Below are 57,671 nucleotides of genomic sequence, written 5' to 3'. Positions count from 1 at the left end.
CACCACCGTGCGCACGGCCGTGCGCCGCGCCGTCCAGACCGCCGTGACGTCCCCGAGCCGGTGCAGCACCGAGACGACCAGGGCCACCCCCACCGCCAGAGGGATCCCCCACAGGAAGTCACCGGCGTCCGGGTTGGCGGCCGGCGGCACCTTGGGCACGGTGAGCGCACCGATCTTCAGCCCCGTCCAGTGGCCGAACCCCGTGAACACCAGCGCGCCCGCCGCGCTCGCGAGGAGGCAGGGCAGGAGCAGGGTCACCAACTGCGGCCCGGCGAGCGCGGCCGCCTCCACGACCAGGACGGCCGCCACGAGCGGACCGCCCAGGATCGTCGAGATCGCGGCGGTCGACCCGGCGGTCCCCAGCACCATCGCCGTCCTGGGGTCCGCCTCCCGCCGCGTCCGCCGCATGGCCAGCAGGGCCAGCCCGCTCCCCAGAGCCATCAGGGGCGCCTCCGGTCCCAGCACCACACCCAGGGGCAGGGTTGCCAGAGCCGCGAAGACCACCCCCGGCACGGCCGCCGGCTCGCTGGGCGCCTTGGCGAGGCCGTGGACCGCGAGGTGCCCGCCGCCACCCGGCACACGGGTGACGACCGGGGCCAGCAGCAACCCGGCCAGCAGCAGCGCCGGCAGCGGCCACCACCACGGGGGTTCGGCGTAGCCGACCGCCTCGGGCAGGTCTTCCCAAACGGCGTGCTGGAGCGCGTGCTGAGCACCCACGAAGAAGAAGCAGGCCAGCGCGATCGGCACGCCCATGGCCGTCGCCAGCAGCAGCAGACGGGCGTACCGGCGGCGCAGCAGCGGCTCATCCGGCCCGGGCGTCGGCGCGGAACTCCCCATGGTCCGCCCGTTCACGACCCCCACCCCCGGATCCGGCGCACCGGCGCGCCCGTACGCCGGCGCGTCAGCACTTCACGGACGCCTGGGAGACGGCGATGGCCCGGTCCAGCGCCTCCAGGTGGGGCCTGATCCGCGACGACGCCTGGGCGCCCGTCGCGCCCCCGGGCAGGTCGTCGATGGCCCTGCTGACCCGGTCGTACGCGGCCGAGACCCCGCGCGCCCGGGCCTTGCGCACGTCCCGCGCACTGCGCGTCACGAGGTCGAGGTCGTGGGCGACCTCCTCCCGCAGGTCCCGCAGTTCGTCCCGCCCCTTCGACCGCGGGCTGAGGTCGTTCAGCCTGCCCGCGTTCATCCGCAGCGCCCCGAGGTCCTCGCAGAGCGCGTCGATCGCGGCCACCGCCCTCTCCCGGGGCGAGGGGGCGGCGACGGAGCATCCGGCCAGGCACAACAGGGCCGCCGCCACAGCAGGTCCCGCGCGGTAGGTGAGGTCGCCCATGGCCCCATGCAAAGCCGGGCGGGCCCGAAGTGCCCGTGGGTGGCGCCGAACGGGTGACCCCGCGCCCGCGGGCCGCAGTCACGCGGGCTGGAGGCCGGGCGTGCCCGCGCTCGTCGTGAAGGAGGCGGCCGTGCTGAGCGTGCCGCCCGGCCTGGTGACGGCGGACACCGTCCTGAAGTCGATCCCGGCGCTGCTCTGGCCCAGCCGCACGACGGTGTAGCCACGGCGTCCGTCGTAGAACTTCAGGTGCGGGTTGGCCTGGGTGAGGCTGATCCAGTTGCCGGGCTTCTGGGCGCCGTCCCGGCCGCTGGTGAGGGACGTCGTGGAGATCTCCGTACCGACGACCCGGGAGGCCGGGTTGTCGAAGTCGGCCTTCAGGTCGAAGCCGTACCCGACGTGCGCGTCACCGGACAGCACCATCAGGTTGTCCACCCCCGCGGCGGTCGCCCCGTCGAGGAGGCGTTTGCGGGAGGCGGCGTACCCGTCCCAGGCGTCCATCGAGAGCCGGTAGTCCGCCGTGGGGACGTCCCGCCGCTGGGCGAAGGTGACCTGCTGGGGCACGATGTTCCACACCGCGTCCGAGGTCTTCCACCCGTCCAGCAGCCAGCGCTCCTGCTCGGCCCCGGTCATCGTGCGCGAGGGGTCCATCGTCAGCGGCCCGGGAGCCTGCCAGCCGTCCCCGTACGCCTGGTCGGAGCGGTACTGGCGGGTGTCCAGGATGTCGAACTGGGCCAGCCGCCCGAACCGCAGCCGCCGGTACAGCCGCATGTCGGCACCGGCCGGCTTCTGCGGCGGACGCAGCGGCAGGTTCTCCCAGTAGGCGCGGTACGCGGCGGCGCGGCGCAGCAGGAACTCCTCCGGCGGTACGCCGTTCTCCGCGACCGCCCCCGCGTAGTTGTTCTCCGTCTCGTGGTCGTCCCAGGTCACGACGAACGGGTGCGCGGCGTGCGCCGCCTGCAGGTCGGCGTCGTTCTTGTAGAGCGCGTAACGCAGCCGGTAGTCCTGGAGGGTGACCGTCTCGGTGTTGAAGTGCGCGGGCAGCTTCCGGTCGGTGTACCCGCGGTGGCCGCCGGCCGAGTCGACGCCGTACTCGTAGATGTAGTCGCCCAGGTGCACCACCATGTCCACGTCCTCGTCCGCGACGTGCTTGTAGGCGGTGTAGTACCCGTCGAAGTAGGCGGCGCAGGCGACCGCGGCGAAGCTCATGGACGGCACCCAGAAGGAGCTGGGGGAGGGAGCGGTACGGGCCCGGCCCACCGGGCTGATCCAGGTGCCCGCGCGGAAGCGGTAGTAGTACGAGCGGTCCTCGTCGAGCCCCGGGACCTCCACGTGGACACTGTGGGCGTACTCCGGGTGGGCGGTCGCGGTCCCGCTCCTGACGAGGGCGTAGAACTGCTCGTCGTACGCCACCTCCCACTGCACCTCCACCCGCTGCGCCGGCAGCCCGCCGTCCGGTTCGAACGGGGCGGGCGCGAGCCGCGTCCACAGCAGGACGGAGTCCGGCAGCGGGTCGCCCGAGGCGATGCCCAGGGTGAAGGGGTACGCGCTGATCTTCCGGGCGTCCAGCGCGGTACGGCTCGCCGCACCGGCGGCCGGCAGGTGCGTGGTGAACGCCAGCGCGGCGGCGGCACCGGCCACGGTCAGGAAGTGACGGCGCCCCATACGGCGGGCTGCGGCCCGGAGCTCGGGCAGGTGAGTGTCCATATGGCACGTCATATGCCCGCTTTATGCCCCATGTTGCCCCGGCGAACGGGTGGTGTGACCCGCTGCGTACCGAGCCTGACAAACCCTCACGCCCGACATACGCGCACGGTTAGGTTGGGCGGCATGAGCAACCTTGATCGTCAGGCCGTGCCGTCCGTGTGCGGCGGCCGCGGATTCGTCGTCGCGGAGCCGGTGCGCGAGCTCCTCAGCCCCCGCCGCGTACAGCTCGGTGAATCCACCGAGGTGCGCCGCCTGCTGCCCAACCTCGGCCGCCGCATGGTCGGCGCCTGGGCGTTCGTCGACCACTACGGGCCCGACGACATCGCCGACGAACCCGGCATGCAGGTGCCGCCCCACCCGCACATGGGCCTCCAGACCGTCAGCTGGCTCCACGAGGGCGAGGTCCTGCACCGCGACAGCACGGGCAGCCTCCAGACGGTACGCCCGCGCGAACTGGGCCTGATGACCTCCGGCCAGGCCATCTCCCACTCCGAGGAGAGCCCCCGCCCCCACGCCCGCTTCCTGCACGGCGCCCAGCTGTGGGTGGCCCTGCCCGACGCCCACCGCCACGTCGAGCCCCACTTCCAGCACCACGCGGACCTCCCCCACGTCACGGCGCCCGGCCTGACGGCCACCGTCATCCTCGGCGACCTCGACGGCGCACGCTCACCCGGCACCATCTACAGCCCTCTGGTCGGCGCCGACCTCACGCTCACCGGCGGCACGGAAACGAACCTGCCGCTCGACCCCGACTTCGAGTACGCGGTCCTCTCCATGTCCGGCGAGGCCCACGTCGACGACGTCCCCGTCCTGCCCGGCTCGATGCTCTACCTCGGCTGCGGCCGCACCTCCCTCCCTCTGCGCGCCACCTCGGACGCGGGCCTGATGCTCCTGGGCGGCGAGCCCTTCGAGGAGGAGATCGTCATGTGGTGGAACTTCGTGGGCCGCTCCCACGACGAGATCGCCCGCGCCCGCGACGACTGGACGACCGGCACCCGCTTCGGCGAAGTGTACGGCTACGACGGCGGCCGCCTCCCGGCCCCCGCACTCCCGCCGGTAACGCTGAAACCGCGGGGGAGGGTGCGCTGAGCTGCAATGATGTGGGGCGGGGTCGAGTGCGTACCCGAACGTGGCAACTTGGCCCCTTACTCGAGAGCGGATTTGGTTCCTCGCCGCTCCGGCAGCCTCTGGTGCGCGCGACCGGGGTTCTCAGATGTGGTCGTCTGTGGTCGGCTTAGTAGACCCAATGCTGACACTGCTGATGAGTCGTCAGGTAGCCGGCCGTCTGCTGGCACCGGGGGTGGGAGACGTCATCCACGACAAAGTACGGTCTTGTGGTTATCCCACAAGACTGTTCCTCGTGAGTCCTTCTCGGACCGCTGGTGGTACGCACGCCGGCCCGGTGTTGGGCCATCAGGGCTGCACGCCCAAGGCGCCAGGTGAGTGGCTGCGGGGATCGGAGCGTCTGGCGGCATGCTGGTGAGCTCGGTCGGTCGTGTGCTCCTGCCCCGGAGCTGTTCGCTGATCGTTCCAAACGCCTGGTTGCTGCGCTGGACGTCTTGCGCAGCGGTCACGGGAGAGGAGCAGGGCCATGGCTGAGATCGTCGCGTACGGGGTGCTGCCCGACGAGCGTCCGCTGTTGGAGACGGCGCTTGAGGGACGGAGCCGTCTGCGCTGCCTCGAGCTGTTCCTCAACGACGACACCGCGCCGACGGCCACCGGTTACGAGATCGTCAGCAGTAGCGTGAACGACGCGCTGGACGCGGGTGTCCTGCGGATCCTCGCCCAGGGCGGCACACGGATGATCGTTCAGCGCTCCACCGGCTACAACAACATCGACGTCGAAGAGGCCCGCAGGCTCGGCATCGGTGTGGCCCGGGTGTCGTACTACTCCCCGTACGCCGTGGCCGAGTTCGCCTGGGCCTTGGCCCTCGCGGTGAACCGCCGCTTGGTCCGGGCGACGGGCCGGACCCGGGAATTCGATTTCCGGCTCACCGGTCTGATGGGACGTGACTTGCACGGCCGTACCGTCGGCGTCCTGGGTACGGGCAAGATCGGCACCGCCTTCACCCGGATCGCCCACGGCTTCGGCATGCGCCTGCTCGGCTGGGACCTCACCGAGAATGCCGAATGCCGAAAGCTGGGCATGGAGTACGTCGAGCGAGACCGGCTGTTCGCGGAGGCCGACCTGATCAGCCTGCACGTGCCGCTGGTGCCGGATACCCATCACCTGGTGGACGCCGCCGCACTGGGGCTCATGAAACGCGACGCCATCCTGATCAACACCAGCCGCGGCGGCCTTATCGACGCACCGGCCCTGGTGGAGACGCTGCGTGCCGGCCGCCTCGACGGTGTGGGGCTGGACGTCTACGAGGAGGAAGCCGGTGTCTTCTTCCTCGACAAGTCCCTGGAGGTGATGACCGATGACGTTCTTGCCCGCCTGATGACGTTCCGGAACGTGCTGATCACCTCCCACCAGGCTTACTTCACGCAGGACGCCGTCGGACAGATCATCGACACCACCGTGCGTAACATCGAGGACTATCTCGCAGGGCACACCAGCGACAACACCCTCGTGCCACCGGCCACTCGCCCGTAAAACTCTCGCAGCTGTGGTGCAGCATTCCCGGCACCGATACCGGCGAGGTCTGAGGTTCCCAAGCCAGGTGGTCAGGGAGGCCCGTCCCGTGAAGTGGCTGGCTTCTTCAGCGTCTCCCGGGCAGGGACCGCATGGTCGTCGTCCGGTGCCGATCAGCCTCTGCTCTGAGGGCGCCATGCGTACGGCCGTCCACGGGCGGCCATGTTCTGCCGCGTGCGCAACCCCCGGACCGCCGCTGTGGGCCGATACGCTGGAATGCAGAGCGGACGGTGGCGGAGGAGGCGCAGTGAGCGTGGAGGAGCCGCTGTCGCGGATGCCCCAGATGCGGCTCGACGAATTGCTGGAGGAGCTTCAGGCGCGCATCAACGCGGCTCTCGGCACCAGGGACCGGGTGCACAGCCTGCTGGAGGCCGTCGTCTCGGTCGGTCGGGAGTTGGACCTTCCCCAGGTGCTGCGGCGGATCGTGGAAGCGGCGGCGCTGCTCGTCGACGCCCAGTACGGAGCGCTGGGTGTGATCGGCCCCGACGGCCGGACACTGTCGCAGTTCCTCACCGTCGGGCTGACGGAGGCGGAGATCGCCAGGATCGGGCCGCTGCCGGCCGGGCACGGCATCCTGGGCGAGCTCATTCGCAACCCGGAGCCGCTGCGGCTCACCGATCTCGGCACCCACGAGGCGTCGTACGGCTTCCCCGCGCACCACCCGCCGATGCGTACGTTCCTCGGCGTCCCCATCCGCGTACGCGACGAGGTCTTCGGCAACCTCTACCTCACGGACAAGCACGGTGGTGCGGACTTCGACGCCGAGGACGAGTCGGTGATCGCCACGCTGTCGGTGGCCGCGGGTGTGGCGATCGACAATGCCCGACTCTACGAAGCCTCTCAGCGACAGCAGCGCTGGCTGCAGGCGAACGCGGAGATCACCAACAGCCTCCTTTCCGGGAGCCCCCGGCTGGACGTGCTGGAATTGATTGCCCGCCGCGCCCAGGACATCACCGGTGCACAGCTCGCGGATGTGTCCGTGCCCGTCGCCGGTACGGACGACCTCGTCGTGGAACTCGCGATCGGTGCCGACGACGAGCCCCGGCGGGGCCTGGTGGTGCCCGTCCGGGGCACCCTGTCCGGGGCCGCCTACCGGGCGGGCACGCCAGTGACCACGACAGGGCTGGCTGAGGACGACCGGTACACGGCCGCGCCCCGTCGCTTCGACGGTCTCGGCCCGGCCGTGGCCGTTCCCCTGGGCACCGAGACGAGGGACATCCGGGGCGTTCTGCTGCTGGCACGTTCCGTGGGTGAGCCGGTGTTCACCGAGGGGGAGCTCGAACCGCTGCGGGCGTTCGCGGGTCAGGCCGCGCTCGCCCTGGAGCTGGCCGAGCGGCGCAACGACGCCGAACAGCTTGCGCTGCTGGAGGACCGGGACCGCATCGCGCGGGACCTGCACGACCTCGCCATCCAACGGCTGTTCGCGACCGGGATGACCCTGCAGAGCGCCGCACGGCTCGTCCAGCACGAGGGCGCCGCCGAACGCGTCTCGCGTGCCGTCGGAGATCTCGACGAAACGATCAAGATCATTCGTTCCACGATCTTCGGATTGCGGGCCCGTGACGAGGACACGGGTCCGAGCCTTCGCGCTCGCGTGGCGCGTGCCGTGGGCGAGGCCGGCACCACGCTCGGCTTCCCGCCACGCCTGAGCATGGAGGGCCTGCTCGACACCGATGTCCCGCCGCAGGTGGCCGACCACGTCATGGCAGCCCTGGGCGAAGCGCTGAGCAACGTGGCCCGCCACGCGCACGCGACACGCGTCGAGGTGTCCCTGCAGGCCACGGCGGACGAGGTCGTCCTCATCGTCACGGACAACGGCAGGGGCATTCCGGCCGACGGCAGGCGCAGCGGGCTGAGTAACCTGGAGGAGCGGGCCAGGAGTGTGGGTGGGGCCTTCGATGTCCAGGCGCCGGCCGAAGGCGGCACCAGACTCCTCTGGCGGGCGCCGGTCGCCCAGCCGGGATGATCACGAGTCGTCGACGGTACGTTCCGTACGCGGTGCAGGGTGCGCCGGCTCCGCGATGAGCCGTGAGCCGGTGACCAGGTCCGGCCGGATGCGCAGCGCCGCATTCATCGCGTCGTGCTGCGCCCAGGGGCGGAGGGCCGCCGCATAGCGGGCGAGGTCACGTTCGTCGGTGACCAGGCGGGCGTATCCGGTGACGACGACGCTCCAGCCGAGATGCGTCACCGGGTCGATGACGTCCGCCTCGTAGGCCACCACGACCCCCGTGGCGTCGGTCGGAGCCACGATGGAGGCGAGCGACGCGCCGTCGTGCAACCGGACGACGATGTCCTCACCGTCCATGAGGTGGTTGACCGGCCGGACAGCCGGCAGGGCCTGCTGGCTGAAGACGATGCGCCCCAGCGAAACGGTGCCCAGCAACCTCAGGGCTTCGTCGCGGTCGAGCGGTGCCAGGTGCCGGGGTGCCACCGCCCCATCGTGGCCGCCCACCGTTCGATGCGTGGCTGCGTCGTTCATCGTGCCCACCTTCTGCTCCGGCTTACCGCTCCGGGGAAACGGGGTACCTGACAGTCAGCGTCTCGCGGTCGTCGCACCCCCGGCAGGGCCCAATGGGCCAATGCAGGAGGGCCGGTCTTCTCCGGATGGCACGGGGACACAGGCATGGACGAGCGGTGTGGTGAAGACGGAGAGGCGCGCGGCACCGGTAGCCGCGCATCAGGGCCATCCGGCCCTGTCCGTTCGCCCCGCATGCGCGCACCATGCTGATAGGTCCGCCCGCGCGGGCGGACTCATCGAATATGGAGCATGTGATGACGGACAGCAGCAGCAGCTCCACCGAGGACGCACCGGTCACGGTGTTCCTTCTCGACGACCACGAGGTGGTGCGCCGTGGGGTGCACGACCTCCTGGACGCCGAACCGGACCTGACCGTGGTCGGCGAAGCGGGCACGGCGGAACAGGCACTGGTTCGCATTCCGGCCCTGCGCCCGCAGGTGGCCGTTCTGGACGTGCGTCTGCCGGACGGGGACGGTGTGAGCGTCTGCCGGGAGCTGCGCTCTCGGATGCCGGACCTCGCCTGCCTGATGCTGACCTCCTTCGACGACGAAGAAGCGCTGCTCGACGCGATCATGGCGGGCGCATCCGGGTATGTCCTCAAACAGATCACCGGCACCGACCTGGTCAACGCCGTGCGCACGGTCGCGTCCGGCCAATCGATGCTCGACCCCGGTGCCACGGCTCGGGTGATGGCCCGGCTGAGGGGCGGCTCTCCCAAGGAAGAGCATCCGCAGGGTTTGCCCGGGCTGACGGATCGGGAGCGGGAGATTCTCGCCCTGGTCGGCGAGGGGCTCACCAACCGCGAGATCGGCAAGGAGCTCTACCTCGCCGAAAAGACGGTCAAGAACAACATCTCCCGGCTCCTGGCCAAGCTGGGCGTGGAACGCCGGGTGCAGGCCGCGGTCATCGCCACCCAAGCACTGGCTGACCAAGGAGGCCACAGCGGCTCGACCGCGACCCGGGACGGCCGACGGCGGAGCTGAGCCGAAGGTCCGGCCGACCGCGACAGCTCCCGGCCTCGCCCTCCTCGGGCGGGGCCGGCGGTCGCGGCGGCTCTCAGGGGTGCGGGACGACCGCGACGGGGCAGGTGGCATGGTGCAGGGCGGCGTGGGCGACCGACCCGATGCGGGTCCCGACGGGGGAGCGGTGTACCCGACGACCGACTACGAGCAACCGTGCACGTGAGGCGGCCGAGAGCAGCACCTGTCCGGCACTGCCGATCTCGACGTGCTCGATCACCGGCACATCCGGGAACCGCTCCCGCCAAGGAGCGAGCGCCTCTCCCAATGCCTTCTTCTCGAACGGTTCCAGCCCTCCGGCCTGGTCCGCCAGATACATCGAACCGGGACTGTAGGCATAGACAGGAGGCAGGCTCCAGGCCCGCACCGCGCGCACCACCGCGCCTCGTGCGGCTGCTGCCTCGAAGGCGAATGCCAGCACCGCGTCGCTGTCCGCCGGCGTGCCCTGCTGGCCCACGACGACCTCGCCGCCCTCCGGCTCCCGCGCGTCCTTGTCCCGCGCGCGGACCGACACCACGGGCCGGGTGGCGGCGGCGATCACCTGCTGGCCGTACGAGCCGAGCAGAAAGCCGAGGAGGGCGCCGTGTCCGCGCGAACCGAGCACCAGCATCTCGGACCGCTCCGCCTCGCCGAGGAGAGCGGAAACCGCCGTGTCCGCCACCACTTCCGCAGTCACGGCAAGGCCGGGGTGCCGGGCGGCCACGTGCGTCCGGGCCTCACGCAGGACGGCGTTGGCGGACTTGGCTTGGGTTTCCCGGTCCTGGACGACGGGCACGTCCAACGGCTGCCAGAGCCAGGCGTGCACGATACGCAGCGGTACCCCTCGGAGCGACGCTTCGCCTGCCGCCCAATCGGCCGCCGCCAGGCTTTCCGGTGATCCATCCACCCCTACAGCAATGGCGCGGGTCATGGTGATGGCCTCCGTACGGTTCGACGGGCACGGCCATCGCGGCCCGCCCTCTGCCACTCAGCATCGACGAGTGCGAGCTCCGTGCAGAGGGCCGTTCGGCCCTCAAGACCAGTCCGCCCGGGCCCATCACCACTCCCGCCGATGCGGGGCTTCCTCGCTCTGGGGCTCCTGGTGGGCGTCACCGGCCTCGGAATGGTCATGGTCGCGCCGTACGCGAACGGCAGCACACGATCGGCATCCTGCGCGCCCTCGGCTTCAGGGCCTGGATGGTAAAGCGCTCCTTCCTGTGGGAGAGCGCCGTCATCGCCGTAGAGGGCATCGTGCTCGGATCGCTGCTCGGGGTGCTGATCACATGGCTGATGTACCGCAACAGCGCCGCGTTCGAGGGGCTCGACGGAGGATTCCCCCTCGAGTCGACCAGCATTGGCGTCCTGGCGGCCGCGACCTTCGCTGCCTTCCTGCTGGCCACCATCGGAACGGCACGCCGCGCGGCCGCAATCCGCCCGGCCCTTGCCATACGGGTCAGCGAAGACGCGGTACCGCGCGGGCGAGCCGCCCGGTCGTCGCCGTCGTGGAGACGGGGGCTCATGACGGGCCCCACTCCGGCGATCCCCTTCCGCTCCCGCCTTGTGTCCTGTCCAGCCGGCCTGCGCGCAATTGGCACTATGGAACACAGAGCACCCGGCGTGGAACGGGGTTCGGCAGCTAGTGACTGGAGGCTGGACTTGAACAGAGGCAGCTCGGCACAGTCCTGGCACCGCCGCGGTCGCCAGTGAACGCCGGCCCGTCCGCGGGGCAGGCGGCAGCTCCCTCCGGCTGCATGCGCCGCGTGGCAGGTGTCGTCTTCGACACGGACGGCGTGATCACCGACTCGGCACGTGTTCATGCGGCCGCGTGGAAGGCATCCTTCGATGCCTGCCTGAAGGCCCACCCTCCGGCCGACCCGTACGAACGGCGGCCGTTCGACAGGGACGACTACCTGCGGTACGTCGACGGCAAGTCCCGCATGGACGGTGCCGCTTCCTTCCTCGCCTCACGCGGCCTCGCCCTGCCGCTCGGCGCTCTCACGGATCCCCCCGGTACGGACACCGTGGGTGCCGTGGCCGCATACAAGGAGCAGCTCTTCACCGACCAGCTCCGGGCGGGGGGAATCGAGGCGTACCCGGGCACCCTGCTCCTGCTGCGGCATCTGCGGGGGCGCGGGGTGGCCATGGCGGCCGCGTCCGCTTCCCGGCACGCCAGGGATCTGCTCAGCCTGTCCGGTGTCCTGCCGTACTTCGCCGCCGTGGTGGACGGAGCCGAAGCGTCCCGCCTCGGACTGCCGGGAAAACCGGCTCCCGACCTCTTCCTCGAGGCGGCGGACCGGCTGGGCCTTCCGCCCGGTCGGACGGCCGTGATCGAGGACTCCCTGGCGGGAGTGGAGGCGGGCAGACGAGGTGGCTTTCGCCTGGTGGTCGGCGTGGACCGCAGCGCCGGGTCCGGCACGCGTGCCGCGCTGCTCGGCCGAGGTGCGGACACCGTGGTCGACGACCTTTCCGAACTGCTCACCGACTCCTTCGAGGAATGACGATGCCGGAGAACATGCCGGAGACGAACCACACCTGGGAGTACGAAGGGTACGAGCCCGGTCGGGAGCGTTTGCGTGAGGCGTTGTGCACCCTCGGCAACGGTTACATGGCGACCAGGGGCGCGGCACCCGAGTGTGCGGCCGACGAGGTGCACTACCCCGGTACGTACGTCGCCGGCTGCTACGACAGGCTCACCTCGACCGTCGCGGGCCGTCAGGTCGAGAACGAGGACATCGTCAACCTGCCGAACTGGCTGCCGCTACGGTTCCGGATGTCCAGCCCGCAGGGCGACACCCCGTGGTTCACCCCCGACAGCGGGGCCCTGCGCGAGCACCGTCAGCATCTCGACCTGCGCACCGGAACCCTGGAGCGCACGACGAAGTACGAGGCCGACGGTCGCGTGCTCGCGGTACGCCAGCTCCGCCTCGTACACATGGGGGATCCCCACCTTGCGGCTCTGCGGACCGAGTTCACCGCCGAAGGCGGGTGGTCCGGCGACATCGAGGTGGAAGCCGCCCTCGACGGCTCCGTGACCAACAGCGGTGTCGCCCGCTACCAGCAGCTCGACGGCCGGCACCTGGTTCATGTGAACGCTGGGGACGGCCCATCCGACACCACGTGGCTGCGGTGCAGGACCAGTACCTCGGACATCCGGATCGGCCTGGCGGCCCGTACGACGGCCGACACTGGCGTGGTCGAGGCCGGCACAGCACATGAGCCGTTGCGGGCCGTCCAGCGCCTGCGCCTGCGGCTTTCCGCGACGGGTGGTGCCCACGCGGTCGACAAGGTCATCGCCCTGTACACGTCCAGGGACCCCGCCATCAGCGATCCGCTCCACGCGGCGATCGACGCGGTCGGACGCGCACCGTCCTTTCCGGCGCTGATGGAGTCACACAGAGCAGCCTGGCTTCAACTGTGGCGCCGGTCGGACCTGGACGTGCCGGGCGATGCCGGCCGAGTCCTGCGGCTGCACCTCTTCCATGTGCTTCAGACGCTGTCGCCGCACACCGCCGAACTGGACGTCGGCGTCCCGGCAAGGGGCCTCCACGGCGAGGCGTACCGCGGCCACGTCTTCTGGGACGAGCTGTTCGTCCTGCCGTACCTGAACCTGCATCTGCCCGAGGTGTCGCGTGCCCTGTTGCTCTACCGGCATCGACGACTGCCGCGAGCGCTGAACGCGGCGCGCGACGCAGGCAGGAAGGGAGCCCTCTACCCGTGGCAGAGCGGCAGCGACGGCCGCGAGGAAACCCAGCAACTGCACCTCAACCCCCGCTCCGGGCACTGGCTGCCAGACCACTCGCACCTCCAGCACCACGTGGGTTCGGCCATCGCGTACAACGTGTGGAAGTACTACGAGGCGAGTGGGGACAGTGAGTTCCTGCACACCAAGGGCGCCGAGATGCTGACACAGATCGCCCGCTTCTGGGCCGACTCCGCCACCTACGACGCCGACACCCGGCGATACCGCATCCGCGGAGTGCTGGGGCCCGACGAGTATCACGACTCCTACCCGGGCTCCCACACTCCCGGCCTGGACGACAACGCCTACACCAACGTCTGCGCTGCCTGGGTGCTCACCCGGGCTCTGCACGTACTCCGGGAGCTCCCCGCACCGCGCCGCGTGGAACTGTGCGAACGGACCGGCCTCGACCACACGGAGCTGGCTCTGTGGGAGGAGGTGTCGCGCAAGCTCCGCGTGCCCTTCCACGGCGGCGTGATCAGCCAGTTCGAGGGCTTCGGTGAACTGGCCGAACTCGACTGGGAGGGTTACCGCGCCCGTTACGGCAACGTCCGCCGCCTGGACCGGATCCTGGAGGCCGAGGGTGACACGGTCAACCGGTACCAGGCGTCCAAGCAAGCAGACGTCCTCATGCTCGGTTACCTCTTCTCGCCGCCCGAGCTGGCCGCCATCTTCAGCCGACTGGGTTACGGACTGGACGACGTGACCTGGAGCCGTACGGTCGACTACTACCTGCACCGCACCAGCCACGGCTCGACGCTCAGCGGGCTGGTCCACGGCTGGGTACTGGCACGCGTACGCCGGGACGATGCGTGGGCATACGTCCAAGAAGCCCTGGAAGGCGACGTGGCCGACCTTCAGGGCGGTACAACGGAAGAGGGCATCCACCTGGGCGCCATGGCGGGGACCATCGACCTCGTGCAGCGCGGCCTCACCGGCCTGGAAACCCGGGGAGGCGCCCTGTGGCTCGACCCCGTGCCGTCGCCGCGATTCACCGAGTACGGCTTCTCCGTCCGCTACCAAGGGCACTGGGGTGTCCAGCTCCGGGTCCGCCCGGGCAGCCTGCGGATCAGTGTGCCGCCTTCGGACATGTCACCGATCGACATCCGGCTGCCCGACCGTGCCGTGACCGTGGAGCCGGGGGATTCGACGGTGCTCACGCTGGTTCAGCCGTGAGGAGCGGTCATCGCACCAGGACCGCTTCGCCGGACCGGGGGACCACTGCCGTCCAGTTCAGTTCCCGGTCGATGCGAGAGCGTAGGGCGTCGGCGGCGTCCGGCTCGCCGTGGACGAGGTATGTGGTGTGGGGGGCCGGCGCCTCCCGCAGCCAGTCGATGATCTGTGCCGCGTCGGCGTGGGCCGAGAAGTGGGGGACGTTGGCGATCCCGGCTCGCACCGGTAGGTATTCACCGAACATCTTGAGCGTGCGGGCGCCGTCGACCAGCTCGCGGGACCGCGTTCCCGCGGCGGCGAAGCCGACGATGACGACGGCGTTGCGTGGGTCCGGGAGAAGTCGGCTCAGGTGGTGCAGCACTCGGCCGCCCGTGGCCATGCCGGCGGAGGAGACGATCACCGCGGGGCCTTCCCGCTCGCTGATGGCGATGGATTCCTGGACGGTGCGGGCGGCCAGGAAGGGCTCGGGATGCAGGTCCGCGGCGCCGTGACCGGCGATCTCCGGTCGTAGTTCGGCCGCTTGAGCGGCGACCGCGTCCCGGTAGACGTCGAGTGCGGCCAGAGCCATGGGACTGTCGACGAACACGGGCACGTCGGCCGGCAGCGTGCCTGCGCGGCGGAGCTCCGACAGTTCGTGCAGGACGACCTCCGTGCGGTCGAGTGCGAAGGCGGGTATCACGACGGTCCCACCGCGCGCGAGCGTGCGGGTGATGACGTCGGCGAACCCTGCCCGCGCCGTTTCGTCGTCGTGCCGGCGGTTGCCGTACGTGGATTCCACCAGCAGCACGTCCGCCCCGGAGAACGGTTCGGCGGGTCGCAGCAGGGGGTGGCCGGGGCGGCCCAGGTCTCCGCTGGTGGCCAGGGTGTGCCCGTCCTCGAGAGTCAGGCGGGCCCAGGCCGAACCGAGGATGTGGCCCGCGTGGTGCAGGGTCAGGGTGGTGCCCGCCTCGATCTCCACCGTGCTGCCGACCGGCACGGGATCGAAGAGCTTGAGCGTGCGCTCCACGTCCTGGTTGTCGTACAGCGGCTTGGCGGGCCTGTGCTTCGACCAGCCGTGCTCGTTGGCGTGCTGGGCCGCCTCCATCTGCAGATGGGCGCTGTCCCGCAGGACGATCTCCGTGAGGCGGGCCGTGTAGGCGGTCATGAGGATGGGGCCGCGAAACCCGTGGCGGACCAGCCGGGGCAGATACCCGCAATGGTCCAGGTGCGCGTGCGTGACGACGACGGCGTGGACATCCGCGGCGACGCGGGGGAGGGGGCGCCAGTTGCGCCGTCGCAGGTCGGCGAGACCCTGGAAGAGACCACAGTCGAGCAGGACGCGTGTGTGATCGCTCTCGACGAGGAACCGGCTGCCGGTAACGGTCCCGACGCCCCCGAGGAACGTCAGCAAGGCCGGCCTGGGCTTGGCGGGCGTCACCGCTGCCCGGTCAAGAGGAGCCACACCCATGATCGTTCCACCTCCGGCCTTCGGCCCCGGTACCAGAGTGGCACCGCCCACCCGGAGAGAGAGGGGTCCGACCGTCCCCTTCCGAAGGCCGATCGGCCCCAGCGTCGCGGGCGTGGCGGCGTGACCGTGGTTCTGTACCGCGAATCCGAGAGAAGGACGACGTCATGAAGGCATTGGTGTTCCAGGGTCCCGGTCAGACGTCCTGGGAGGACGTGCCCGACCCCGGTATCAAGGACGCGGCCGATGCGGTGATCCGCGTCGAGGCCGTCACCATCTGCGGTACCGACCTGCACATCATCAAGGGCGACGTGCCTGAGGTGACCCCCGGAACGGTCCTGGGCCACGAGGCGGTGGGCGAGGTCGTGGAGGTCGGCAGCGACGTACGGACGGTCCGGCCCGGGGACCGGGTTCTGATCTCCTGCATCGCCGCCTGCGGCCGCTGCGGGTTCTGCCGGGAGAACCGCTACGGGCAGTGCCGGGGTGGCGGCGGCTGGGTGCTCGGGCACCTCATCGACGGCACCCAGGCCGAGTACGTCCGCGTACCCTTCGCCGACCTCTCGGTGCACCCGCTGCCGAGTGCCGTCACCAGTGAGGACGCGGTCCTGCTGGCCGACATCTTCCCCACGGGCTACGAGGTCGGCGTGCTCAACGGGCATGTGCGCCCGGGGGACACGGTCGTCGTGGTCGGGGCCGGGCCGATCGGACTCGCCACCATCGCGACCGCCCAGCTGTACACCCCCGGGCGCATCATCGCGGTGGATCTCGCGGAATCCCGGCTGGAAGCGCCACGCTCCATGGGTGCGGACGCCGCCGTCAGCGCCGCCGAGGACCCGGAGCAGCTGGTCATGGACCTCACCGACGGCCTGGGTGCCGACGTGGTGGTCGAGGCCGTCGGGGTGCCCGAGGCGTTCGAGCAGTGCACGCGCATGGTCCGGCCCGGAGGCCACGTCGCCAACGTCGGCGTCCACGGCAAGCCGGCGGCCCTCCACCTCGAAGACCTGTGGATCAAGGACGTCACGATCACCACGGGGCTCGTCGACACCCACTCCACTCCGCTGCTGCTGCGCATGATGGCCGCCGGGCGACTTCCAGCCGCGTCGGCGATGGTGACCCACCGGTTCGAGCTGGGGCAGATGGAGGAGGCGTACGAGGTCTTTTCCGGCGCGGCGCACACCGGAGCGCTCAAGGTGGTGCTGGGCGGCGCCAAGCACGACGAGGTCAATGTCGCGGCCTAGCGGGAACCAACGGGCGGTTGCGTGGCGATCGTCCGCGCACGGTCTTCCCTGCGGCGAAGAACCCGGGACCGTCCGTCGCCGGCCGTGCCACCGCGTCGGCTGCGTACGTGAAGGGGCCGGTAGGCCCTAGTGGCCAGGCGGTGACGGTGTTTACCTGGAATTGGCGGAAGGAGCCCCATCAGAGGCGCGGGGGAGCGGTCATGAACCGTGCACCGCGCAATCAGGATCCGCGAGAAGCGGATGGGCTCCTTTCGCCTCTTGCGGTGGCTGTCCCTGCCACGTCGACATGGTCGCCGGGGGCCGCCGTACAGCCACGACGCGACCGAGAGGCGCATCATGCGCAAGACGATCACCGTAGGCGTGGACGGCTCCGCCGAGAGCAACGCCGCCGCCGCGTGGGCCGCCCGTGAGGCGGTGCTCAGGGGCTTGCCCCTGACCCTGCTGCAGGCCGGCTACGAACCGACACCGCGTACGCACCTGCCGGAGATCGACGTGCCGGCCGAGCGTGAGGACCGGGCACTGGACTTCATCTCCAGGAGGCTTCTGGCGGATCACCCCGGCCTGCGTCTCGTCCCCCACCGCATCGCTGAGGCACCGGTCCCCGCCCTTCTGGCGGCGGCGGAGTCCTCCCGCTTGCTGGCCCTCGGATCTCATGGGTTCAGCAGCCTGGAGGGTTTCATGGTCGGCTCTGTGGCGCTGGACGTCACGGCTCGGGCGCGCGGCCCGGTTGTGCTCGTCCGCGCCGGCGAGCGGGCACAGGACGAACGTGCACGTGCCCCCTACGGCGGGTCGGCCCCAAGGGCACCGTTCCGGCGGGTCGTCCTCGGCCTCGACCTGGAGCATCCCGGTGAGGAACTGCTGTCGTTCGCCTTCGAGGCGGCGAAGGTGAGGGCGACATCGCTGACGGCGGTGTACGCGTGGAAAGCGCCCGCTCTGCGCCCCCACGGTCGGACGGGCGGCCCGGTGTCGCCGGCGGAGGCCGACACCATGCGGAACGCGACGAGGCTGTCCCTCGCCGCCGTACTGCACCCGTGGCGCGAGAAGTACCCGGAGGTGGCGGTTACGGAGCGGCTGGTCGAGGAGCGCGCCGCCCCCAGCCTGCGGCTGGCCGCCGAGGACGCCAGTCTCCTCGTCGTCGGTCACCGCGCTGACGCCGGCATGCGCCTGGGACCCGTGACGCACGCGATGATCCATCACGCGGCCTGTCCGTTGGCCGTGGTGCCGCACAACCCCTAGACCTTCCAAGTCTTCGGGAGGAGGCCACCACCATGGGTGAACAACGACCCCTTGGTCATGGAGAGGCATGGCTCGGTGTCGCCGACTGCTTCCTCGCCTCTTCCGCGCTGCTCACGCGATGCCGAGTCCACGTGCCGAAGGAACGGCTGGGCATGCGGCTCCATTTCGAGGACGGCACTTCGGCCCGGGTGTACAGGGAGACCCGCCTCGGCAGTGGCCTGGCGAAGAATCCCTGCACGCTGGTGGTCGTCTTCCGACTGCGCCTGGTCGGCGGGCCCGGCCACGCCCTCTTCCGAAAGGAAAGCCTGCTGAACACTCCGCTGTTCGTCGGCTTTCCGGGGTTCGCCTCCAAACTGTGGCTCGCCCACGACGAGCGTGACCGCTACCGCGGTGTGTACGAGTGGGACGGCCCGGATCGCGCCGAGCACTATGCGCGATGCCTGTGGCGGGTGCTGGCGCTGGTCAGTGTGCCGGGGTCGATCCGATACGCCGTACTGCCCGGGTTGCGCCGTGACGACTTCCTCGCCGATCCCGGGCGGGCGGAGGGCCTGGGGCCGGACGGCACCGAGGCGTGGTGGCGCGTCCAGGACACGACGTGACGGGAGCGGTGGACGTCCTCGTGGTCGGGGCCGGTCCGACCGGCCTCACGTTGGCGCTGCAGGCCCACTGCCACGGCGCACGCGTCCGCGTCGTCGAGCGACGCCCCGAAGCGTTCCGGCCCTCCCGCGCACTCATCCTGCACCCGCGCACCCTGGAGGCCCTGCGCCCGCTCGGTGTCACGGACGCCCTGCTGGGTCTGGCGGACACCGCCCCGACGGTCGGTCTCCATCTCGGGCCGCAGGTCGTGAGGGCCGGACTGGCGGACCTCGCGCTGCCGGACACGGCCTTTCCGCATCTGTCACTGATCCGGCAGGCGGACGTCGAGAGGGTGCTGGCGACCGCCCTCGCCGGCCGTGGGGTGGAGGTGGAGCGAGGTACCGAACTGGTCGCCGTGCGTGAGGGGAGGCACGGCGCTGACGCCGTCCTGCGCTCCAGGACGGGCACGGACATGATCCGGTGTCCTTTCGTCGCGGGCTGCGACGGCCCGGCCAGTACCGTGCGGGCCTGCGCCGGAATCGGTTGGTACGGCAGGCCCTACGCGGTGGAGGCGGTCCTCGCCGACATCGACCTCAGCCGGGGATCCGGAGGTGACGGAGCCGAAGCCTTCGCAGGACGCCAGGGACTGCTGCTCCTTTTCCCGCTCGGGGAGCAGGCCGCCTGGCGGCTGCTGGCCACGCGGGCCTCCGATTCCACTTCCGGTCCCTCGGCAAGGTTCGGCCAGCCCGGTCCAGCGGTCCCTCGCGCGGAACTGCAGCAGCTCCTGAGCGATGCCGGTACGGACGCACGCATCGAGCGGCTCGTGTGGTCCGCCCGGGTGCCGCTGCAGTACCGCCTGGCGCGGAGGTTCCGCCGCGGGCGGCTCTTCCTCCTGGGGGACGCGGCTCACAACTACTCTCCAGCCACCGGCCAGGGTATGAACGCCGGAATCCAGGACGCGGTGAACCTGGGCTGGAAGCTCGGCTTCGCCATCGGCGCCGCCGAACGCGAACCGGCGGACCAGCTCGACACCGGCGCACTGCTCGACTCCTACGACAGGGAACGCAGACCGGTTGCCTGCCGGCGTCTGCTCCTGACGCACGCCGCGTTCTGGGCCGAGGCGTCGACCGGACGCGTCCCGTCGTGGCTGCGCGCGGTCGCGGCTCCTCACGGCGCGCCCGTCGTGCCGGTCCTCCTGGATCGACGACGGCTTGTCGCTGAAGGCATCCGCGTCATCTCCCAGCTGCGGGTCGACTACCGGCGCAGCCCCCTGTCGGTGAAGGGAGCACCGCGCCTCCGTGGTGCTCCTCACCCGGGAGACCGCCTGCCGGACGCGACCGTCAGTGTCGGGGGGCCTCCGCGGCGGCTGCACGATCTGCTGGCCCGCCCCGGTGTGCACCTGCTCCTGCAACGGGACGCCGAACCGCTGCCGGACGCGACCCACGGACCGTACCTCGACGTCCTTCGGCTGATGAACAGCCCGGGGCGCGGGCTGATGGCCGTTCGCCCGGACGGCCATGTCGGCTTCACGTGCGGGGCTCCGGACGTGGCCGGGCTGAACGGCTGGCTGGGTCTGATCGGCGCAGCGGAGACATGGGCGGGCCGGACGTGACCTCGATCAGCGGAGCCTGCGCAGATAGGGGTCGACGGGACGGGCCGGCCGCAGCCGGACACGGGCGTCCACCACCACGACGGACTCCGCGCGCGCCAGGACGGGGTTGAAGTCCATCTCGGCCAGTTCAGGCAGGTCGCACGCCATCCGGGACAGACGGAGCAGCACCTGCTCCAGACCCGGCACGTCGAGGGGGCCGCCTCCTCGGTGGCCGAACACCAGGGGGGCGCAGCGCGGTGACCGCATCAGCTCCCGCACGTCCACGTCGGTCAGGGGCGCGAGCCGTGCCGCGTGGTCGGTGAGAACCTCGGTGGCCGTACCGCCCAGCCCGAACAGCACCAGAGGCCCGAACACCGCGTCCTGGACGACTCCCGCGAACAGCTCGGTTCCGCGGCCGGCGAGCGGTTGGACGACCACACCGGTCATGTGGTCACCGAAGCGCCGGGTCAAGTCCCCGTAGGCGGCGCGTACTTGTTCGGGACCGCGCAGGTCGAGGACGACGGCCCCGAGAGCGCTCTTGTGTACAAGTCCGGGCCAGTACGCCTTCATCACCACGGCTCCGTCCGCCCCGGCGAGCCGTTCGGCCGCCTGGACCGCCTCGGCCTCGTCCGACGCCCAGGCCCACGGGGACACCGGGAACGCGTAGTGGCCCAGCAGCTCCGCCGCCGTCGTGGGGTCGAGCCAGCCGCCCTCGGGATGATTGCCCAGGAAGCGAGCGACCACCTCGCGTGCCGCCACGCTGTCGACGTCGGCCGGCGCGGGGACGGCGCCGACGGGCCGGGCCAGCCACCTGGCGCGCGTCACCGCGTGGGCCAGGGCACGTGCGGCGTCCTGTGCGTCCCCGAAGGCTGGGACGCGCCCGCCCTCGTGGACCGGCAGCAGCTCGACACGGGTGCTCTGCGAAGGCAGCACCGCGACCACCGGTCGCGGCCGGGGCGACGGCTGGTGGACCAGCGCTCCGACCAGGTCGTCACCGACGGCAGTGGCCACGGCGGTCGGCACCAGGACCACGAGCACGGTGTCGACCTCTCCGCACCGGGCCAGCCGGTCGACGCAGCGCCGCAACTGGTCCTCGCCGACCCCTGCCGTCGTGTCCACGGGGTTGGCGGCGCTCGCACCTCGGGGGAGGTCCGCCAGCAGTTCCGTCGTGGTCACCTCGCTCAGCACGGGCACGGTCAGCCCTGCCTCGTCGCACGCGTCGGCCGCGAGCACGCCCGCGCCGCCCGCGTTCGTCACCACGGCCACGCGATCACCATCGGGCAGCGGCTGCGCCTTCAGCAGCGCGGCGGTGTCCAGGAGTTCACCGATGGTGTGCGTGGCGATGATGCCCGCCTGGGTGAAGAGCGCTCCCCGCGTCATGGTCGGGGTGGCGGCGGCCGCGGTGTGGGAGGCCGCGGCCCGGCGCCCCGCGTCCGACCGGCCCGCGTCAACGGTGAGAATGGGCATGGTCCTGGCGACCCGGCGGGCGGTGCGCGAGAACGCGCGGGGGTTGCCGAACGACTCCAAGTGCAGCACCGCAAGGTCGGTGTGGCCGTCGGTCTCCCACCACCGCAGCAGGTCGTTGCCGCTCACGTCGTACTTGTCGCCGAGGGAGACGAACGTCGACACACCGATCCCGAGCCGGGACAGTCCGTCGAGCACCGCGATGCCGACCCCACCGGACTGGACGGCCACTCCGGCCGTGCCGGGCAGCGGCGGACGCGCCGCGAACGTGGCGTTGAGCCGGACGTCGGGCGCGGTGTTCAGCAGGCCCAGACAGTTGGGGCCGGCCATGCGCATCCCGTAACTGCGGCAGTGCGCCAGCAGCTCCACCGACTGCTCGCGCGTGAGGCCGGAAGAGGGCACCAGAAGCGCGCGGACACCCGCCTCACCGCACTCCTTGGCCGCCTGGGGTACGGCGGGTGCCGGGAGAGCCAGGACGGCCAGGTCCGGCACGTACGGCAGGGAACGCACCGAGGGGTGGCTGGCCACCCATTCGATGATGTCGGCGTGCGGATTGACGGCCCGGAGCAAGCCGGCGAACCCACCGGAACGCGCGTTGCGCAGGACGGCTCGTCCGACGGAGCCCGGCGTTCGGCCGGCCCCGACGACCACGACCGATCGCGGCTTCAACAGGGGCGTCAGGCTTGCGACATCGGCGACGAGCCCGCGCCTGTCCGTGGCGGACAGGTAGGCGTCCGTCTGGGCCAGGTCGATCGCGTAGCGCACTTCCGGGCCGTCGAAGTGGCGCCTCGCCCGCAGTCCCAGGTCCGAGAAGACCTTCAGCACCGCGTGGTTGGCGGAGAGCGCGTCGGCCGTGAACGCGGTGATGCCCGCGCCGCGCGCCACGGAGACGAGGTGTTCCAGCAGCAGCGTGCCCAGCCCCCGGTCGTGCTGGTCGTCCGCGACGGCGAGGGAGATGTCCGCCGTGGTCGTCCCGGGTTCCCTCGAGTAGTCCGCGATGCCGAGAACCCTGTCCCCGGCCTCGGCCAGCAGCGCCTGATAGTCGTCCTTCGGTGCCGCGGCCACCCGGGCGGCGGCGAGCTCGGCCGAGCGACGTCCCGTCGAGAAGAAGCGCAACCGCAGGTTCTCCGGCGACATGGCGTCGTAGAAGGTCAGCACTCGCTCCGCGTCCTCGGGAACGGCCCGGCGTATGCGCACCGTGGCGCCGTCCGTCAGCAGTGCGTGTGTGAACGGTTCGGCAGTCGTCATGATCCGGCCCTCCTCCTGAGTGCTCACCTCCAGCGTGCGCCGGTGGGCCGTGAGGACTCGTGGTCCGGGCGGGCATCCATGGGGCCCGACCGGCCCTACACGGGGTGGCCGGCGCGCGCGATCCTGAGAACGAGACGTACGACCCTGCGTGAAAGGCGGTGGGGACGATGGAGTCGCCCCTGGTTGTCGGCGTGGACGGTTCGGACCCCAGCTTCCAGGCGACCGACTGGGCGGCTGACGAGGCGCTCCGCCAGGGTCTGCCGCTACGCCTGGTGTACGCGTCCCTCTGGCAGCGTTACGAAGGCGCCGCCCTCGCGACCGGCCTCGGCCGTCCCGACGGGCAGGTCTTCGCCGAGAACATCGCGGGAACCGCGGCGGAGCGCGTCATGCGCCGTACCCCCGACCTCAAGGTCGTCACCGATGTCCTGCCGGAGGACGCGGTGGATGCGCTGCTGGGGGAAAGCCGCCATGCCTTCGCCCTCGTCACCGGCTCACGAGGCCACGGCGACATCGCCGGTCTCCTGCTCGGTTCGGTGAGCCTGGCCGTGGCCGCTCGGGCGCACTGTCCGGTGATCGTGGTACGGGGGGACAAGGCTGGACTGGCAGGCACCCACGAGCGGATCACCCTCGGAGTCGGGGACGCCGACATCGATTCCGCGGCGGTCCGGTTCGCCTTCCGCGAGGCGGAGCTGAGGGACTGCACCCTGGACGTCGTGCGCACCTGGCGACGTCCCGCCCACGCGACCACGGACCATCCGCTGCTGGCGGGCGACCCTGCCCGCCACTACGAGGACGAGGCTTCGACCCGGCTCGACGAGGCTCTGAAGGCGGCCATGAGCGACCATCCACGTGTCAGGGTGCGGCGGGCCACGGTCGAAGGCCCCGCGCGCAAAGTCCTGCTCGCGCGCTCTGCCGCAGCCGACCTGCTGGTCGTCGGCGCCCGTCGCCGGCACGGCCAGTTCGGCATGCAGCTGGGCAGGGTCGCGCACACGGTCCTGCACCATGCCTCTTGCCCGGTCGCGGTGGTGCCTCAGCACCTCTGACACGGAACCGACGTGCCGGAGGGCCGTACGGCGGGCCGCTCGGCCCTGTCGCGCCGCGTACACCACGCGCACGCTGAAGGTGAGGAACCCACTCAGCCCGGCGCCTCGCCGGTGCACTCCCGAAGGGAGCGTGCAGTGAACAGCAGATCACCGCACACCGTCAACGACGTGATGACCTCGACCGTCGTCGCGGTGGGGATGGACGCCCGGTTCAAAGAGATCGTGGCCGCCATGAGGAAGTGGCGGGTCACCGCGGTGCCCGTCCTGGAAGGCGAAGGGCGCGTCGTCGGTGTTGTGTCCGAAGCTGACCTCCTGGCCAAGGAGGAGCTGCGCGACCAGGAGCCCACGATGACCGGCCAGAAGGAGCGCCTCGCGGACTACGCCAAGGCCGGTGCCGTCACCGCACGGGACCTGATGTCCAGTCCCCCGGTCACGGTCCCTGCCGGCGCCACGCTGCCTCAGGCCGCCCGCCTGATGGCGCAGCACCGGGTGAAGCGCCTGCCGGTCGTCGACGATCAGGGTGTCCTCAAGGGGGTCGTGAGCCGGTCCGACCTGCTCAAGGTCTTCCTCCGGACGGACGCGGACCTTGCATCCGAGGTGAGGCGCGACGTGGTCGACCGCTTCTTTCCCGTCTCCCGCGGCGGGATCCACGTGGAGGTCGAGAAGGGGTGCGTGACGCTCACCGGATCTGTCCGCGACGCCGCCCTGATCCCCGTCGCCGAGCGCCTGACGCGGGCCGTGGAAGGCGTCGTGGACGTGCGCTGTGACCTCATCGCGCCGATGGTGGTCGACGTCGCGACGCGACAGTGACGCACGGCCAGGAGCTCACTTCTCCTTGCCGGTGGGACGCACCACGACCACCGGGCAGGCGGCGTGCTGAGCGCAGCGCTGGCTGACGGAGCCCAGCATGGCGCGGGCGAAGCCTCCGCGTCCTCGGCTGCCCACCACGAGCAGCTCGGCCCCTTCGGACGCTCGTACCAGAACCTCCGACGGATCGCCCCGGACCAGCTCTTCCCGTACTTCTACCGGCTTGTGGTCCCCGAAGACCGCCCGGATCTCCTCGGCGAAACCGCGGCGCGCCTGCTCCAGGTCGAAGCCGGGTTCCGTGGCCGGACCCACCCACCCGGCCTCGGAAGGCGTGTCCCAGGCACAGACCGCCTCCACCATGCCGCCGATGAGCTGAGCATGCCGGGCCGCCCATCGCAGCGCTGCTTGCGACGACGCGGAACCGTCGACCCCGACGACGACCCGGGGGACCGATTCACTGCTTGCCATGACCGTTTCGCCCTCTCACCGGGGTTGATACTCCTCCACGCTGTACGTGTCGCATGGTCTGTGCCAAGCCGGACTGCTCCGTCCGGTCGGTTCGGCCTTCCGGCTCCCGGCCGATGCCCTCTGCCCACACGGCTGTGTCCGCCCGGTCCCGGTAGCCCTCGTAATGGCAGCCGAGCGGACGGAACAGCTCCGCACCCTTCCGGCCCAGGTGCCCGCGCCGGATGACGCCGGAGGCCCGCTCGGCCTCATGCCGAGCACGTGACGGAGACTCCAGCGGCGGTCAGCGCCCATGAGCCGCCCGGGCCGAAGGGGGCGACTGATCGGCTCGGGCGGGAACGGCCCGGATGAGGCGGAGCGGACCGTGGGCGATCGAAGGATGGGCACAAGGGCGGTGATCATGATGGCTCCCATGGCTCCGAGGACCTCAATGCCACCCTGCGCCACCGCCGCTCTCCGGTCTGGGGCCGTGAGGGCGCGGGAACCCGGCGAACGGACCTGGCCCACGTCAGCCGGGAGGGTCCAAGGGTCCTGCGCCGGGCCCTCCGGCCCTCGCACGCAGCGCCGCAGTGGACGAATCTGGAAGTGGAAGCACGGCCTCTCGAGAGGAGCCCATCATGACCCGCACTGTCACCGTCGGTATCGACGGTTCCCGCGAGAGCCTGGCAGCCGTGGAGTGGGCCGCAGGTGAGGCCCTCAGCCGGGCACGGCTTCTGCGCGTCGTCCACGCGTGGAGCACCGACGTGGACGTCGTCACGCGCTATGTGGAGCCGGAGACGCAGCGCCGGTGGGCCGAGACCCTGCTTCACTCCGCGGAGGAGCGTGTGCGCCGCACGCATCCGGACGTGCGGCTGGAGACGTCTCAGCTCGGGGGTGACCCTGTCGCGGTTCTGACCGAGGAGGGTGAGCGGGCGGACCTTCTGGTTCTCGGGTCCCGCGGCATCGGTGGCATGACCGGCTTCATCGCCGGTTCGGTTTCCCTGGCCGTCCTGGCCCGCGCACAGCGCCCCGTCGTCCTGGTCCGGGCACCCGAGAGCGAGGAGACGGAGTCCGCTCGTCGATCCGGCGATGTCGTGCTCGGCCTGGACCTGCCTGTGTCCGGCGAAGACGTGCTTGCCTTCGCCTTCGGCTCGGCCGACCGCTACGGCTGTGGACTGCGGATCGTGCACAGCTGGACCCTGCCGCCCAGCTACGGGCCGAACACGAGCGGCGTGCTGCCGATGCTCCTGGACGAGGTCGGAGCGGAACAGCGGAAGCAGCTCGAAGCGGCCGTGGCCCCGTGGACCGAGAAGTACCCCGGCGTCCCTGTCAGCACGCGGTGCCGTCAGGGGCACCCGGCGCAGGACCTGGTCGAGACGGCGGCGGAAGCGGACTCCCGGCTCATCGTGGTCGGTCTCCGGCGCCGGCACTCGCGGCTGGGAGGCCACATCGGGCCGGTGGTCCATTCGGTGCTGCACCACTCGGCGGCTCCGGTGGCGGTGATCCCTCACGAGTAGACGCCGAGCCGGATCGGCAGACAACCCGGAGACCCGGCCGCCGCCATTGACAGACGGGTGTGGGCGCATGGAGTTCAAGTACGTGTACGACTTCGCCGAGGGCGATCGGCACATGGCCGACCTACTGGGTGGCAAGGGCGCCAATCTCGCGGAGATGGCCCGCATCAATCTGCCCGTACCGCCCGGCTTCACGATCACCACGGAAGCGTGCCGGGTCTTCCTGGCCACCGGGGAGCCTCCACCCGAGCTCGGGCGCCAGGTCGGCGAACACCTCGCCGCCCTGGAACGCGCCGCGGGGCGGCGGCTCGGCCAGGTGGACGACCCGCTGCTGCTCTCCGTCCGCTCCGGAGCCCGGTTCTCCATGCCGGGCATGATGGACACCATCCTCGACATCGGCCTGAACGACCTGTCCGTCCTCGGCCTGGGCAAGACCCCCGAACGGGAACGGTTCGCCTGGGACTCCTACCGCCGCCTCGTGCAGATGTTCGGCAGTACCGTCATGGGCGTCGACAGCGCACGGTTCGAGAAGGCTCTGGCCGGAATCAAGAAGCAGCACCATGTCGCCGACGACACCCGGCTCGACACCAGCGACCTGATCCGGCTGGTCGAGACGTACCAGGACGTGATCCTGGATGACACCGGCGAGGAGTTCCCACAGGACCCCGCCGAGCAGCTACGGCGTGCCGTCCTCGCCGTGTTCACCTCGTGGAACGGCGAGCGGGCCCGGATCTACCGGCGCCGCGAGCACATCCCCGACGACCTGGGCACCGCCGTCACCGTCCAGACGATGGTGTTCGGCAACCTGGGCCCCGACTCGGGCAGCGGTGTCGCCTTCACCCGCGATCCGGCGACCGGCCGCCCCGGCGTCTACGGCGACTACCTGCGAAACGCCCAGGGCGAGGACGTCGTCGCCGGCATCCGCAACACCGTGCCCCTCCAGCGATTGGAAAGCCTCGACCCGGCCTCCTTCGCCCGGCTGCGCGACTGCATGCGGCGGCTGGAAGAGCACTACAGCGACCTGTGCGACATCGAGTTCACCATCGAGCGCGGCACGCTGTGGATGCTGCAGACCCGGGTCGGCAAACGCACCTCGCAGGCCGCGTTCGCCATCGCGGGCCAGTTGGCCGACGAGGGGCTCATCTCCGAGAAGGAGGCGCTGGCCCGGGTCGACGGTCCAGGGCTGGCCCGGCTGATGTTCCCCCGCTTCGACACCTCCGGTACGCGCGAGGTGCTGGCCCGGGGCATCCCCGCCTCGCCGGGCGCGGCCGTCGGGGCCGTGGTGTTCGACTCGGCCGAAGCGGTCCGCCGGTCCGACGGCGGGGAGAAGGTCGTCCTGGTACGCCAGGAGACGACCCCGGACGACCTGCCCGGCATGATCGCCGCCGAGGCCGTGCTCACCAGCCGCGGCGGGAAGACGAGCCACGCGGCCGTCGTCGCCCGGGGCATGGGCAAGGTCTGCGTGTGCGGCGCCGAGGACCTCACCGTCGACCCGGACGGGCGGCTCTTCTCGACCTCCTCGGGCTCCTCGGGCACCGTGCGGGAAGGCACCGTCATCTCCGTGGACGGGTCCGAGGGCCTGGTGTTCCTGGGCGCCGCGCCCCTCGTGGACTCTCCGGTGATGCGGTACTTCGAAGACGGCGGACAGCCGCCCAGGGAGCCGGCCACGCAGGTCGTCCGCGATGTGCACCGGCTGATGGGGCAGGCGGACGAGGTGCGGCGCCTGGAGGTGCGGGCCAACGCCGACACACCGGAGGACGCCGCCCGCGCCCGGCGGTTCGGGGCGCAGGGGATCGGTCTGTGCCGCACCGAGCACATGTTCCTCGGCGACCGCCGTCCCCTGGTCGAGGCGATGATCCTGGCGCATGACGACGCCGGGAGGGAAGCGGCGCTCAACGCCCTCCTGCCCCTGCAACGCGAGGATTTCATCGGCATCCTCGAAGCGATGGACGGGCTGCCCGTGACCATCCGGCTGCTCGATCCACCCCTGCACGAGTTCCTGCCCGACCTGACCGAGCTGTCCGTACGCGTCGCCCGGCACGACGCCCAGGGGCGGCCACCGGACGCCCACGAGACCGAACTGCTGGCGGCGGTCACCCGGATGCATGAGACGAACCCCACGCTGGGTCTGCGTGGCGTACGGCTGGGGCTGGTCGTTCCCGGGCTCGTGGCCATGCAGGTGCGTGCCGTCGCCGAGGCCGTCGTGGCCCGCAAACGGGCCGGCGGCGATCCGCGCGCCGAGATCATGGTGCCGCTGGTCGACGCGGTGGAGGAGCTCCGGCTGGTACGGGCGGAAGTCGCCCGCGTACTGGAGCGGGTCTCCGGCGGCAGCGGCATCCCTCTGGACTGCCCGGTCGGGACCATGATCGAACTGCCGCGCGCCGCTCTCACGGCGGGCCGGATCGCCGAGGACGCGGAGTTCTTCTCGTTCGGCACGAACGACCTCACCCAGACGACGTGGGGCTTCTCCCGCGACGACGTCGAGGCCGCGTTCTTCTCCGCCTACCTCGACCAGGGCATCTTCCAGACCTCCCCGTTCGAGACCATCGACCGCGAAGGTGTGGGACGTCTGGTCGAGATCGCCGTCGCCGAAGGCAGGGCGACCCGGCCCGGGCTGAAGATCGGCGTATGCGGGGAACACGGCGGTGACCCGGACTCCGTCCACTTCTTCCACGAGGCGGGCCTGGACTACGTGTCGTGCTCCCCCTTCCGGGTGCCCATCGCCCGGCTCGAAGCCGGACGTGCGGCCCTACACGCCACCGGGGCCCAGACAGGCAGGTGAAGGGCTCCTGGTGCGACCACCTTGGTGACTGCCTAGCGTGGAGGGGCGCGGGCCGCTGTGGTCTCCGGCGCCACCGAGACAGGAGTGTGAGTCGTCATGTCCGACCGACCGCAGACCGGTGCGGGGCCGTCCGGGCCGCGGGCCAGGGGTGGTGACCTGGGCAGGCGAGTGGCGGCGCGCCGCGAGCAGCTCGGAGTGTCGTACGAGGACCTCGCCATGCGCACCGGTGCGGCACCGGAGTACATCCATTACCTGGAGACGCATCCGGCCACGCACGGCATCGGCTTTCTGCTCCGGCTGGCCGACGCCCTTGAAACGAGCGTCGACGAGCTGACCGGTGGCAAGGCCGACCTGCCTCCGGGCATCGGTCAGGCTGCGTACCACCCGGAGCTGGTGGAGCTCGGCGAACCGGAGTGCTGGCAGTTGCTCGGCGGCAACGGGGTGGGCCGCGTCGGGGTGACCACCGAAGCAGGACCGGCCATCCTCCCGGTCAATTACACGGTGCTCGGAGGAGACGTTGCCTATCGGACGTCCCCGGACGCCGCGCCGGCCTGCGCCGCCGGACACGAGGTCGCCTTCGAGGTGGACCGCATCGACGACGCGTTCAGCCGGGGCTGGAGCGTCCTCGTCGTCGGTGAGGCCCGTACGGTCACCGAACCCCGCGCCGTGGAGAGACTGGAGGCGCACAGCCGCAGCACGCCGTGGGCGGGCGGTGCCAGGGACTTGTGGATCACGGTGACGCCCCGTCGGGTGACCGGCCGCCGGATCGTCGTGCGGGACCAGTGACACAGACCTCGTGAACATGGACCGTCACGTGACGACCAGGACCTCGGAAACGGGCCTGCGCGGGGTTGCGGGGACTTCGGGACCGTAACCGAGTCGGATCAGCATCTGCGGGTGGCCCGTCCCCGACGTCGGCTCACGAATGGCCCAGCGCAGCTCCGGCCATTCGAGGGGCTGGGAGCTGAGGGACGTGGACAGCCCGTCATGCGTCGCCTGCAGCAGAACCCGCTCCGTAGCCTGGCCGGCGCGCAGCCAGTCCTTCCTCTCGTCCTCCCGCGTGCCCAGAACCGCCAGACAGGGCGACTGCTCGAAAACCGCGGAGCGACGGCCTTCGACCTGACGGCCGCCGGCGAAGTCGCGGACGGGCGCCCGTCCGTCGTAGCGGCGGGGGCCCAGCGCGTAGGACGGGATGCCCTCGGGCCTCGCGCTCTCCGTGCCGGCGGTCCAGCGGGCGATCTCCTCACGCACGCCCGGGGACAGTTCCTCCGCGTGCTCGGCGTCCCACACGAGCTCGAGCATCGTCTCGATCTGCCAGTCGCCCGGCAGGTCGAGACGTGCCCCCTCGGCCCGCGCGGCACCGCGCAGTCCGTCGAGTACGGCTTCGGGGACCGTCTCGTCACTGAACGGTTCCCTGCTCGTGTGCCTCCTGCGGAGCGCCGGATACAGGTCTGCGACGTCGTTGTTCTCCCCTGACTGTACGAAGGTCGTCACTGCCAGCAGTTCGGGGTCGGTGACCTCCGGCATCAACCGGATCCGCGCCTCCCAACCCGCGTGTGCCGCAGCGACCCGCAGGTTGAACAGCGCGGCACCGCATCCGATGTGCAGCCCGCGGGTGGAGGGGTCGGTGTGCGGCATCGTGCGCGCAGCGTCCATGCGCAGCGACAGCGCCCCATCGGCCCGGCTGTAGTGGAACAGCCAGGGCTGGGCATTGTGCATGGACGGCGCCAGGGTCGCGTCGGTGACCCAGGAGGTCACGGACATCGTGTCAGGTGTACGAGTGGGCATCGAGGCCACCTCCGGGAGATGCGGTCATGGATGGCGGGTCTGCGGTACCACGACAACGGGAGCGGCGGCGTGGTGGATCACCGCGTGCACCACATGACCCATGCGTGGTCCCATGGGGGCTCTTCGCTCGTGACGGCCGACGATCAGCAGGTCGGCGCCGACGGACGCGTACACCAATTGGGCTCCAACTACGCCGGTAACGGCCCGCGCCACCACGGGGACCGCCGGGAATTCCCGCTGCCAGGGGGCGAGTGCTTCTTCGAGGGTCTTGTCCACCACCGCGTGGAACTCGAGCCCGGTTTCCGGGGCGGCGTCCTCCGGCAGGCCGTACGTGGCGGGCACCCCCCACACGTTGACGACACGAAGGGTTCGCTGTCGTCGGGACGCCTCCCTGAACGCGAAGCCGAGCAGTGCGGCAGGCGACTCGTGGAGGTCGACGCCGACCACGACGTCGCCGCTTCCGGTCAGCGGGACCGTGCCGGGACGTACGAGAACCACGGGCCGCTCGGACGCGCCGACGACCGCCAGGCCCACGGGTCCGATCAGGAAACCGTCCATGCCGGCGAGTCCCCTGGACCCGAGGACCATCAGGTCCACGTCGCCGGATTCATTGGCCTCGGCGATGAGCGCGTGATCGGCCCGGCATGTGAGCCGCTCCGTGGTGACCGTCAATCCGGGGTACCGGCTTCGCACCTCCTCCGCTGTCGATCGCAGGATCCGGTCCGCTTGGCGGGACCGCGTCGACGCGTACGGGGAGAAGGGCATGGAGGGGACAGGCCGTTCGCCCCCCTGGACGAGGCGCAGCGGCGCCTGCCGCAGCTCCGCCTCATGCGCTGCCCACCGGACGGCTGTGAGGCTCTCCGGCGACCCGTCGACGCCGACGGTGATGTTGCCGCTCATGGGAGCCTCCTCCGGGCTGGAGGGCTGTACCTTTCGGTCACATGTCCAGCCTCGCCGGTCAGGGAGTGGACGGGCAGGGGCCGACCGGGCACGCACGGGGCCGAAAGTCCCTGGCGCCGGCTGCTCGGGCCGGCGCCAGGGAAAAGCGTGAAGCTCACGCCGTGAGCACGGGTTCGTCACCTCCCAGGTCCAGCCGGAAGGGCGGATACTTGTCCGTCATGAGCCCGGCGTAGGCGGCGACCCGCAGCACCCACCGGTTGAGTCCCATGATCAGCGCGTGGAGATCGCGGGGGTACCGGCCGGTGAAGGCGAGCGTGACGACCGAGATGAGGGCCAGGACGGCGATCAGCCCACCGGACCACAGGCCGACGCGCACCCCGCCCAGGAAGAAGCCGATCACGATGTAGTGGGGGATCGCGAGCAGCCACCACTTCACCAGCACCAGGCCACGGGAAAGCCGCTCCGGGTACGTGATGCTCAACGTCGCGCAATAGTCCGGCACTTCTCCCAGTGTGAAGGGCGGGTACCGGTCGGTGCCGAGGGCGCCGTACGCGTAGTAGGAGACCCGCCAGGTCCAGCGCAGTACGCCGAGATTGAAGTCGAAGAGCGGGCGCGGGTAGCGCTCGGTGAACAGGATCGCGAAGAACGCGACCACGGACGTCAGGCAGAACGCGATCCACAGGAAGAACAGCACCAGGTAGTGCGGGATCACCAGAATCCACTTCACCAACCACAGCCACCGGGAAAGGGGATCGTCCAGTACGCCCCTGACGCGGACCGGTTCGTAGGTCGCGGGGAACGTCGTCATGACAATCAGCTCCTGTTCTTCGTCGCGTGGACCCCCCGCGGGGCTTCTTCACGGTCTGTGAGGGGCGGCTCGCCGCTGGATCGGTCGCGCGACGAGCCGTCGTGCACACCGGCTTGCAGCCGCCGGCGTACCTCGGTCGTCAGCCGCGAGAGCCGGTGCGAGATCTGCGGCCGGGACGGCTCGGGGTTGTGGATGCGCAGCGCGGGCTCCGGAAGGGTGGCCAAGTCGCCGGTGAGCCGCGCGTGGGCCGCGGCGAGGTCGTCCGGCGGGCCGGTCCTGCGTCCGTCACGCATGACGGTGCGCAGCAGTGGCTCCGCGCCCGCCGGAGGTGACTCGCCCCGCAGCGCGAGACGGTCGGGCTGCCCCACGGTACGGAAGACCTGCTTGCGCCCTGGTGCGGTCGCCTTGGCGGACGACAGTTTCATGACGGGCCGGCCGTCGTACTCCACCAGCTTGTAGGCCGAATCGAGGTACGGGGCGTCGGCCGACGTGCCGACACGGGTACCCACCGCGTAGACGTCGACGGGGGCACCCGAGCGGACGAGGGCATCGATGCCGTACTCGTCCAGCCCCCCGCTGGCGATGATCGCCACATCCCCCAGACCGGCTGCGTCGAGCGCCGCACGCGCCTGCCGTGCCAGGGCGCCCAGGTCACCACTGTCGAGGCGAATCGCGCAACCTGTTCCACGGCGCAGGCCGGTGAGGACCCGCGCCGCCGCGGCGACACCGCCCGGGGTGTCGTACGTGTCGACGAGGAAGGTGACCGGGCCGGGGTGGGCCCGGGCGAACGCTCTGAAGGCCGCCTCCTCGTCCGGGAACGCCTCGATGTACGAGTGCGCCATGGTGCCCGACGCGTGCATGCCCCAGCGGGTCGCCGCGGCGACATTGCTCGTTCCGGCGAAGCCGGTCATCGCGCCGACGCGGGCCGCCTGCATGCCTGCTTGCGGACCATGGGTGCGGCGCAGAGAGAAGTCGACGACTGGGTGGCCCGCTGCTGCCAGAACGCAACGGACGGCCTTGGACGCGACCGTTGTCTGGTGGTTGATCTGGCTCAGGAGGTACGTCTCCACCAACTGCGCTTGCGGCAGGGGCGCCGTGACCTCCATGAGCGGCTCTCCGGCGAGGACGACACGTCCCTCCGGGACGGCGCGCACCTCACCCCGGAAGGCGAGACCGACGAGCGGCTCCAGGTCGCGGCGCGGGCGGTGCAGCACGGCGGCGAAGTCCTCGGCGTCGCCCCGAGTGACACGGAAGTCGGTCAGGTAGTCGAGTGCCGATTCCAGTCCGGCGCTGACCAGGAAGCCGCGATCGGGCGGCAGGTCACGTACGAAGAGGCTGAACGTCGCGGTCCCGTCCATGCCCTCCTTGAGGTAGGACAGGGCCATGGTCACTTCGTAGAGGTCTGTGGTCGTGACGTGCGACATCGTGCTCACCGTCCTCTCGCCGCGTGAGGGCGGGCGGGCGTCCCGGGTGGGTCGGCCTCCCGCCCTTCCAGCGTCGAACACGGTCCTGCAGGGCCCACAGGGCCGAGTGGGGTATGCAACGGCCCGGACGCCGCCAGGGAGGAACAGGGCCCTTCGGCCCTGCCAGGGACCTGTGCGGCCCTGCCCCCGCCAGTCCCGCGGTGACAGCGTGGAGGTACGACGAGTCCTCCGGAGGAGGGAACCATGAACACCGACACTCCCGGTGCCCCGGACCTCGGAACGGTCGTCGTCGGTGTCGACGGCTCCGCACCCGCCAGGAGGGCCGCGCTGTGGGCGGCGGCCGAGGCGGACCGGCGTCGTCGGCCACTGCGCATCGTGTACGCGGCGGACCTCGACCGTCTGACGCTGTTCGCGTCCGCCGTAGCGATCGATCAGATCCACGACGCCGGCCGGGAGCTGCTCCTCGACACCGCCCAGGCGGCGCAGGAGCGGTTCCCGGATCTCACCGTCGTCAGAGAGCTCAGCCGCAAGGACCCCGTGTCCGCCCTCCGCATGTCCGCCGGTCCCCACGACACCCTCGTGGTCGGCAACCGCGGTCTCGGCGGTTTCGGCACGCTCATGCTCGGATCCGTCGGGCTCGAAGTGGCCGCCCGGTCCCGGCTGCCCGTCGTGGTGGTACGGGGAGAACCCGACGCGCCTGACACCGGGGTTGTCACGGCCGCGGTTCGTGGCACGCACGACCGCGACTGGCTGGGGCAAGCGGCCCAAGAGGCACAGCTCCGCAAGGCCACGCTGCGCGTGCTGAGCATGTGGAACCCCCTGGCACACGCCGGGAGCGTGGCCACGATGCTCGACGGCCTGGACGAGATGGCGCGGGAACACGTCCGGCGCATGGAAGCGCTCGCCGAGCCACTGCGCCGTGCCTTCCCGAGCCTGGCGCTCACGACGGAGGTGGCGAGTGGAACGTCTGCCGCCGGCGTACTCGTCGAAGCGAGCCGGCACACGGATGTACTGGTCATGGGCGCTCGACGACGGTCCATGGGCCTCGGCCCCAGTCTTGGACATGTGGCTCACGCCGTGTTGCACCACGCGCATTGCCCGGTCCTGATCGTGCCCCGCAGGGGCGCAAACGGCGAAGAGGAGGCGTGATGACGCACTCATCGGCAAGCCACAACGAGATACTCGTGGGCATCGATCCCCGCGAGGTCTCGGTGCCCGTTCTGGCGTGGGCAGCCGACGAGGCGGTGCGCAGGGGCCTGCCCCTGCGGCTGCTGCTGTCGATACCTCCCATGCACGACACCCAGCACGTGGACACGACTCCGCAGTACATGTCGCTGCGGGCACAGGGCGAGAAGGCCCTCGCCACGGCAGTGGACACGGTGCGCACCCTGCGGCCGGACCTGCCCGTGACGACGCAACTCCTCGACGGCATGCCCGCCGCGGTTCTGCGTCGGCAAGCATCGGCACACGCCCGCCTGGTGGTCGTCGGCTCCCGCCGGCTCAGCCGCCCGGAGGAGATCCTCAGCGCCGGCTCGGTGATCGTTCCGCTCAGCGCACAGGCAGAATGCCCTGTGGTCGTCGTCAGGGAAGCCGAGCACACGGCACACCACCCTGGTCGCCTGGTCGTCGGCGTCGACGGCAGCGAACCGTCACAGGCCGCCCTGGAGTTCGCCTTCGAGGAGGCGAGTCTGCGCGGCGCTGCGGTGCAGGCGGTGTGGGTATGGCAGCGGCCCGTCATCGCGTTCGGCGACCATCAGGCGGCGCTGGACGAACGGAGCCGACTGCTCGACGAAGCCCTCTCCGTCTGGACACGCAAGTACCCGGACGTTCCTGTGACAGGGGAGGTCCTGCGTGGCCACCCGGTCGAACGGCTGGCGCAGGCGTCCGAGGACGCCTTGGCCGTGGTCGTCGGACGGCGTGGACGCGGCGGATACACCGGCATGCGCCTGGGCTCGGTGGTGCACGGGCTGCTGCACCGTGCGCACTGCCCCGTGATCACTGTCCCCTGATCAATACCTGAACGGTCCGGGCAGGCCGGAAGCCGGTCGACGGGCAGGAGAAGCCACATGCGATCCGCTCCGACTCACGCGGCGCCCGGCACAGCGAGGGAACGCCTGCAAGGGCTGGCCGACGATCAGGCCGCCCACCGCCTCGCCGCACACGGCCCCAACGTGGTGACCGCGCAGCGAGCGGTCCCGCTGCATTCGCGCGTCTTCGCACAGCTGCGTGACCCCCTGATCATGGTGCTGCTCGGAGCCATCGCCCTGACCCTCGCGATCGGCGACTACACGGACTCGGCCGTCATCGCGCTTGTCGTGCTGGTCAACACGACGGTCGGAGTGGTGCAGGAGGTCAGAGCCGATCACGCGGTGGCCGCCCTCTCGGCCATGTCGGCGCCGACCGCACGCGTACGGCGCGGAGGGGTCGACAAGGAGGTGCCGTCCACGGACGTCGTGCCCGACGATGTCCTCGTCCTGAGCGAGGGGGACATCGTGCCGGCGGATGCCCGGCTCGTCCACGCCGCGGCCCTGCTGATTGACGAGTCCATGCTGACCGGCGAGTCGGTCCCCGTGGACAAGTCCCCGCAGTCCGAGCGGCCGGAGGAGGCGGTCCTGCGCGCCGGCACCATCGTGGTCCGAGGCCGGGGAACCGCACGCGTGACCGCCACGGGGGCCGACAGCGCCCTCGGCCGTATCGCACGGATGCTTGACACCCGGCCGGAACCCACGCCGCTGCAGCGCCGCCTCGCCGCACTCGGCCGTGTGCTCGCCGTGGTGACTCTCGCCCTGTGCCTGGTCGTCTTCGTGCTCGGCCTTCTCCGAGGCACGTCCCCGGCCACGATGGCCGTGACGGCGATCAGCCTCGCGGTCGCGGCGGTCCCCGAATCACTCCCGGCGGTCGTCACCCTGGCCCTCGCTCTCGGCGCCCGCCGCATGGCCGCCCGGCACGCCCTCGTCCGACGCCTGTCCGCCGTCGAGACGCTGGGCTCCGTGACCGTACTCGCGACGGACAAGACGGGCACGCTCACCGAGGGTCGCATGGTCGTCGAACATGTGTGGACGCCTGCGGGGGAGGTCTCCTTGACCGGCGCGGGCTATGAACCCACCGGCGAGGTCAGAGTGGAAGACCGGGCCGCCCGCAGCGAAGAACTCCGCCCGATCCGCGGACTGCTGACCGTCGCAGCGCTGTGCAACGACGCCGAGCTGCGGCCTCCCGCGCCTGTACCGCACTCGAGCGGTGACGGGCGCTGGACGGCAATCGGCGACCCCACCGAGGCCGCCCTGCTCACCGCCGCGGCCAAAGCGGGCTGCCTTGAACAACAGGAACTGCGGGCCCGCTGTCCGAGGACGGACGAGGAACCGTTCGACAGCGTCCGCAAGAGAATGACCACAGTGCACGACACTCCGGACGGCCGGTTGCTGGTCTGCCTCAAGGGCGCGCCGGAAGCGGTCCTTGATCCCGTCGTCCTCAACGAGCCCCTTCCGCTGCTCCAAAGCGCTCGTGGTGAGGCTGCCGCGCTCGCCGCGCAGGGCTTCCGGGTCCTCGCCGTCGCGTCCGCGGAGCGCGGTGACGTACCGAGTCGCGTCACGGACGCGGAAGCAGGACTCCGCCTCCTCGGCCTCGCCGCGCTCGCCGACCCGCCGAAAGCGGCCGCGGCCGGCACCCTGGCCGACTGTAGGGCCGCGGGTATCACCCCCGTACTGATCACAGGTGATCACCCGGCGACCGCGAGCGCCATAGCCGGGCGCGTCGGCCTGATCACCGGGGCCGACCCCCGAGAGGTCGTCACCGGGCAGGCACTGACCGCCGGGCAAGTGCCGGACCTCACCGACGTGCGGGTCTTCGCGCGCACGGACCCCAAGCAGAAGCTCGACATCGTGCAGGCGTGGCGAGCCCGGGGCCACGTGACCGCCATGACGGGCGATGGCGTCAATGACGGGCCGGCTCTGCGTCAGGCCGACATCGGCGTTGCCATGGGGCGGAGGGGCACCGAAGTGGCACGACAGGCCGCCGACCTGGTGCTGACGGACGACGAGCTGTCGACCGTCGTCAGTGCCGTCGAGGAAGGGCGGAGGGTCTACGACAACATCCGGCGCTTCCTGCTGTACGGGCTGGCCGGAGGAGCCGCCGAAATCCTGGTCATGCTCCTGGGCCCGCTGCTCGGCCTGCCCCTGCCGCTGCGTGCCGGGCAGATCCTCTGGATCAATCTGCTGACGCACGGCCTCACCGGGGTAGCGATGGGCGCCGAGCCGGTGGCGAAGGGGACGATGAGGCGGGCACCTCGTCCGCCCGACCAGCACGTCCTCGGGGACGGCCTGTGGCAGCGGCTACTGTTCCTCGCACTGGTGGTCACCGCGGGGTCGCTGACAGCGGCACTGGTCGCGCGCGCGACCGCGGCGCCGTGGCAGAGCGTGCTGTTCCTGTCCCTGCTCCTGGCCCAATTGGGAGTCGTGCTCGGGCTGCGGGACCGGCTGCTGACCAGGGAAAATCTGTTCCTGCCGGCAGCGGTCGCCGCATCGGCGGGTCTCGCCGCGGCCGCGCTGTACCTTCCGGCCTTGCGCACTCTTCTCGGCACCGTTCCCCTTGGCTGGCGAGAGGTCGCTCTGGCACTGGCAGGAGCCGGGCTCGGCTTCCTGGCCGCACGGCTGAGCGGGCGCCTGGGCGAGCTGTCGACGCCGCGGCGGAAGCACGCTGATCCAGCGCCGGCACCGCCCAGAGGGCCGGACGGCCCCAGCCATCGACCCTCGTGACCCTGGAGCCGGCACGGGCACCGCCGGACGATGAAGGTGGCGGCCGTATGTCGCCCTTCACGACGAGTACGGGAGAGGAGAGGGCCATGGCCCGGACGAGTCATCCACACCTGGTCACGGAGAGCAGGACCGGGCTGGAGAGGAACGCAGACAGACGAGCGCGTGCACGGCTCGGCGACCAGATCATCGTCGAAGGACCGACCGTAGGGGTGGTGCGTCGGGACGGGGAAGTGGTCGGCCTGCACCATGACGACGGCAGTCCGCCCTACGACGTGCGCTGGTCCGACACCGGAAAGGTCACGTTGTTCTTCCCGGGGCCCGACGCCCACATCAGACACCTGTGACGGCATGCGCGTGGGTGGCGCCCGCATCGCGCATGCGGGCGCCACCCACGCGCGTGCGACAGCGCGCCGTCAGCGCGCGACCACCTCTGGACTGCGCAGGTCGACCCGGATGTCCACGACTCCTTCCACGGCCCTGATCGCCCTGGCCAGCAGCGGCAGCAGCGCCCGGTCCCGCAGCTCGCCGCGCAACGTCACCACACCGTCCTCGACCGCCACGTCCACCCGAGCCGCGGCCGGCAGGTCCGGGAGGACGGTGCTGCGGATCTCGGACGCCATGTCCTCGTCGGACCGCAGGAAGACCTTCAGCAGGTCGCCCCTGCTGACGACACCCTCCAGAAGGCCGAGGCTGTCCACCACGGGCAGGCGCTTGACGTGCCGCCTCGCCATGATCCGGGCGGCTTCGGCGATGGTGGCGTCCGCGTGGACGGTGACGGCGGGGCTCGACATGAGGTCCTCCGCGTACACCGCGCCGGCCTTGGCAGTGTCGGCGATGGGCCGGTCGCGCAGGATCCCGTCGTCGACGCGGTACTCCTCCTTGGGCAGCAGGTCGGCTTCCGACACCACTCCGATGACACGGCCTTCGCCCGCCAGCACGGGCAGGGCGCTGACCTTCCACTGGTTCATCAGCTCGACGATCTCCTTGTACGACGCCCGGCCGCCCACCGCCACGGCGGTGTGGGTCATGACGTCGGCCACGGTGTGGGGTGACGCGGTCATCGCAAGCCTCCTCGGCTCGGGCCCGCCGGTCCGCACCGGCGCGGCGTTCGGTTGTCTCGAGGCGCGGTTCAGACAAGACGGCGCCTTCATTCCGGTCCCACCTGGTCCCCATCGCTCGCCCAGTTGGCCGTGCGGTGCCGATCGCAGGCTCCACGCACGGCCGCCGCGGCGACCGCACCGGCGCCCGCGGTCAGGGGCGCCGCCCGACAGGCCGACGGCCAGCGCGCCCGCCCAGACGTCGCGGTCGTTCAGCGGCGCGGTCACGACCTGTCCCTTCCGGTCCAGCCAGATCTCCGTGTGCTCCCCCGGCCGGTTCCCGGCGGCACCGAGACGGCCCCCGTGGCGTAGTGCCCGTCGGTGATGGTCCAGCGGACCCGTACGGGCACCCGTGCCGGGCGCCCCGTCTCCTCGGTGCGGAGAGGGGAGGACGCGGGCGCGTTCTCCAGCACTTCCGCCCGCACAGGACGTCGTGATGCCTCCTGCACGGCTGCGGTGGTCCGGTCGTGGTCGTACGCGTACCAGCCGGCACGCGCGCCGACCGCCGGTGCGCGGCCGCGCTTCGAGAGCGTCCACCCGCCGGCGCGGGGGATGCTCGAGCCATCGCGTGTCCAGACCGGCGCAGGCATGGGGTTCATCCCTCTTCCGGGGCCCTGATCCCGGTGGCCACGCCGGCGGCCCACTCCGCGACGCGGGGCAAGTCACGAAAGTCACCGCCACGGTCCTCGTCGAGGATCGCCTTGGCCATGCGGCCCTTTGCTCCGGCCTGGAGCCGACCGCCGAAGGTGACGTGATCACGCGCGTCGATGCGACGCTGTGCCCGCCGGGCGCCCGGGACGGGGGGGATCTCCCGCTCCGAGGCCGAAGGGTCCAGCGGGCCGCTGCTGAAGAGCCAGACCGGCCGTTCCCGCAGCGCCTGGCGGTGCTGCCGGGCGAAGCGCCTGGCGTCCCGGTGCCAGCGGCCCATGTAGAGCGCTCCGCCGATCACGACCGCGTCGTAGGACGCGACGTCGGTCACCTCCGACGGTGGCCGGGTCTCCGCCTCCAGCCCCTCGTCCCGCAGGACGGAGGCGATGAAGTCGGCGATCTCGGCGGTCGAACCGTTCTTGGTCCCATAGGTGACCAGTACCTTCCTGGGCACTGTCTTCACCGTCCTTCTCCGAGCGCCGGGCGGTGTGCTGAACGCGTTCCGTCCGGTGTGCGAGTGGTTCCACTTCCGAGGGTGCGCTGAGGTGCGGGCACGTTGAAGGGCCTGTGAGGCAGAGCTCGGGGCCGAATGGCCCTCCTCCATGCCATGCGGCAAGCAGGCGCTCCTGGCTCGGGAGATTCGCGTTCCCGTCCCCAGGATCAGCGGGGCCGGATGGCCCTTGTCACTGCCCCATCCGCCTCTCGTACCCACGTACGCGCAGTGTGACGGTGGCCTTGAGTGACACGTCCGGTACCAACAAGAAGGTGGTGGAGACCATGTGGTTGCCCCTCGTTGTTGGAGTGGACGGATCTGCCTCCAGCCTTCGCGCGCTGGACTGGGCGGTGGATGAAGCAGCCCGGTTGGCCCTGCCCCTGAAGATCGTGCATGCGACGATGACGGACGACAGGGAACCCGCGTGCGGCCTGGAGATCGGTGCGGAGACTCCCTGTGGGCAGGACATCGCGCAGCACGTGATCGACGCTGCTCGGGAGCGGGCTCGGACGCACAGGCCGGATCTGAAGGTGACCGCCGAACTCGTGTGCGGCGACGCCGTCACCGCCCTGTTGAACGCCGGACGCAACGCTTCGGCACTGGTCACCGGGGCACGAGGCCGTGGTGAGCTGAAGGATCTTCTGCTGGGTTCCGTCAGCCTGGTCGTCGCTGCCCGTGCACAGTGCCCCGTGGTGGTCGTCCGGGACGGCGACCTGCCTTCCGCGGACCGGTACGAACAGATTCTGCTCGGTGTCGCGGATGCCGAAAGCAGCTCGGCAGCGGTGCGCTTCGCCTTCGAAGTCGCGGCGGCCCGCGGCTGCGCCCTCGATGCGGTGATGGCTTGGCACCGTCCCCCACGGACGTCCATCAGCAAGCTCCTCGACCTCCCGCGCCACGAGGACCAGCAAGCGCCCCGTACGAGGGTCCTGCTGGATGAGGCACTGAAGCAGTCCGCCGGCGAATTCCCGTCGGTCGACGTCCACCGCATCGTGGAGGAGGGGTCGGCCCGAGACGTCCTCCTCAAGCACTCGGAAGCAACCGACCTGCTGGTCGTCGGAGCCCAGCGCAGGCTCAACCGCAGCGGTCTGCACCTCGGCCGGGTGAACCACGCGCTGCTGCACTATGCCGCCTGCCCGGTGGCACTCGTACCGCAGTGGAACTGATGTCCTGACACGTGCGGAGGCTGTCCCATGACGCACCTGTCCGCTCCCGGAGCGCCGGCGACGATCAGCCCGGACCCGCGCGAACCGCTGTCCCTGCTCCGCCGTGAACTCGGCACCGGAGCCGAAGGCTTGTCAGGTCGAGAGGCGGACCGACGACTGACCGTGCACGGGCCCAACGAGGTCCAGGTGAAGGAGCGGACTTCCATAAGCCGGGAGCTGGTTCAGCAACTGGCGCACCCGCTCGCCCTCCTGCTCTGGGCCGCCGCAGCCCTCGCCTTCGTAGCCGGCATCGAGGTCCTCGGGTGGGCCATCATCGTGGTGATCCTGGTGAACGCGGCCTTCGCGCTGCTGCAGGAGCGGCAAGCCGAGCGCGCCGTGGAGACTCTCGCTCGGTACGTGCCCGAGCACGCGGAGGTCATCCGCAACGGCCATCAGCAGACCGTCGAAGCACGCACACTCGTGCCGGGAGACCTGCTGCTCCTCGAGGAAGGCAACAAGGTCCCTGCCGATGCCCGGCTGACTCAGGGTGCGATCGAGACCGACCTCTCCATGCTGACGGGGGAGTCCGCACCGGCCGAGCGCGTGACCGGCCCCGCGGTGCAGGGACTACCGCTGCTCCAGGAACCCGATCTGGTGTTCAGCGGGACGACCTGCACGGGTGGCCAAGCGCAAGCCGTCGTCTACGCCACGGGGAACTGTACGGAGCTTGGTCGCATCGCAGCGCTCAGCCAGCGCACGCGCCGGGAGCAGAGCCCACTGGAGCAGCAGGTCAAAAGAGTTGCCTGGCTCATCGCCGCGGCAGCAGTCGCCATGGGGGCGGTGTTCCTGGTAACCGGTGTGGCGGTGGGGCTGCCGCTCACCGACGCCCTGATGTTCGCCATCGGACTCCTTGTCGCCAACGTCCCCGAAGGTCTGCTGCCCATCATCACCCTCGCTCTCGCCGTGGGGGTCAGATCGCTGGCGCGCCGAGGCGCGGTGGTCAAGAGGCTCAGCGCGGTGGAAACACTCGGCTCCACCAACGTCATCTGCACCGACAAGACCGGAACGCTGACACAGAACAAGATGCGGCTCCAGAGCCTGTGGACCCCCGGACACGGAAGTGAGGGAGGTCCGTGGGTCAAGGAACTGGCCCGCGCAGCGGCGGACTGTACGACGGTGACCCGCGATGCCGAAGGACGACTGCGCGGTGATCCGACGGAGATCGCGTTGGTTGCCGGTGCGGCCGGGCTCGATGTCTGCCCTGACCTTGACGCAAGACACGCACAGCGGCGAACCGTGTACCGGTTCGATCCCCGCCTCCGGATGATGTCCGTCGTTCACCCGCCCGACAGTGAGGGCGACCACCTGCTACTCATCACCAAGGGAGCACCGGAAGCGATCCTGGCCCGTACGGTCACCGACCCGGGCATGCCGGCCGACCTGACCGTTCGGGAAGCTCGGGCCGCGGCCGACGACATGGCACGACACGGCATGCGCGTCCTGGCCGTCGCGACGCGCGAGCTCGCGCCGGACGCGCTTCCGGGCCGCCGTGAGGACGCCGAAGCCGGCCTCCGTCTCATGGGCTTGGTCGGCCTCTACGATTCGCCACGACCCGAAGTGGCCGCTGCGGTACGGCGATGCCACGAAGCAGGCGTCCGGGTACACATCGTGACCGGCGACAACGGAGCCACCGCCGCCGCCGTCGCGCGGGAAGTCGGCATCGGCGAACCCGCGCTACGCGTGGTCCCGGAGGCGGAGACGGTCAGCGACCCGGAACTCGACGAACTGCTCGCATCCAACAGTGACACGGAGATTGTCTTCGCCCGTTCGTCCCCCGAAACCAAGCTCAAGGTCGCGGATGCCTTGCGCCACCACGGACAGGTCGTCGCGATGACCGGGGACGGCGTCAACGACGCTCCCGCACTGCATCGCGCCCACATCGGCGTAGCCATGGGCCGATCCGGAACCGACGTCGCCCGTGAGGCCGCCACCATGGTGCTCACCGATGACAACTTCGCCACGATCGTCACCGCGATCGAAGCGGGCCGCCGGGTCTACGACAACGTCCGAAAGTTCATCGTCTACATCTTCGCCCACCTGACCCCCGAGGTAGTGCCCTTCGCGGTCTTCGCCCTCTCCGGCGGCGCCATTCCGCTTCCGCTGACCGTTCTCCAGATCCTCGCCATCGACCTGGGGACCGAGACCCTCCCGGCCCTGGCCCTGGGCCGGGAACGCGCCGAGCCCGGGGCCATGACACGCCCGCCGAGGAAGCGCTCCCAAGGCGTGATCTCCCGCGACATGCTGATCCGTAGCTGGGGCTACCTCGGCGTGGTCTCCGCCGCCCTGGCCATGTCCGCCTTCTTCTACGTCTTGTGGCGGGCCGGCTGGCAGCCGGGAGACCCCACCGGACCGGGCAGCGCTTTGCACGACGCCTATGTCACGGCCACCACCGCCACGTTCGCCGGCATCGTGACGTGCCAGATCGGTACTGCCTTCGCCGCCCGGACCGACCATGCCTCTCTCCGCGAGATCGGCCTCCTGACCAACCCGCTGTTGCTGGCCGGCATCGCCTTCGAGGTCGTCTTCACCGCCATCCTGATCTACTTCCCGCCCGTCCAGGGCCTCTTCGGCACCGAGGCCCTGCCCCTCGACGTGGTGCTGATCATCTTGACGTTCCCCGTTCTCGTGTGGGGTACGGACGAACTGCGCCGACACGTCCGGCGGCGGTCGGGGACGTGAAGCGGCATGGTCCGCGGACAGCTGCGGCTTTCGGCTCCAACGCGAACCTCTGTGCCGCACTGCCGTGCCGCGCGTGTCACCGAACTCCCGCAGCGTTCTTGAACGCGGCGGTGCGCTCCTTCTCGGCGGCTGTCTTGCTTTGACCGTACAGAGTGCGACGCAGCCTGCCGGCCAGGTCTGGTGCGCACCCCACGGCACGGCCGAGCGCTGTGGCGCTGTCGGGTGTGGCATCGCGAAGTGCTGGGGCCAGCCGGTCGGTCAGCTTGTCCGGGAGGGAGGCGGGAGCGCAGGTGATGAGAACCCGGATGAGCGGGCTCACACGCTGGAGGGTCGTCTGGTCGTTCTGCGTGGCTTCGAGGAGTACTTCCCAGAGAGGCGCGGGGTCAGGGCACGCGGCCGTTGCCCGGGCAGCGCGTACCTCGTCCCAGTCGCGGCTGTTGATGGTCGTCCTGGGCGGCGAAGCCCGACTCCTCCACCTGCTTGCCCGCCGCATCCCGGTACCGCACCTTGTACAGGTGGGGGCACTTCGACCACCGCGACTGCGGGTGCTCGCAGTCCTTGAAGAACGTGCCCATACCGCGGGCCAGGGTCTTGCTCGCCATGTGCTGGAGACTCCTCGGAGACCGATGCTGACGGTTTGCTGACCGCCGATGGTTCGAGGTGCGTCTGACCTGCATGGATGCCTGGAGGACGCGGTATGTGGTGGAACTTCGTGGGCCGCTCCCACGACGAGATCGCCCGCGCCCGCGACGACTGGACGACCGGCACCCGCTTCGGCGAAGTGCACGGCTACGACGGCGGCCGCCTCCCGGCCCCCGCACTCCCGCCGGTGGCGCTGAAACCGCGGGGGAGGGTGCGCTGAGCCGCGGTGACGAGACAGGGCCGGTTCCTCTGCCGGGGCGGGGTGCCGTACAAGGCCGATCGGCACCGAGGCCTCAACGCCCGAGGGTGTCGGCTCGCTGGTAGATGTCGGGGATGCCGTCGTGGTCGTCGTCGCGGTTCTCCTCCTCGTACATGCGGCGGTAGATGCCGTTGCGCCGCTTGATGAGGAGGGCGGCCAGGCCGGCGGCGAGGAGGGAGCCGATCAGGACCGCGGCTTTGATGCGCTCGGACGCGGCAGGGTCGGGGAAGGCCAGCTCCCCGATGAGCAGGGCGACGGTGAAGCCGATTCCGGCCAGTACCGCGAGTGCGAAGACGTCCGCCCAGGCCAGTTCGGGGTTCAGCTTCGCCTTGGTGAAGCGGGCGGCGAGGTAGGTGCCTGCGAAGATGCCGAGGGTCTTGCCGAGGACGAGGCCCAGCACGACGCCCAGCGGTTCGGGGCGAGTGAAGACCTCTCCCAGGGCGGCGCCCGAGACGCCGACGCCGGCGGCGAAGAGCGCGAACAGGGGGACCACGACGCCCGCGGAGACCGGGTGGAGCAGGTGGGAGGTCCGCTCGGCGGGGGACGCGGTCTCGTCCCGGTCGCGGGTGGTGCGCAGGATCAGGCCGATGGCGACGCCGGCGACGGTGGCGTGGACGCCGCCGTTGTACATCAGGGCCCAGGTGACGACGCCGAGCGGCACGTACCACCACCAGCCGCGTACGCGGAAGCGCTGGAGGACGTAGAAGAGGGCCAGGCCGGCGAAGGCCCCACCGAGGGCGACGAAGTTCAGGTCGCTGGTGAAGAAGATCGCGATGATCAGGATCGCGCCGAGATCGTCGACGACGGCGAGAGTGAGCAGGAAGGCCCTCAGCGAGGCGGGCAGATGGGTGCTGAGCACGGCGAGGACGGCGAGCGCGAAGGCGATGTCGGTGGCCATCGGCACGGCCCAGCCCTCGAGGCTGCCTCCACCGGCGGTGACCGTGGCGGCGTAGACCGCGGCCGGCACGATCATGCCGCACAGGGCGGCGACGACCGGGAGAGCGGCGGTGGCGGGGGTGCGGAGCTCTCCGACGACCAGTTCTCGCTTGAGCTCGATGCCGGCGACCAGGAAGAAGACGGCCAGCAACCCGTCGGCGGTCCAGTGCTCGACCGAGAGGTCCAGGCCGAGGGCGGGTATGCCGAAGTGGAAGTCCCGTATCTGCTCGTAGACCCCGCTCCAGGGGGTGTTCGCCCAGATGAGCGCCACGACTGCGGCGGCGAGGAGGACCAGCCCGCCGACGGTCTCCGTCCTCAGGGCCTGGACCACGGCGTTGCGCTCCGGGAGGGGGAGCAGACCGAGGAAGGGGGAACGCTCGCGAGGGGCGGCAGCCATGGACGGGCCTCCAGGAGATCGATCGGCTTGAGGGCATACGGGCCCAGGGACGCCGACCAGACTTCCCGGCACACCGCGCGTCGTGATCAAGCCGCCCACGGAACGGGGCGTTGACGCGTTGTTGACACCCTAGCCGCCTGCCGCACGACCCGCCATACCCCGTTTCACCTGCTGAAACGCGGCCCACGGGCATGACGAGCGGGCCCGTACACACCACGGCGCGAGGTGTGTACGGGCCCTCCCCCTGCCTTCGGCGGGGCCCCCAGGGGCCGGGCCGCCGGGGGGCGGTCAGACGGTGGTCTTCACCGGCTCCTGGTCTTCGTCGTCCTCGGTGATCTCACCGGCGTTGCGGGCGCGGACGTACTCGAGGAAGGAGTTCAGTTCGCGCTTGACGACCGGGGCGAGGAGGTACAGGCCGATGATGTTGATGACGGCGAGCATGAAGAGCACCGCGTCGGCCATGTCGATCAGGGTCTGGAGCGTCAGCAGGGAGCCCGCGACCGCGAAGAGCGTGTAGCAGACCTTGAAGGTCAGTTCGCTGGCCTTGCTGCGGCCGAAGAGGTGCGTCCAGGCCTTCATGCAGTAGTAGCCCCAGGTCAGCACCGTGGAGATGGCGAACAGCATCACGGCGAGAGTGAGGATGTACGGGAACCAGGGCAGCACGGTGGCGAAGGCGTCCGAGGTGATGGTGACGCCGCCGATGGACTCACCGCCCTGACGGAGCTCGACATAGCTGGCCGGGTTGGCGATGACGATGGTCAGCGCGGTCATCGTGCAGATGACGACGGTGTCGATGAACGGCTCCAGCAGGGCGACCAGGCCCTCGCTGGCGGGGTGCTTCGTCTTCACCGCGGAGTGGGCGATCGGGGCGGAGCCGAGACCGGCCTCGTTGGAGAACGCGGCCCGCTTGAAGCCGATGATCAGCGCGCCGAGGACACCGCCGGCGACGCCCTGCGGGTTGAAGGCGCCCTCGATGATCGTGGTGACGGCGGCCGGGACGGCGCTGACGTGGACCAGGATGACGACCAGGCAGGCGGCGATGTAGATACCGGCCATGGCGGGGACGAGCTTGCTGGTCACGTTGGCGATCGAGCGGATGCCGCCGAGCAGGACGATGCCGACGAGCGCGGCGACCAGGATGCCGAAGAACAGGGCACCGGCCGACGAGCCCATGAGGCCGTCCTCGCCACCGGTGACGGAGACGAGCTGCGCGTAGGACTGGTTGACCTGGAAGAGGTTGCCGCCGAAGAGGCCGAAGAACAGCACGAAGAAGGAGGCGAGGACCGCGAGGATCTTGCCGAGGGTCTTGCCGTTCTTGCCGAAGCGGTCGGCCAGGCCCTTGGGCAGGTAGTGCATCGGGCCGCCGGAGACGGTGCCGTCGGCGTGCACCTCGCGGTACTTCACGCCCAGGGTGACCTCGACGAACTTGGTGGCCATGCCCAGCAGTCCGCAGAGGATCATCCAGAAGGTGGCGCCGGGGCCGCCGATGGAGACGGCGACGGCCACACCGGCGATGTTGCCGAGACCGACCGTGCCGGAGACGGCGGCGGTCAGCGCCTGGAAGTGGTTGACCTCACCGGCCGACCCCTTCTCGTCGTACTTTCCTCTCACCACGTCGACGGCGAGCTTGAACTTGCGGACCTGGACCAGTCCGAACCAAGCGGTGAAGACCAGACCCGCGACGACGAGCCAGGCGACGATGAGGGGCAGCTCCGTACCGCCCACGGGGACGGAGTAGAAGACGACTTCCCCGAGCCAGGTTGCTATGGGCTCGAAGAATCCGCTGACGGCTTCGTCGACGGACGTGGTGATGGAGTCGAGTGACACGGTGGTTACCTCGATGGCGCAGGGACCGGCGCGCGGGAGGTTGCGCCGGGAAGATGTGCGGTCTTTGAGCGAACGCCGTTGTCCGATCGGCGACCCTGGGCTCGCGTACCGCGGACTCGGCACGTGATCACCCTGGTCGTGCTGCCGGTGCGTGCCGGCCGCTCCGTGTGTGGCGAGGGGTGGTGCCACCAGCGGAGTTGGGCAGTTCTACCACGGCCTTTACGGGTTCTTTAGTGACCTGGATCACATAACCATGAGTAATTTTCGAAAGTGCCAGCGAACGAAACCAGACCGTTATACGGATGGCTTGATCCGTTCATCGGACGTCGGTCGGGGAGGTGCTCGGGCGAGGGGCCTGCTCCCGCGACGGTTCGACCACCCGGCTCGGGGCGAGTCCGGGGCGCCGCCTCGACCATCCATCCCTTGAAGGGCGCGCCGAGGCCCTCCTTGCCGGCGACCGGCAAAAAATTGGCTATATAGCTGCCGGGTCATGGCAGTGAAAGAGGGCTGCCGTGACAGCCACTATGAGGACTCCATCCGACGCGCGCCGTGCTCGTGACGCGTGAACGGCGGCACATCCTCACGCATGACGTCCCGGGCGGGCGCCGGTGGACGATCTCGTGCAGCCTGTCGAGGTGGCCGGAAACCGGGTGATCCGCGCAGCCGCTTTGCCCTATTCTCTGACGTGACACTCGGTGACCGACGGAGCGAGGATCAGAGATCCTGTTCCGGCCAGTCCAGCAGCCGGGCGCCGACGACCGCGGTCTGGAGCGTGTAGCGGTCGACGGGGTTGCCGGGATCGGCGCCCGTCAGCCGGTGGATCCGCTCCAGCCGGTACGTCATCGCCCGCACGCTCAAGGACAGCTGCCGGGCCGCCTCGGCCGCCACGCAGCCGGTGTCGAAGTACGCGGTGAGGGTGTCGATCAGTGGCTGGGCGCCGCCGCGGGCCTGCTTCAGCGGGCCGAGCACCGTGCGCACCAGGTCGGCCATGGCCTGCCGGTCGCGGGTGAGCACCGGGTACACCAGGAGGTCGGCGGCGCGGAGCACCGGGTCCTCCAGGTTCATGCGCTCCGCCAGGTCCAGGGCGTTGAGCGCCTCCTCGTAGGAGTGGACGACCCCACCGACTCCGGGATGGGCCCGGCCGATGGCCACCCGGCCGCCGTCGGTGGCGGCGTGCGCCTGCTTGGCGAAGAAGGCCAGGACGTCCGACTGGTCGCCCGGCGCGATGCAGATGAGCCGGCCGTTCTTCGTGGTCAGCAGGATGCGGCGGTCCCCGAAACGCGCCGCGAGGGACGACTCCACGCTGCGGGTGACGGCATAGCCGTCGTCGTACGGCTCCGGGCCCTGTGCCACCGCCACCGCGTGGGCGTGTGACAGCAACAGGCCGAACCGCTCCGCCCGTTCGGCGAGACGGCCCACGTCACTGCGCCCATGGAGCAGGTCGTCGACGAACTCCCGGCGGGCCGCCTCCTGCTGGCGGATCGCGAGCCGCTGCGCCCGCTCGTGGCCTTCGGCGAAGGCGTCTACCGCCTGCTCCACCGCCGACAGCAGGTGGTCGGCGACGGCGCCACGCAGCTCCGCCCGTACGTTCTGGGCGGCGGCGAGGTGTGCGCGCACCATGAGACGGAGCCCGATGCCGGCCTCCGCGGCCCGTTCGCCCTGCCCGCGCAGCGCTTCCCGCTCGTCCCGGTTCAGCCGCCGGCCGGTGGCGCAGACCCCGACCAGTATCCGGGCATACCCCTCCAGATACTGCTCGACTCCACCCTGCTCGGCCATGGCCCCTCCCTCGTTGCCGACGCGCCGCTGACGGTTTCCTGACGCGTGGGCGTCAAGGGTGACATGCGTCGGCCGGGGGTCACCACCGGCATCAAGGGCGCGTAAAGATTGCCGGAGGACGGCAGTGTGAACCGGTGTGCCGTCCTGCCAGCATGAATGGACCGGGGCCGGTTCACCAGGGTGATGCCGGAACCAGGAAATCATCGTGTCGCGTCGGGCGAGGCAGGGGGGAGCGTCATGGACGAGTTCTGGCAGGCCGCCACCACGTTCCCCACCGTGGTCTTCACCGCGGCTCTCGTGGTGGTCGTCGGCTTCTGGCTGCTGGTGCTGGTGGGTGCGGCGGACACGGACAGGTTCGACGCGGACGTGGACACCGACGCGCTGAGCCAGGGCGGCGTGCCCGTGGCGGTGTCGGCCTCGCTGCTGATCGCCCTGTCCTGGTTCCTCAGCTTCACCGGGTCCGTGCTCCTCGCCCGTGCGGGATGGCCGGCCGCCCTGGTCCACCTGCTCGGCGCCGCTCTGTCGTGTGCCTCGCTCGCCGGCTCGTGGCGTATGACCCGGGCGCTCGTACGCCCCCTGGCCAAGCTGTTCCCCGACGAACCCGGGCCGTCCCTGCACGACTTCGTCGGGTCGACCTGCACCATCCGCACCGGGCGGGTGGACGCGGACTTCGGCCAGGCCGAGGTCGCCGCGCGGGACGGCTCCACCGCCGTCGTCCAGGTCCGTCAGAACGACGGCAGTCCGCTGGCGCTCGGCAGCACGGGGCTGCTGTACGCGTACGACGACGCCGGCGCCTTCTTCTGGGTCGCGCCCTTCGACGCGGCGCTGGACCCCCGCGGCTGACCCGCCGCCCCTCCCGCTTCAGCTCCCACCCTTCGATCCGGGGATTTCTCATGGATGCCATCTCCTGGGGCATCGGCGTGCTCGTCGCCGTCGTCCTGCTCATCGCCATCGCCATGCTGTTCGTGATCAGCCGGCTGTTCCGCAAAGTGGAGCAGGGCAAAGCGCTGATCGTGTCGAAGATGCGGAAGGTCGACGTCACCTTCACCGGACAAGTCGTCCTGCCCGTCCTGCACAAGGCCGAGGTCATGGACATCTCGGTGAAGACCATCGACATCTCCCGCACCGGCCGGGACGGTCTGATCTGCCGGGACAACATCCGCGCCGACATCCGCATCTCGTTCTTCGTACGCGTCAACAAGACCGTCGAGGACGTCATCAAGGTCGCCCAGGCCATCGGCACGGCCCGCGCCAGCGACCAGGCCACGCTGCAGGAGCTGTTCAACGCCAAGTTCTCCGAGGCGCTGAAGACGGTCGGCAAGCAGCTGGACTTCACCGACCTCTACACCAAGCGCGACGAGTTCCGGGACCGGATCATCCAGGTCATCGGCACCGATCTGAACGGCTACAGCCTGGAGGACGCGGCGATCGACTACCTGGAGCAGACGCCGCTCGCCCAGCTCGACGCCTCCAACATCCTCGACGCCCAGGGCATCCGGAAGATCACCGAGCTGACGGCCGTCGAGCACGTGCGCACCAACGAGTTCCAGCGCACGGAGGAGAAGGAGATCACCCGGCAGAACGTCGACGCCCGCGAGGCGATCCTGGAGCTGGAGCGCCGGCAGGCCGACGCCGAGATCAAGCAGAAGCGGGAGATCGACACCGTACGGGCCAGGGAAGAGGCCGAGACCGCCCGGGTGGTCGAGGAGGAGCGGCTGCGCGCGCAGGGCGCCTTCCTCAAGACCGAGGAACAGCTGGGCATCCAGCGCGAGAACCAGGCCCGCGAGGTGGCCGTCGCGCAGAAGAACCGCGAGCGGGTCATCGCCGTCGAGAACGAGCGCATCGAGAAGGACCGCCTGCTCGAAGTCATCGCCCGCGACCGGGAGACCGAACTGACCCGCATCTCCGCCGAGAAGGAGGTCGAGGCCGAGCGCCGCGAGATCGCCGAGGTGATCCGGGAGCGGGTCGCGGTGGACCGGACGGTCGCCGAACAGGAGGAGTCGATCAAGAAGCTCCGCGCGGTCGAGGAGGCCGAGCGCAAGCGGCAAGCGGTGATCATCGCCGCCGAGGCCGAGGCGCAGGAGCAGCTGGTCAAGGACATCAAGGCCGCCGAAGCCGCCGAGCAGGCCGCCGTCCACCGGGCGGCCGAGGAGCTGACGCTGGCCGAGGCCCGTCACAAGGCCGCCGACCTGGACGCCCGCGCCAAGGTCCGCCTCGCCGAGGGCATCCAGGCAGAGACCGCCGCCGAGGGCCTGGCCGCCGTGCAGGTACGGGAGAAGGAAGCCGACGCCATCGAGAAGGCCAGCCGCGCGGAGGCCGGGGCGACCGAGGCACGGCTGCGCGCCGAGGCAGCCGGTACCCGGGAGAAGGCGCTGGCCGAGGCCACCGCCATCGGCGAGAAGCTCAAGGCCGAGGCGGCGGGCCTCACCGAGAAGGCGGCGGCCATGGCCGCGCTGGACGAGGCGTCGCGCACCCACGAGGAGTTCCGGCTGCGCCTGGAGGCGGAGAAGGACATCCGGCTCGCCGGGATCGACGTTCAGCGGCAGGTCGCCGAAGCGCAGGCGGCCGTGCTCGCCACCGGACTGGAGAACGCCGACATCAACATCGTCGGAGGCGAGTCGGCCTTCTTCGACCGGGTCGTCGGGGCCATCTCCCTCGGAAAGAGCGTCGACGGGTTCATGGACAGCTCGCAGACCGCCCGGGCGCTGGCCGGACCGTGGCTGGACGGCTCCGCCTCCTTCACCGAGGACCTCACGAAGGTACTCGGGTCGGTGTCCACCGCCGATGTACAGAACCTGACCGTGTCCACCCTGCTGATGAAGCTCATGCCCGACGGGTCCGGCCGGCTGGACGAGCTGATCGGCAAGGCACGCCAGCTGGGCCTGGCCGACATGCCGGTGGCCGAGCTCGCGGACCTGAACGGCGCCGCCACCAAGAGCTGACCGGTCGAGGTCCCGAAGACCTCCGGAGCTGCCGCGCGGGGGGCGGCAGCTCCGGACTCTTTTCACCACGCACACGAGGGAGCGGGAGAGCATGAACACGACGGTGACGGACGCCGGGACGTACGAGGTGCTGCGCGACCGCCTCGACGCGCGGGCCGGCGAACTGGCCCGCCGCGCCGAAGCCCTGAACACCGCGCGTGTCGCGGCCTTCGGCGCCCACGAACTCGCCCTCACCGCCACCGGCCACATCCGCACGGAGCGGGACCTCGTGGCCCGGGACGTCGTCGCGGTCGGCGACGTGCTGCTGGTCGGGTACGAGGCAGCGTCGCCCGATGACGTCTTCGCGCTCCACGACCCCGACCTGAACCGCCTCCCGGACGACGCGGTGCCCGGCCTGCTCGACGACCCCACGTTCGTCGCCGAGTTCGCCGCCCTGCACCGCTACTACCGGGGCGCGCGGCTGCTGCGGCTGCGGCACGTGGACGGCAAGCTGCTGGCCGTGTTCCGGACCGGGGCCCAGGCCGAGGACATCCGTGTCCTGCGCTGGTCCCTCGCCCCGTCCGGCGAGGTGCGGTTCCTCGACGCCCGGGGCGAGCGCGACCACGTCCTCCCCGCCCCGTACGACTTCACGTGGACCGAGGCCACCCGGGACGACCACGTCCTCGGGCGGCACCCGCACATCGCCTTGGCCGACGGCACGGTCTTCGTCTCCACGGTCGGCGGCACGCTCACCGTGAAGACCGAGAACGACACCGAGACCGGTGAGGGCATATACAGCGAGCCGGTCGACGAGCCCCTTCAGTCGCTGGCGGACGCGGAGGTGGCGTACGCGATCGTCGGCGTTCTGGTCCTGCTGCGCGTCCGCCCCTACAAGGAGGAGACCTGGCGCCACCTGGTCTTCCACACGCTCACCAAGTCCGTGGTCCGGCTGGACGGCATCGGACCGTCGTGCCGCCGCCTGCCCGACGACCAGGGCATCGTCTTCCCCGGCGGCTACTGCCTGGCCACCGGGACGGTGAAGACGTTCGACACGGACGTCTCCGGCATGGAATTCGAGGCGGCCGTCCGCTCGCCCAACGGCGAGGACGTGCTCTACGTATTCCACACCGGCGCGGACGGGCGCACCCTGCTGCTGCCGTACCACCTCATCCGCAAGGAGATCGCCACCCCGATCGCGTGCCGTGGTCACGCGCTCCTCGATGACGGCACGCTCGCCGCACTGCGCGCCGAGTCCGGCGAGCCCGCGCGCGTCCACCCGGTGCAGCTGTGGCGGACGCCGTACGTGTCCGGGGTCGTCCCCGAGGGCGACGGGCCGCTCGCCCGCATCGGCAACGCCGACCTGGTCCGCGGCATCTCGGACTGCCTCGCCATCGCCCGGCAGGTCACCGAGACCACCACCACCGGCGAGATGTACGCCGCGCTGGTCACCGCCTGCACCCGGACGGCTGACCGCTTCCCCTGGCTGGGCGACGCGGAGACGGGCGACCTGCGCGCTCCCCTGGAGGAGGTGCGGGCGACCGCCGAGCAGGTGTTGCGCGAGTTCGAGACCGTACAGGCCCTCGGCGCACAGGCCGCCGAGGCCCTCGCACACGCCGGGGAGGACCTTCAGCGGCTGGTGCGGCGGGTCCGCGGTGAGGCACCGGCCACGGCCGAGGAGTGGATCGAGCGCATCACCGAACTGCGCCGTGCGCAGGGCCGCATGGTCACACTCAAGGAGATGCGGTACGCGGACACCGCGGCAGTGGACGCGCTCGCCGAGGACGCCGGGACGCACATCACCTCGACCGCTCAGCGGGCGGTCGCCTTCCTCCGGCGCGACGACGCCTTCACCGCCCAGCACGCGGAGGTGGAGCGGCTCACCGCGGATGCCGGGGCGATCACCACGACCGCCGAGGCAGCGACGGTCACCGAGCGGCTCGACGCGCAGGTCCTCGGCCTCCAGACGCTCACCGAGGTGGTCGCCGGCCTGGACATCGGCGACGCGACCGCCCGTACGGCCATCCTGGAGCGGATCGCCGAGGTGCTGGGCGGCCTCAACCGCGTCCGCGCCCTCCTCGCCGCCCGCCGCCGTGAACTCCTCGACCAGGAGGGACGGGCCGCGTTCGCAGCCGAGTTCGCCCTCCTCGGCCAGTCCGTCACCGGTGCCCTGGCCGCGGCCGACACCCCGGAGGCATGTGACGCGCAGCTCGCCCGGCTGCTGCTCCAGCTGGACAACCTGGAGTCACGTTTCGCCGACCACGACGGCTTCCTCACGGAGATCACCGACAAGCGCGCCGAGGTCCACGACGCCCTCGCGGGCCGCAAGCAGGCCCTCCAGGACGCCCGCGCCCGGCGCGCCGAACGCCTCGCCACCTCCGCCTCCCGCGTCCTGGAGACGATCGCCCGCCGAGTGGCCGGCCTGGGCAGCCCCGACGAGGTCAACACCTACTTCACCTCCGACCCGATGGTCGAGAAGGTCCGCCGCACCGCCGCCGAACTGCGCGACCTCGGCGACCAGGTGCGGGCCGAGGAGCTGGCGGGCCGGCTGGGGGCCGCCCGCCAGGAAGCCGGACGTGCCCTGCGGGACCGTACCGAGCTGTACGCGGACGGCGGCGACACCATCCGGCTCGGCAGCCACGGCTTCGCCGTCACCACCCGCCCGCCGGAGCTCACGCTCGTACCGCACACGGACGGCGGCCTGGCCTTCGCGCTGACCGGCACCGACTACCGCCACCCGGTCACCGACCCCGGCTTCGCCGACACCCGCCCCTACTGGGACCAGCTCCTGCCCTCCGAGAACGCCGACGTCTACCGCGCCGAACACCTCGCCGCGCGGCTGCTGTCCGAGCACGGCGCCGAGTCCCTCGCGGAAGCCGACCTGCCCGACCTGGCCAGGCGAGCGGCCGAGGCCGCCTACGACGAGGGCTACGAGCGAGGCGTCCACGACCACGACGCGGCCGCCGTCCTGGCCGTCCTGCTGAGGCTGCACGAGCGGGCCGGGCTGCTGCGGTACCCGGCCGCCGACAGGGCCGCCGCCCAGCTCTTCTGGGCCCACGGAACGACCGCCGCCGGCCGGGAGGCATGGACGCGCGAGGCCGCGTCGCTGGTCCGGGCCCGGGACACTTTCGGCACGGCACCGGCCCTGGACGCGCTGCGCGGTGAACTGTCCGAGGCCGGAGCACTGACCGGTCCCGCGGCCGAGTACCTCGTCGAGGAACTGGCGGCCGGCGGCTCCTTCACGACCGGCCCCGCTGCCCGCACGCTGCTGGAGAAGTTCCACCGGGCGGTGGGCTCCTCGCCGTACGCCGAGGATGTACGCACCCTCCTCGCCGACGGGGACGCGGCGGCCGCGCGACGGCTGGTGGAGGGCTGGCTCTTCCCGTACGCGGCCTCGAGCGGCGAGGACGTGGATCCGGGCGACCTCGCCGAAGCGGTGGCGATCGAGGTGTGCCCGGAGCTCCCGCGCCAGGCCGTGGACCGCGCGCCGACCGCCCGCGTGGAGGGCCTGCTCGGCACGCACCCGAGGATCGACCGGGGCACTCTCCTCCTCCGCCTCGACGAATTCCTGGCCAGGACGGGTGACTTCGCCCACCGGGTGGTTCCCGCTTTCCGCGCGTACCAGCAGCGCAGGAA

The 57,671-nt window shown here is 70.8% G+C and carries 42 protein-coding genes and 2 pseudogenes (2 of these 44 running past the window's edge); 26 read left to right on the top strand and 18 right to left on the bottom strand.

Annotation, left to right across the window (positions count from 1 at the left end; all coding sequences use genetic code 11):
- From EIZ62_RS03185 to EIZ62_RS03175, 3 genes are all read right to left on the bottom strand, one after another.
- Positions 1 to 852, bottom strand: the 5' portion of a protein-coding gene (locus EIZ62_RS03185) for a chloride channel protein (protein ID WP_425281793.1). It extends 501 nt beyond the left edge of the window; the window shows 852 of its 1,353 coding nt (coding positions 1-852); it begins with the start codon at positions 850 to 852; its stop codon lies off the left edge, out of view.
- 49 nt (positions 853 to 901) lie between these two features.
- The gene (locus EIZ62_RS03180) at positions 902 to 1,333 is read right to left on the bottom strand and encodes a hypothetical protein (RefSeq protein ID WP_156691193.1); all 432 of its coding nucleotides are present in this window, start codon (positions 1,331 to 1,333) and stop codon (positions 902 to 904) included.
- A gap of 78 nt (positions 1,334 to 1,411) precedes the next feature.
- The gene (locus EIZ62_RS03175; RefSeq protein WP_244375415.1) at positions 1,412 to 3,037 is read right to left on the bottom strand and encodes an alkaline phosphatase D family protein; all 1,626 of its coding nucleotides are present in this window, start codon (positions 3,035 to 3,037) and stop codon (positions 1,412 to 1,414) included.
- A 123-nt stretch (positions 3,038 to 3,160) separates the two neighbouring features.
- On the opposite strand from EIZ62_RS03175, the gene EIZ62_RS03170 reads away from it, so the two are divergent.
- The 3 genes from EIZ62_RS03170 (at position 3,161) to EIZ62_RS03160 (ending at position 7,641) form a co-directional block, all read left to right on the top strand.
- Positions 3,161 to 4,126: a pirin family protein gene (locus tag EIZ62_RS03170; protein WP_156691191.1), complete on the top strand. Its 966-nt coding sequence runs from the start codon at positions 3,161 to 3,163 to the stop codon at positions 4,124 to 4,126.
- 502 nt (positions 4,127 to 4,628) lie between these two features.
- Positions 4,629 to 5,636 carry a 2-hydroxyacid dehydrogenase gene (locus EIZ62_RS03165; protein ID WP_156691190.1) on the top strand — a complete coding sequence of 336 codons (1,008 nt, stop codon included), beginning with the start codon at positions 4,629 to 4,631 and terminating at the stop codon, positions 5,634 to 5,636.
- 286 nt (positions 5,637 to 5,922) lie between these two features.
- Positions 5,923 to 7,641 (top strand): sensor histidine kinase, encoded by a 1,719-nt coding sequence (locus EIZ62_RS03160; RefSeq protein ID WP_425281792.1) that lies wholly within the window; start codon positions 5,923 to 5,925, stop codon positions 7,639 to 7,641.
- Here EIZ62_RS03160 and EIZ62_RS03155 read toward each other — a convergent pair whose 3' ends face one another.
- Entirely contained in the window at positions 7,642 to 8,154 is a 513-nt protein-coding gene (locus tag EIZ62_RS03155) for a pyridoxamine 5'-phosphate oxidase family protein (RefSeq protein WP_156691189.1), read from the bottom strand.
- Between the two features lie 293 nt (positions 8,155 to 8,447).
- On the opposite strand from EIZ62_RS03155, the gene EIZ62_RS03150 reads away from it, so the two are divergent.
- A complete protein-coding gene (locus tag EIZ62_RS03150) occupies positions 8,448 to 9,176 on the top strand; it encodes a response regulator (RefSeq protein ID WP_156691188.1) in 729 nt (242 codons plus the stop codon).
- A gap of 73 nt (positions 9,177 to 9,249) precedes the next feature.
- Here EIZ62_RS03150 and EIZ62_RS03145 read toward each other — a convergent pair whose 3' ends face one another.
- Positions 9,250 to 10,122, bottom strand: coding sequence for a universal stress protein (locus EIZ62_RS03145; protein WP_156691187.1), 873 nt, complete (start codon positions 10,120 to 10,122; stop codon positions 9,250 to 9,252).
- Positions 10,123 to 10,157: 35 nt separating this feature from the next.
- Here EIZ62_RS03145 and EIZ62_RS32905 point away from each other — a divergent pair, with 35 nt between their 5' ends.
- From EIZ62_RS32905 to EIZ62_RS03130, 3 genes are read left to right on the top strand one after another with little or no spacing between them, the layout of a single operon-like run.
- Complete coding sequence (locus EIZ62_RS32905) at positions 10,158 to 10,898, top strand: ABC transporter permease (RefSeq protein ID WP_156696169.1); 741 nt, start codon at positions 10,158 to 10,160, stop codon at positions 10,896 to 10,898.
- Positions 10,899 to 10,942: 44 nt separating this feature from the next.
- On the top strand, positions 10,943 to 11,689 hold the full coding sequence (locus EIZ62_RS03135) for an HAD-IA family hydrolase (RefSeq protein WP_156691186.1): 747 nt from the start codon (positions 10,943 to 10,945) through the stop codon (positions 11,687 to 11,689).
- A gap of 2 nt (positions 11,690 to 11,691) precedes the next feature.
- Complete coding sequence (locus EIZ62_RS03130; protein WP_156691185.1) at positions 11,692 to 14,106, top strand: glycoside hydrolase family 65 protein; 2,415 nt, start codon at positions 11,692 to 11,694, stop codon at positions 14,104 to 14,106.
- A 7-nt stretch (positions 14,107 to 14,113) separates the two neighbouring features.
- Here the strand turns inward: EIZ62_RS03130 and EIZ62_RS03125 are convergent, their stop codons facing one another.
- Positions 14,114 to 15,544, bottom strand: a complete 1,431-nt coding sequence (locus EIZ62_RS03125; protein ID WP_244375413.1) for an MBL fold metallo-hydrolase RNA specificity domain-containing protein — start codon at positions 15,542 to 15,544, stop codon at positions 14,114 to 14,116.
- A gap of 170 nt (positions 15,545 to 15,714) precedes the next feature.
- Between EIZ62_RS03125 and EIZ62_RS03120 the strand changes: the two genes are divergently transcribed.
- The 4 genes from EIZ62_RS03120 (at position 15,715) to EIZ62_RS03105 (ending at position 20,209) form a co-directional block, all read left to right on the top strand.
- Entirely contained in the window at positions 15,715 to 16,785 is a 1,071-nt protein-coding gene (locus tag EIZ62_RS03120) for a zinc-dependent alcohol dehydrogenase family protein (protein WP_156691183.1), read from the top strand.
- 336 nt (positions 16,786 to 17,121) lie between these two features.
- On the top strand, positions 17,122 to 18,021 hold the full coding sequence (locus EIZ62_RS03115; protein WP_167536321.1) for a universal stress protein: 900 nt from the start codon (positions 17,122 to 17,124) through the stop codon (positions 18,019 to 18,021).
- A 131-nt stretch (positions 18,022 to 18,152) separates the two neighbouring features.
- On the top strand, positions 18,153 to 18,620 hold the full coding sequence (locus EIZ62_RS03110; RefSeq protein WP_244375411.1) for a hypothetical protein: 468 nt from the start codon (positions 18,153 to 18,155) through the stop codon (positions 18,618 to 18,620).
- Positions 18,617 to 20,209, top strand: coding sequence for an FAD-dependent monooxygenase (locus tag EIZ62_RS03105; protein WP_244375409.1), 1,593 nt, complete (start codon positions 18,617 to 18,619; stop codon positions 20,207 to 20,209). Before EIZ62_RS03110 ends, EIZ62_RS03105 begins: the two co-directional genes overlap by 4 nt.
- A 6-nt stretch (positions 20,210 to 20,215) precedes the next feature.
- Here the strand turns inward: EIZ62_RS03105 and EIZ62_RS03100 are convergent, their stop codons facing one another.
- A complete protein-coding gene (locus EIZ62_RS03100) occupies positions 20,216 to 22,900 on the bottom strand; it encodes a bifunctional acetate--CoA ligase family protein/GNAT family N-acetyltransferase (RefSeq protein WP_156691179.1) in 2,685 nt (894 codons plus the stop codon).
- A 167-nt stretch (positions 22,901 to 23,067) separates the two neighbouring features.
- Here EIZ62_RS03100 and EIZ62_RS03095 point away from each other — a divergent pair, with 167 nt between their 5' ends.
- Together EIZ62_RS03095 and EIZ62_RS03090 are read left to right on the top strand one after the other, a co-directional pair.
- On the top strand, positions 23,068 to 23,943 hold the full coding sequence (locus EIZ62_RS03095; protein WP_156691178.1) for a universal stress protein: 876 nt from the start codon (positions 23,068 to 23,070) through the stop codon (positions 23,941 to 23,943).
- Between the two features lie 135 nt (positions 23,944 to 24,078).
- Positions 24,079 to 24,753, top strand: coding sequence for a CBS domain-containing protein (locus EIZ62_RS03090; RefSeq protein WP_156691177.1), 675 nt, complete (start codon positions 24,079 to 24,081; stop codon positions 24,751 to 24,753).
- 15 nt (positions 24,754 to 24,768) lie between these two features.
- Here EIZ62_RS03090 and EIZ62_RS03085 read toward each other — a convergent pair whose 3' ends face one another.
- Entirely contained in the window at positions 24,769 to 25,218 is a 450-nt protein-coding gene (locus EIZ62_RS03085; protein WP_156691176.1) for a universal stress protein, read from the bottom strand.
- Between the two features lie 614 nt (positions 25,219 to 25,832).
- Here EIZ62_RS03085 and EIZ62_RS03080 point away from each other — a divergent pair.
- The 3 genes from EIZ62_RS03080 to EIZ62_RS03070 all read left to right on the top strand — a co-directional run bounded on the left by EIZ62_RS03080 (position 25,833) and on the right by EIZ62_RS03070 (position 30,276).
- Entirely contained in the window at positions 25,833 to 26,711 is an 879-nt protein-coding gene (locus EIZ62_RS03080; protein ID WP_156691175.1) for a universal stress protein, read from the top strand.
- Between the two features lie 67 nt (positions 26,712 to 26,778).
- Positions 26,779 to 29,490, top strand: a complete 2,712-nt coding sequence (gene ppdK / locus EIZ62_RS03075) for a pyruvate, phosphate dikinase (protein ID WP_156691174.1) — start codon at positions 26,779 to 26,781, stop codon at positions 29,488 to 29,490.
- A 96-nt stretch (positions 29,491 to 29,586) separates the two neighbouring features.
- Positions 29,587 to 30,276 (top strand): helix-turn-helix domain-containing protein, encoded by a 690-nt coding sequence (locus tag EIZ62_RS03070; protein WP_156691173.1) that lies wholly within the window; start codon positions 29,587 to 29,589, stop codon positions 30,274 to 30,276.
- 24 nt (positions 30,277 to 30,300) lie between these two features.
- On the opposite strand, the gene EIZ62_RS03065 is transcribed toward EIZ62_RS03070, so the two are convergent.
- The 4 genes from EIZ62_RS03065 to EIZ62_RS03050 form a co-directional block, all read right to left on the bottom strand.
- Positions 30,301 to 31,278 (bottom strand): Acg family FMN-binding oxidoreductase, encoded by a 978-nt coding sequence (locus tag EIZ62_RS03065; RefSeq protein ID WP_156691172.1) that lies wholly within the window; start codon positions 31,276 to 31,278, stop codon positions 30,301 to 30,303.
- Positions 31,279 to 31,302: 24 nt separating this feature from the next.
- Positions 31,303 to 32,178 carry a universal stress protein gene (locus tag EIZ62_RS03060; protein ID WP_156691171.1) on the bottom strand — a complete coding sequence of 292 codons (876 nt, stop codon included), beginning with the start codon at positions 32,176 to 32,178 and terminating at the stop codon, positions 31,303 to 31,305.
- Positions 32,179 to 32,332: 154 nt separating this feature from the next.
- Complete coding sequence (locus EIZ62_RS03055) at positions 32,333 to 32,986, bottom strand: DUF4389 domain-containing protein (protein ID WP_156691170.1); 654 nt, start codon at positions 32,984 to 32,986, stop codon at positions 32,333 to 32,335.
- Between the two features lie 5 nt (positions 32,987 to 32,991).
- Positions 32,992 to 34,410 carry a nicotinate phosphoribosyltransferase gene (locus EIZ62_RS03050; protein WP_156691169.1) on the bottom strand — a complete coding sequence of 473 codons (1,419 nt, stop codon included), beginning with the start codon at positions 34,408 to 34,410 and terminating at the stop codon, positions 32,992 to 32,994.
- Positions 34,411 to 34,653: 243 nt separating this feature from the next.
- Between EIZ62_RS03050 and EIZ62_RS03045 the strand changes: the two genes are divergently transcribed.
- From EIZ62_RS03045 to EIZ62_RS03030, 4 genes and pseudogenes are all read left to right on the top strand, one after another.
- Positions 34,654 to 35,559, top strand: coding sequence for a universal stress protein (locus EIZ62_RS03045; RefSeq protein WP_156691168.1), 906 nt, complete (start codon positions 34,654 to 34,656; stop codon positions 35,557 to 35,559).
- A complete protein-coding gene (locus tag EIZ62_RS03040; protein ID WP_156691167.1) occupies positions 35,559 to 36,419 on the top strand; it encodes a universal stress protein in 861 nt (286 codons plus the stop codon). The genes EIZ62_RS03045 and EIZ62_RS03040 overlap by 1 nt, the downstream gene beginning before the upstream one ends.
- A 57-nt stretch (positions 36,420 to 36,476) precedes the next feature.
- Entirely contained in the window at positions 36,477 to 39,161 is a 2,685-nt protein-coding gene (locus tag EIZ62_RS03035; protein ID WP_156691166.1) for a cation-translocating P-type ATPase, read from the top strand.
- Positions 39,162 to 39,295: 134 nt separating this feature from the next.
- Positions 39,296 to 39,502, top strand: a pseudogene (locus EIZ62_RS03030) (DUF1918 domain-containing protein); the annotation flags it as partial.
- A gap of 72 nt (positions 39,503 to 39,574) precedes the next feature.
- Here the strand turns inward: EIZ62_RS03030 and EIZ62_RS03025 are convergent.
- Both EIZ62_RS03025 and EIZ62_RS03020 read right to left on the bottom strand, forming a co-directional pair.
- Complete coding sequence (locus EIZ62_RS03025) at positions 39,575 to 40,222, bottom strand: CBS domain-containing protein (RefSeq protein WP_156691164.1); 648 nt, start codon at positions 40,220 to 40,222, stop codon at positions 39,575 to 39,577.
- Positions 40,223 to 40,853: 631 nt separating this feature from the next.
- The gene (locus tag EIZ62_RS03020; RefSeq protein WP_156691163.1) at positions 40,854 to 41,360 is read right to left on the bottom strand and encodes a flavodoxin domain-containing protein; all 507 of its coding nucleotides are present in this window, start codon (positions 41,358 to 41,360) and stop codon (positions 40,854 to 40,856) included.
- Between the two features lie 281 nt (positions 41,361 to 41,641).
- Here EIZ62_RS03020 and EIZ62_RS03015 point away from each other — a divergent pair, with 281 nt between their 5' ends.
- Both EIZ62_RS03015 and EIZ62_RS03010 read left to right on the top strand, forming a co-directional pair.
- The gene (locus tag EIZ62_RS03015) at positions 41,642 to 42,562 is read left to right on the top strand and encodes a universal stress protein (RefSeq protein ID WP_244375405.1); all 921 of its coding nucleotides are present in this window, start codon (positions 41,642 to 41,644) and stop codon (positions 42,560 to 42,562) included.
- 27 nt (positions 42,563 to 42,589) lie between these two features.
- A complete protein-coding gene (locus EIZ62_RS03010) occupies positions 42,590 to 45,280 on the top strand; it encodes a cation-translocating P-type ATPase (RefSeq protein WP_156691162.1) in 2,691 nt (896 codons plus the stop codon).
- Between the two features lie 383 nt (positions 45,281 to 45,663).
- Here EIZ62_RS03010 and EIZ62_RS32305 read toward each other — a convergent pair whose 3' ends face one another.
- The gene (locus EIZ62_RS32305) at positions 45,664 to 45,882 is read right to left on the bottom strand and encodes a hypothetical protein (RefSeq protein ID WP_244375403.1); all 219 of its coding nucleotides are present in this window, start codon (positions 45,880 to 45,882) and stop codon (positions 45,664 to 45,666) included.
- 95 nt (positions 45,883 to 45,977) lie between these two features.
- On the opposite strand from EIZ62_RS32305, the pseudogene EIZ62_RS03000 reads away from it, so the two are divergent.
- Positions 45,978 to 46,142: pseudogene (locus EIZ62_RS03000) on the top strand (pirin family protein); the annotation flags it as partial.
- Positions 46,143 to 46,215: 73 nt separating this feature from the next.
- On the opposite strand, the gene nhaA reads toward EIZ62_RS03000, so the two are convergent.
- From nhaA to EIZ62_RS02985, 3 genes are all read right to left on the bottom strand, one after another.
- Positions 46,216 to 47,514, bottom strand: a complete 1,299-nt coding sequence (gene nhaA / locus EIZ62_RS02995; protein WP_156691161.1) for a Na+/H+ antiporter NhaA — start codon at positions 47,512 to 47,514, stop codon at positions 46,216 to 46,218.
- Between the two features lie 288 nt (positions 47,515 to 47,802).
- Positions 47,803 to 49,341 carry an alanine/glycine:cation symporter family protein gene (locus EIZ62_RS02990; RefSeq protein ID WP_156691160.1) on the bottom strand — a complete coding sequence of 513 codons (1,539 nt, stop codon included), beginning with the start codon at positions 49,339 to 49,341 and terminating at the stop codon, positions 47,803 to 47,805.
- Positions 49,342 to 50,055: 714 nt separating this feature from the next.
- A complete protein-coding gene (locus EIZ62_RS02985) occupies positions 50,056 to 51,117 on the bottom strand; it encodes a PucR family transcriptional regulator (protein WP_156691159.1) in 1,062 nt (353 codons plus the stop codon).
- A gap of 237 nt (positions 51,118 to 51,354) precedes the next feature.
- Between EIZ62_RS02985 and EIZ62_RS02980 the strand changes: the two genes are divergently transcribed.
- The 3 genes from EIZ62_RS02980 to EIZ62_RS02970 form a co-directional block, all read left to right on the top strand.
- A complete protein-coding gene (locus tag EIZ62_RS02980) occupies positions 51,355 to 51,960 on the top strand; it encodes a hypothetical protein (protein ID WP_156691158.1) in 606 nt (201 codons plus the stop codon).
- Between the two features lie 50 nt (positions 51,961 to 52,010).
- Positions 52,011 to 54,059 carry an SPFH domain-containing protein gene (locus tag EIZ62_RS02975; RefSeq protein WP_156691157.1) on the top strand — a complete coding sequence of 683 codons (2,049 nt, stop codon included), beginning with the start codon at positions 52,011 to 52,013 and terminating at the stop codon, positions 54,057 to 54,059.
- A 91-nt stretch (positions 54,060 to 54,150) separates the two neighbouring features.
- A protein-coding gene (locus EIZ62_RS02970; protein WP_156691156.1) for a DNA repair ATPase crosses the window boundary here: on the top strand, positions 54,151 to 57,671 show its 5' portion. 1,255 nt of this gene lie beyond the right edge of the window; the window shows 3,521 of its 4,776 coding nt (coding positions 1-3,521); its start codon is at positions 54,151 to 54,153; the stop codon falls past the right edge of the window.

The sequence above is a fragment of the Streptomyces ficellus genome, from assembly GCF_009739905.1.
In the GTDB taxonomy this organism is placed as follows: domain Bacteria; phylum Actinomycetota; class Actinomycetes; order Streptomycetales; family Streptomycetaceae; genus Streptomyces; species Streptomyces ficellus_A.
Note: the sequence above shows the minus strand (reverse complement) of the source record. Positions and strands in the feature narration are given on the sequence as shown.

Excerpts from the sequence above, each read along its gene's own strand:
- EIZ62_RS03180 (WP_156691193.1), bottom strand. The coding sequence starts at position 1,333 with ATGGGCGACCTCACCTACCGCGCGGGACCTGCTGTGGCGGCGGCCCTG.
- EIZ62_RS03175 (WP_244375415.1), bottom strand. The coding sequence starts at position 3,037 with ATGGACACTCACCTGCCCGAGCTCCGGGCCGCAGCCCGCCGTATGGGG.
- EIZ62_RS03170 (WP_156691191.1), top strand. The coding sequence starts at position 3,161 with ATGAGCAACCTTGATCGTCAGGCCGTGCCGTCCGTGTGCGGCGGCCGC.
- EIZ62_RS03165 (WP_156691190.1), top strand. The coding sequence starts at position 4,629 with ATGGCTGAGATCGTCGCGTACGGGGTGCTGCCCGACGAGCGTCCGCTG.
- EIZ62_RS03155 (WP_156691189.1), bottom strand. The coding sequence starts at position 8,154 with ATGAACGACGCAGCCACGCATCGAACGGTGGGCGGCCACGATGGGGCG.
- EIZ62_RS03150 (WP_156691188.1), top strand. The coding sequence starts at position 8,448 with ATGACGGACAGCAGCAGCAGCTCCACCGAGGACGCACCGGTCACGGTG.
- EIZ62_RS03145 (WP_156691187.1), bottom strand. The coding sequence starts at position 10,122 with ATGACCCGCGCCATTGCTGTAGGGGTGGATGGATCACCGGAAAGCCTG.
- EIZ62_RS03135 (WP_156691186.1), top strand. The coding sequence starts at position 10,943 with ATGCGCCGCGTGGCAGGTGTCGTCTTCGACACGGACGGCGTGATCACC.
- EIZ62_RS03130 (WP_156691185.1), top strand. The coding sequence starts at position 11,692 with ATGCCGGAGAACATGCCGGAGACGAACCACACCTGGGAGTACGAAGGG.
- EIZ62_RS03120 (WP_156691183.1), top strand. The coding sequence starts at position 15,715 with ATGAAGGCATTGGTGTTCCAGGGTCCCGGTCAGACGTCCTGGGAGGAC.
- EIZ62_RS03115 (WP_167536321.1), top strand. The coding sequence starts at position 17,122 with ATGCGCAAGACGATCACCGTAGGCGTGGACGGCTCCGCCGAGAGCAAC.
- EIZ62_RS03100 (WP_156691179.1), bottom strand. The coding sequence starts at position 22,900 with ATGACGACTGCCGAACCGTTCACACACGCACTGCTGACGGACGGCGCC.
- EIZ62_RS03095 (WP_156691178.1), top strand. The coding sequence starts at position 23,068 with ATGGAGTCGCCCCTGGTTGTCGGCGTGGACGGTTCGGACCCCAGCTTC.
- EIZ62_RS03085 (WP_156691176.1), bottom strand. The coding sequence starts at position 25,218 with ATGGCAAGCAGTGAATCGGTCCCCCGGGTCGTCGTCGGGGTCGACGGT.
- EIZ62_RS03080 (WP_156691175.1), top strand. The coding sequence starts at position 25,833 with ATGACCCGCACTGTCACCGTCGGTATCGACGGTTCCCGCGAGAGCCTG.
- ppdK (WP_156691174.1), top strand. The coding sequence starts at position 26,779 with ATGGAGTTCAAGTACGTGTACGACTTCGCCGAGGGCGATCGGCACATG.
- EIZ62_RS03070 (WP_156691173.1), top strand. The coding sequence starts at position 29,587 with ATGTCCGACCGACCGCAGACCGGTGCGGGGCCGTCCGGGCCGCGGGCC.
- EIZ62_RS03065 (WP_156691172.1), bottom strand. The coding sequence starts at position 31,278 with ATGCCCACTCGTACACCTGACACGATGTCCGTGACCTCCTGGGTCACC.
- EIZ62_RS03060 (WP_156691171.1), bottom strand. The coding sequence starts at position 32,178 with ATGAGCGGCAACATCACCGTCGGCGTCGACGGGTCGCCGGAGAGCCTC.
- EIZ62_RS03055 (WP_156691170.1), bottom strand. The coding sequence starts at position 32,986 with ATGACGACGTTCCCCGCGACCTACGAACCGGTCCGCGTCAGGGGCGTA.
- EIZ62_RS03050 (WP_156691169.1), bottom strand. The coding sequence starts at position 34,410 with ATGTCGCACGTCACGACCACAGACCTCTACGAAGTGACCATGGCCCTG.
- EIZ62_RS03045 (WP_156691168.1), top strand. The coding sequence starts at position 34,654 with ATGAACACCGACACTCCCGGTGCCCCGGACCTCGGAACGGTCGTCGTC.
- EIZ62_RS03040 (WP_156691167.1), top strand. The coding sequence starts at position 35,559 with ATGACGCACTCATCGGCAAGCCACAACGAGATACTCGTGGGCATCGAT.
- EIZ62_RS03035 (WP_156691166.1), top strand. The coding sequence starts at position 36,477 with ATGCGATCCGCTCCGACTCACGCGGCGCCCGGCACAGCGAGGGAACGC.
- EIZ62_RS03025 (WP_156691164.1), bottom strand. The coding sequence starts at position 40,222 with ATGACCGCGTCACCCCACACCGTGGCCGACGTCATGACCCACACCGCC.
- EIZ62_RS03010 (WP_156691162.1), top strand. The coding sequence starts at position 42,590 with ATGACGCACCTGTCCGCTCCCGGAGCGCCGGCGACGATCAGCCCGGAC.
- EIZ62_RS32305 (WP_244375403.1), bottom strand. The coding sequence starts at position 45,882 with ATGGCGAGCAAGACCCTGGCCCGCGGTATGGGCACGTTCTTCAAGGAC.
- nhaA (WP_156691161.1), bottom strand. The coding sequence starts at position 47,514 with ATGGCTGCCGCCCCTCGCGAGCGTTCCCCCTTCCTCGGTCTGCTCCCC.
- EIZ62_RS02985 (WP_156691159.1), bottom strand. The coding sequence starts at position 51,117 with ATGGCCGAGCAGGGTGGAGTCGAGCAGTATCTGGAGGGGTATGCCCGG.
- EIZ62_RS02980 (WP_156691158.1), top strand. The coding sequence starts at position 51,355 with ATGGACGAGTTCTGGCAGGCCGCCACCACGTTCCCCACCGTGGTCTTC.
- EIZ62_RS02975 (WP_156691157.1), top strand. The coding sequence starts at position 52,011 with ATGGATGCCATCTCCTGGGGCATCGGCGTGCTCGTCGCCGTCGTCCTG.